The organism is Nostoc sp. XA010, from assembly GCF_020829625.1.
Lineage (GTDB): Bacteria > Cyanobacteriota > Cyanobacteriia > Cyanobacteriales > Nostocaceae > Nostoc.
Window position 1 is genome coordinate 115,344 of sequence record NZ_JAIVFX010000013.1, and the last position, 57,671, is coordinate 173,014.

21 protein-coding genes and 2 pseudogenes (2 of these 23 cut by a window edge) are annotated in these 57,671 nt (G+C 41.7%); 8 read left to right on the forward strand and 15 right to left on the reverse strand.

The window, feature by feature from the left end; genetic code table 11:
- The 8 genes and pseudogenes from LC608_RS19900 to LC608_RS19935 form a co-directional block, all read left to right on the forward strand.
- Positions 1-733, forward strand: the 3' portion of a protein-coding gene (locus LC608_RS19900) for an IS4 family transposase (protein ID WP_308189899.1). It extends 293 nt beyond the left edge of the window; the window shows 733 of its 1,026 coding nt (coding positions 294-1,026); the start codon falls outside the window, past its left edge; it ends in the stop codon at positions 731-733.
- 615 nt (positions 734-1,348) lie between these two features.
- Positions 1,349-1,558, forward strand: a pseudogene (locus LC608_RS19905) (IS4 family transposase); the annotation flags it as partial.
- Positions 1,559-1,733: 175 nt separating this feature from the next.
- Positions 1,734-2,084 (forward strand): hypothetical protein, encoded by a 351-nt coding sequence (locus LC608_RS19910; protein ID WP_229555159.1) that lies wholly within the window; start codon positions 1,734-1,736, stop codon positions 2,082-2,084.
- Between the two features lie 96 nt (positions 2,085-2,180).
- Positions 2,181-2,541: pseudogene (locus LC608_RS19915) on the forward strand (IS1 family transposase); the annotation flags it as partial.
- A gap of 34 nt (positions 2,542-2,575) precedes the next feature.
- Positions 2,576-4,933 (forward strand): family 2 encapsulin nanocompartment cargo protein terpene cyclase, encoded by a 2,358-nt coding sequence (locus tag LC608_RS19920; protein ID WP_229555160.1) that lies wholly within the window; start codon positions 2,576-2,578, stop codon positions 4,931-4,933.
- Between the two features lie 68 nt (positions 4,934-5,001).
- Positions 5,002-6,411, forward strand: coding sequence for a family 2B encapsulin nanocompartment shell protein (locus LC608_RS19925; RefSeq protein WP_229555161.1), 1,410 nt, complete (start codon positions 5,002-5,004; stop codon positions 6,409-6,411).
- Between the two features lie 227 nt (positions 6,412-6,638).
- Positions 6,639-8,048, forward strand: coding sequence for a family 2B encapsulin nanocompartment shell protein (locus tag LC608_RS19930; RefSeq protein WP_229555162.1), 1,410 nt, complete (start codon positions 6,639-6,641; stop codon positions 8,046-8,048).
- Positions 8,049-8,920: 872 nt separating this feature from the next.
- The gene (locus LC608_RS19935; protein WP_229555163.1) at positions 8,921-9,148 is read left to right on the forward strand and encodes an EF-hand domain-containing protein; all 228 of its coding nucleotides are present in this window, start codon (positions 8,921-8,923) and stop codon (positions 9,146-9,148) included.
- A gap of 291 nt (positions 9,149-9,439) precedes the next feature.
- Here LC608_RS19935 and LC608_RS19940 read toward each other — a convergent pair whose 3' ends face one another.
- The 15 genes from LC608_RS19940 to LC608_RS20010 all read right to left on the reverse strand — a co-directional run.
- Positions 9,440-13,135 carry an AAA-like domain-containing protein gene (locus LC608_RS19940; RefSeq protein ID WP_229555164.1) on the reverse strand — a complete coding sequence of 1,232 codons (3,696 nt, stop codon included), beginning with the start codon at positions 13,133-13,135 and terminating at the stop codon, positions 9,440-9,442.
- Between the two features lie 304 nt (positions 13,136-13,439).
- Complete coding sequence (locus LC608_RS19945; RefSeq protein ID WP_229555165.1) at positions 13,440-15,017, reverse strand: mechanosensitive ion channel family protein; 1,578 nt, start codon at positions 15,015-15,017, stop codon at positions 13,440-13,442.
- Between the two features lie 72 nt (positions 15,018-15,089).
- Positions 15,090-16,421 (reverse strand): Rieske 2Fe-2S domain-containing protein, encoded by a 1,332-nt coding sequence (locus tag LC608_RS19950; protein WP_229555166.1) that lies wholly within the window; start codon positions 16,419-16,421, stop codon positions 15,090-15,092.
- Between the two features lie 68 nt (positions 16,422-16,489).
- On the reverse strand, positions 16,490-16,900 hold the full coding sequence (locus LC608_RS19955; RefSeq protein ID WP_308189900.1) for a DUF6209 family protein: 411 nt from the start codon (positions 16,898-16,900) through the stop codon (positions 16,490-16,492).
- 326 nt (positions 16,901-17,226) lie between these two features.
- On the reverse strand, positions 17,227-18,396 hold the full coding sequence (locus LC608_RS19960; protein ID WP_229555168.1) for an alpha/beta fold hydrolase: 1,170 nt from the start codon (positions 18,394-18,396) through the stop codon (positions 17,227-17,229).
- 272 nt (positions 18,397-18,668) lie between these two features.
- Complete coding sequence (locus tag LC608_RS19965) at positions 18,669-19,082, reverse strand: hypothetical protein (protein WP_229555169.1); 414 nt, start codon at positions 19,080-19,082, stop codon at positions 18,669-18,671.
- Positions 19,083-19,207: 125 nt separating this feature from the next.
- Positions 19,208-19,696 carry a hypothetical protein gene (locus LC608_RS19970; RefSeq protein ID WP_229555170.1) on the reverse strand — a complete coding sequence of 163 codons (489 nt, stop codon included), beginning with the start codon at positions 19,694-19,696 and terminating at the stop codon, positions 19,208-19,210.
- A 391-nt stretch (positions 19,697-20,087) separates the two neighbouring features.
- A complete protein-coding gene (locus LC608_RS19975; protein ID WP_229555171.1) occupies positions 20,088-21,503 on the reverse strand; it encodes an AAA-like domain-containing protein in 1,416 nt (471 codons plus the stop codon).
- Positions 21,504-22,198: 695 nt separating this feature from the next.
- Complete coding sequence (locus LC608_RS19980) at positions 22,199-23,359, reverse strand: AAA-like domain-containing protein (RefSeq protein ID WP_229555172.1); 1,161 nt, start codon at positions 23,357-23,359, stop codon at positions 22,199-22,201.
- Between the two features lie 711 nt (positions 23,360-24,070).
- Positions 24,071-26,098, reverse strand: coding sequence for an ABC transporter ATP-binding protein/permease (locus LC608_RS19985; protein WP_229555173.1), 2,028 nt, complete (start codon positions 26,096-26,098; stop codon positions 24,071-24,073).
- Between the two features lie 177 nt (positions 26,099-26,275).
- The gene (locus LC608_RS19990; RefSeq protein ID WP_229555174.1) at positions 26,276-27,139 is read right to left on the reverse strand and encodes a phytanoyl-CoA dioxygenase family protein; all 864 of its coding nucleotides are present in this window, start codon (positions 27,137-27,139) and stop codon (positions 26,276-26,278) included.
- 129 nt (positions 27,140-27,268) lie between these two features.
- On the reverse strand, positions 27,269-35,893 hold the full coding sequence (locus tag LC608_RS37595; RefSeq protein ID WP_229555175.1) for a non-ribosomal peptide synthetase: 8,625 nt from the start codon (positions 35,891-35,893) through the stop codon (positions 27,269-27,271).
- Positions 35,890-45,825: a non-ribosomal peptide synthetase gene (locus tag LC608_RS37600; protein WP_229555176.1), complete on the reverse strand. Its 9,936-nt coding sequence runs from the start codon at positions 45,823-45,825 to the stop codon at positions 35,890-35,892. Before LC608_RS37600 ends, LC608_RS37595 begins: the two co-directional genes overlap by 4 nt.
- A 71-nt stretch (positions 45,826-45,896) precedes the next feature.
- Entirely contained in the window at positions 45,897-50,159 is a 4,263-nt protein-coding gene (locus LC608_RS20005; RefSeq protein ID WP_229555177.1) for a type I polyketide synthase, read from the reverse strand.
- Between the two features lie 3 nt (positions 50,160-50,162).
- Positions 50,163-57,671, reverse strand: the 3' portion of a protein-coding gene (locus tag LC608_RS20010) for a non-ribosomal peptide synthetase (RefSeq protein WP_229555178.1). It continues 3,261 nt past the right edge of the window; 7,509 of the gene's 10,770 nt are visible here — the last part of the coding sequence; its start codon lies beyond the right edge, outside the window; the stop codon is at positions 50,163-50,165.

Below are 57,671 nucleotides of genomic sequence, written 5' to 3' on the forward strand. Positions count from 1 at the left end.
GCACAAAGTATCTCCACCACCAGGAGAAACATCTCCGGCAAAAAAAAAGCGATTAAAGAAAGAACGTTTAATCGCCAAAAATAGAGCTTTTAAAGAGAAAGAATCTTATCGATGGGTTGAAGCTTTTCAGAAAGTAAACAAATTATTTAAAAATTTAGAAATGCCTGATGGTGGGCTACTCACAAGAGTAATCCATGTCTTTGACCGTGAAGGAGATATTGCAGAAGTATTTGCACTTCAACGTAAAAATAAAAATACAGGTGTAGTTGTCAGAGCCGCTCACAATCGTTGTTTATCAGGAGAAAACTCTTATTTATGGGAGTATGTAACATCTCAAAAAGTGCAGTTTGTAAAAGAGGTTAAATTACCTGAAACTAAAAAGCGAAAAGAAAGAACCGCAACTTTAGAAATCAGGTATTGTCCAGTATCAATAAATCCTCCTTCTCGATTAAAAAAGTCAGGTAATTTTAACGTTTACGCGCTCTTTGCGACAGAAATTAATGTGCCAGACGGATGCGAACCAGTTACGTGGATGCTACTGACAAGTGAGTTAGTAACAACACAGGCAGAAGCATCTCAAATCCTTCGCTGGTATACGTATCGCTGGCGGATAGAAGAGTATCACAAAATACTAAAATCTGGCTGTAAAGCGGAAAGTTACCGCTTGGCAGGGGCTGACTTTTCACGGGAAATCCTCAAGCCCCGAAAAAGCGTGACTTTTTCCACAACCTAATTCTCAATAGCTTTAAGTTAATGAAAATAGCTAACGGAAAAATCAGGGCTTGCCAAACCCTTAAAATGACCTTTTCCACATGCCGTGAAAAGTCAGTAAAGCTTACAGGGATGAAGAACTGGACTTATAATTTGTTGCTACGGTCAAATAATTCGTCGCTCTACAAGTATTTCAGCTTTTCTTAGTGCGATTCTATTATAAAGTTATTGTTAATCTATTAGCTGTTAAATAAAGATTTATTAAATATTTGCTTAACTTTCTTAACTTTCTTAACTGTCCTTGCATTTTCATTCAAATTTTGAAATATTGAGAACGTTCAAGTCTACCCAGGTTCCTCAATTCAAAATTCTGTATTTTTCTTTAAAGCACATTAAATGTTCTTGTACTAAAATGGTTGTGTTATTAAAAGCTTTAGTAGCATAACCTAAATCTTCTAAGCTTTATGATTTCTCAATAAGTATGAATATTTAATTTATATCTAAAACTTAATTTTTATTTTTAGCTTTATTTATAAAAGATTGTCTACTTAACAATCTTGTTTGTAAGCTTGATGCACCATCCCAACTTATCAATTTAAAAATGAAGCAAATCGACGATGAAAAAATTAAGTGCCATGATGCTAAAGCTTATAGAGTGATTAATTTTTGTGATTTGGAAACGAAAACTAATTTTTGATTGGTGACTAATTTACCTGTGGATGGAGAAGCATTTGTTGACGATCATGAGATTCAAGATATTTACCGATTATGTTGGGGAGTTGAACTGTTGTGGAAATTTTTAAATATGCATTTGCAACTTGACAAATTAATTACCAAAAAGGTCAATCTCAAAGGAGCTAATATTGAAGAAGCTATTAAGTAAAACTTGTATATCTTTATCTAACTTATTCGGAATTAATCTCACGATTAGTGCCAGTAAAAAAGTTACTTTACTCGCTTATGAAATTGAAGTAAATCTAGCAGAATTACTACAGTTTATTATAGGTACTTAGTAAAACAAAATGACTATTTCAAAAATAGCTAATCTAGAACAGCAAAATCAAAAACAAGCTTTATATGTTGGTAAAAATTCATCATCTGGGCCAAATCCAAAAAAGCTGTTTAGTTTAAAAGTGATTGAATATTTGTTACTAGCGGCTTTTGTCTCATCTGGAATTTTTATTATTTCCTACCCATCAGATAAAACAGTTGTAACCACTGGAGTAATATCTTTAACTGTTTTATTTTTCTTATTGCTAATTAACAGACAGTTAGTTCAGGACGTTAATAAATCTGTTAATCAGTTCGAGATTACTAGAAAAGCTCAACTGTATACTTATCTGTTGAATAATAATTCTTGGAATACAGGGTAGTGGTAAATATGTAGTAAAACCTGATACTTTCTAACTCAAATTATTCATTTTTAGGTAGCTATTGTAATTTTGACTTATATTTAACTGACTGATTGAATAGACAAAAATACTAGAGAAATAGTCGGCGTTTACATTGGCGATGCCTACGGCGGCAAGCTACGCAGTGAAGAAGGTGCTAAAAGGATTATGGAATTCTCTGCCACCAGTTTATCGTCAATGTGCTGAATGTTCAACAGATTTTTGGGCTGCTTATGCAAACGTTATTCCTCACAAACGTCATCAGGCAGTAGGGAAGGAAAGTGGCAAAACCAATCATATTGAACGCTTTAATAATACAATGTGTCAAAGAATTTCTCGTTTAGTCAGAAAGACTTTATCCTTCTCTAAAAAACTAGATAACCACATTGGTGCTATCTGGTATTTTATTCATCATTATAATTCTTGCTCTTGTGCCTAAATTTATTATCACTACATATTTACCACTACCTACAATGACTTCAAACAAGCAACCTTTTGAATTGCCGAGTTTTTATGTGCCTTGGCCGGCACGGCTGAACCCAAACCTGGAAGCGGCACGGGTACATTCTAAAGCCTGGGCTTATGAAATGGGGATTTTGGGTGGGGTAGAGGGTTCAGAAGACTATGGGATTTGGGATGAGCGCAAGTTTGATGCTCATGACTATGCATTATTGTGTTCTTATACCCATCCAGATGCCGATGAACCCATGCTCAATCTGGTAACTGACTGGTATGTTTGGGTATTTTTCTTCGACGATCACTTCCTTGAGCTTTACAAGCGTAGCCAAGATATGGCTGGGGCTAAGAAGTACCTTGATGGACTGCCAGCGTTTATGCCTGTGCAGCCCCAAGAAACGCCCCCAGAACCCACCAATGCCGTAGAGCGGGGTCTAGTAGACCTCTGGAATCGCACCATCCCCAATGCCTCCCAAGATTGGGTAATCCGGTTTTCTGAGAGTACCATCAATCTTCTCAAAGAATCTCAGTGGGAACTCGCCAATATCAGCCAAAATCGAGTTGCTAACCCGATTGAGTACATTGAGATGCGCCGTAAGGTGGGGGGAGCGCCCTGGTCAGCTAACCTAGTGGAACACGCGGTTGGGGCAGATATTCCGGCGGCGATCGCCCCGACTCGACCAATGCGTGTCCTCAAAGACACCTTTTCTGATGGGGTACATCTGCGAAATGACATCTTCTCTTACCAAAGAGAAGTGGAAGAAGAAGGGGAAAATGCTAACTGTATCTTGGTTTTAGAACGATTCCTGGATGTCACTACCCAAGAGGCGGCCAATCTCACTAACGACTTACTAACCTCTCGGGTGCAACAGTTCGAGAACACCTTTGTCACAGAGCTGCCTTCCTTGTTCGAGGAATATAGTCTGACTCCCGATGAGCGTCTGAAAGTCGTCCTATATGCCAAAGGACTTCAGGACTGGCAGTCGGGGGGTCATGAGTGGCATACGAGATCAAGCCGCTACATGAACCAGACATCAGACAAATCTTCGACAGCAAGCTGGTTTTTAGGCGGCCCCACTGGACTAGGCACATCGGCGGCCCGTCTGGGAGCTTTATCCGATAGTTTGGGACTGAAACGGTTCAAAAGCTTCACTCATGTCCTCTATCAGCCTGTAGGGCCAGTAACTCTGCCACAGTTTTATATGCCCTTCTCCACCAGTTTGAATCCCCATCTAGGAGAGGCTCGGCGGCATTCTAAGGAATGGGCGCGTCAAATGGGGATGTTGGATGTACTGCCAGGGATGCCCAGCATTTACATCTGGGATGACCACAAATTCGATGTGGCCGACGTAGCTTTATGCGGTGCCTATATTCATCCCAATGGATCTAGTCCTGAGTTGAATATCACAGCTTGTTGGCTGGTTTGGGGAACATACGCTGATGACTACTTCCCAGCACTGTACGGCTATAACCGAAATATGGCAGGAGCAAAAGTTTTCAACGCTCGGTTATCATCCTTTATGCCCCTTGATGGGAGTCCTATTCCCCTACCAACAAACCCAGTTGAACGGGGTTTAGCGGATATTTGGGCGCGGACGGCTGGGCCAATGACAGCTAATGCTCGCCGCCAGTTCCGCCGAGCGATCGAGGATATGACAGAAAGTTGGTTATGGGAACTGGCGAACCAGATCCAAAATCGCATTCCCGACCCCATAGACTATGTGGAAATGCGCCGTAAGACTTTTGGTTCTGACCTAACCATGAGCTTATCTCGACTTTCTCAAGGGGACGAGATCCCATCAGAGATATTCCGCACCCGAACCATGCAGAATATCGAGAATTCAGCCGCCGATTTCGCCTGTTTGACGAACGATATTTTTTCTTACCAGAAGGAAATCGAATTTGAGGGCGAGATTAATAACGGTGTACTGGCGGTTCAAAATTTCCTTAACTGCAATATCCCCCAGTCCGTCGCCATTGTTAACGACCTGATGACCTCTCGTGCCCTTCAGTTTGAACATATCGTTGCGACTGAACTCCCTATCTTGTGTGACGATTTCAACCTGGATACCAGTGCTCGTAAGAAACTGTACGGTTACGTCAAGAAACTGGAACAGTGGATGTGCGGCGTACTCAAATGGCATAGGGCAGTAGACCGCTATAAAGAATTTGAATTGCGGAATAACTCGACAGAACAGCGTTTACTCCAAGGCCCTACAGGATTAGGCACTGCCGCGACTCAGATTAGACCAAGTGTTGGTCAGAAAACAACTCAAACCAATGTTGGGCCAATAGTGCAGAACGTACTGAGTAGTCCGACAGGGTTAGGCACTTCAGCGATCAAAATCGGAACGTTGTTAGGAAGGAAAGGTTAGCTCAATCTGAGTCCCTATTCCGGTTAATCAAATAACTTGTCAACAAATATTACCAATGGAGATTCATCATGACTAATACAGCAAACACTCCCCTAGAAAATCTAATTGAGCAACTGCCAACGGCTTTGCAGACCGAAGCGGCGCGGAAGTTGGCAGGCACCACTAAAACCCAACCCCAGATGCAGGGAATTACCTCACGGTGGCTTTTAAAACTACTGCCTTGGGTAGAAACCGTAGGGGGTAGCTATCAGGTCAACCGCCGCTTAACCTATGAAGTTGGGGATGGACGAGTCAGTTTTAGTAATACAGGGGCCCTGATACAGGTCATTCCGCAAGAACTCACTGAGTTACCTTTATTCCGGGGATTTGAAGATTTTGAGGTGTTAAACACCTTAGCTAGTCAATTTCTACAACAAGAATTTGCTGCGGGTGATGTGATCATCCAAGAAGGTCAACCAGCGGATAGAGTATTGCTAATTGCTCATGGTAAAGTCAACAAAATTGGCGCAGGCAAGTATGACGATCGCGTTGTTTTGAGTGTATTAGCCGATGGCGATCATTTTGGCGACTACGCTTTAGTAGAAGGCCAGGATACTTGGGATGTGACTCTCACAGCCATTACCCGTTGTACCATCTTGTCTCTGCCTCAAGCAGCTTTTCAAAACCTGGTTAACCAGTCTGAAGCTTTACAAACGCAAGTGGATCAATTCAGGGAAAAATTGCGCCAACCCCAAAACCAATACGGGGAAGCCTCGATTGATATTACCTCCGGCCACCTTGCAGAGGCAGTACTACCTGGGACTTTTGCAGATTATGAACTCAATGCACGAGAATATGAGTTAAGTGTCGCTCAAACCGTTTTGCAAATCAATACGCGGGTTGCTGACCTCTACAACGAACCCATGAATCAGACTGAGGAACAATTGCGCCTCACTATTGAAGCATTACGGGAACGCCAAGAACACGAAATGGTTAACAATCGTGACTTCGGACTGTTACACAATGCCGATCTCAAACAACGCATCTTTACCCGCAGTGGCCCTCCAACTCCTGACGATCTCGATGAATTGATCTCCATTGTTTGGAAAGAACCGAGCTTTTTCTTAGCTCATCCCCGCACCATTGCCGCGTTTGGTCGGCAATGCAACGCCCTTGGACTTTATCCCAACCCTATCCCTACGGGTAACAGTGCAATTCCGTCTTGGCGTGGTATTCCCATCTATCCTTGCAACAAAATTCCCGTTACGAAAGAGCGTACTAGCTCGATCCTGTTAATGCGTGTGGGAGCAAGCAACCAGGGTGTCATTGGTCTGCATAAAACTGGCATTCCTGATGAATATCAGCCTAGTTTGTCTGTCCGCTTCATGGGTATTAACGAAAAGGCCGTTATTTCTTACCTCGTTAGTGCTTACTACTCTACAGCCGTTCTTGTTCCTGATGCACTAGGCATCCTTGAAGATGTAGAAATTGGTTTATAAGTACAGCTTTGCGTAAAATTATAGCGTTTTTAATGCAAGGGGACGCATTGGCATTGTTAGTCGATGCGTTGGCATTGCCAAATTTAATTCGCTACGAATTAATGAAATGCTGTACTAAGTAGTCGGACATCCTCTCCAAAGTAGGGGCGAACGTTCGTTCGCTCTTACTCTCCGATGCTTTCTCTTAGGAATGTAAATTTAGTTGCATGACATGAAACGTTAACTTTATGACAGATGCTTTGATTAGGCCTGATTTAGACCAAGAAAACAGGCAACTCCAGATGAGCTTAAGCACGAAAGGGGCGCGGAAATTAGCCACAACCACGAAAACTCCGCCCCAGATGCAAGGCATTACGCCCAGGTGGTTGTTACAGATGTTGCCTTGGGTGCAAGTTAAGGGTGGAGCCTATCGGGTTAACCGTCGCTTGACCTATGATGTCGGTAACGGACGGGTCAGCTTTACCAACACAGGGGCCCAGGTGCGGGTCATTCCCCAAGCCCTTCGTGAACTATCTTTACTGCGTGGCTTTGAGGATATTGAGGTACTCAACGCTTTAGCAGACCGCTTTGTACAACAAGAATTTGCCCCAGGTGAGGTAATTGTACAGGAAGGTCAACCAGCTAACCAGGTGTTATTAATTGCTCATGGTAAAGTTAATAAGCTGAAGGCAGGCAAATATGAGGCGGAAGCTTTACGGGATATCTTAGCTGATGGCGATTGTTTTGGTGGCGAAGCTATAGTTCTATCTCAGGAAACTTGGGAGGTTAGCCTGAAAGCTGTTACGCGCTGCATAGTTTTGTCTTTGCCAATACAGGCGTTTCGGGAGTTGATGAACCAGTCTGAAGCGTTGCAGACTCAGGTCGATCGCTTTAGAGCTATATTGAGCAAACCCCAGGATCGGCATAATCAAGCGGCGATCGCTATGGCCGCAGGTCATAGTCAGGAAACTGAGTTACCCAGAACATTTGTTGATTACGACTTGAAACCACGGGAATATGAGTTAAGCCTCGCTCAAACCATTTTACGGGTGAATACACGGGTTGCTGACCTCTACAACGAACCTATGAACCAGACGGAGCAACAATTACGGCTGACTATCGAAGCGTTGCGAGAACGGCAAGAATACGAAATGCTGAATAATCGTGATTTTGGATTGTTGCACAATGCCGATCTCAAGCAACGCATCTTTACCCGCACTGGGCCACCGACTCCAGATGATTTTGATGAATTGCTCTCTCGGCGGCGCAAATCCCATTTTTTCCTAGCTCACCCTCGCGCGATCGCTGCTTTTAGCCGGGAGTGTAACCGTCGTGGAATCTATTCCCCAAGCACGGAGGTCAATGGAAAGATTGTACCTGCATGGCGCAACTATCCGATTTTTCCTTGTAACAAAATTCCGATTACCAAGGAGGGTACTAGCTCTATTTTGATATTCCGGACTGGAGAAGAAAACCAAGGGGTGATAGGTTTACACAAAACGGGTATCCCTGATGAATACCAACCCAGTTTGTCTGTGCGGTTTTCGGGTATCAACGAAAAAGCGATCGTTTCTTATCTTGTCAGTGCCTACTACAGTGCAGTTATACTCATTCCCGATGCACTTGGCATCCTGGAAGATGTCGAAATTGGGCGCTGAGGGAAGAGTAAACCTGACTTTTTTTACAATGATTAAATTAAATGTCGTCGTCAAAAATTGCTGTCTTTGAAATAAGCAGAGCGTTGTTTGATAGTTCCCTCCAACCAGCTTTTGTCGATTAGGTGTAGTACTGTAATCTTAAAAATGAACAGTAAACCAAAAAGTTTTTAAGAGAAGAGCGATCGCTAAAATGTTTGTATTTTTTGATATGTAATTCTCCAACCAGCAAACACAGTATAGATTAACATTACTTATGATTAGTTGGTTAAGAGATTTTCAGTGCTAACCTGTTGGAATATAAATGCTTTCAACTACTTGATATTTGCGCTGTAGGGCTTGAGATAAAAAGGCTAATATCTGTTTAAGTGTAAAAAGTGTGCGATAAATTAATCGACTCCCTTTCCTTTTACGACTGATTCTAAGCCAAAGTATATTCACCCAAATATTAACTAAAAGAAAGAATATACCAACGAGACTGCTACGGCGGGGTAAATTATCGGCTACTCTGTACCACCCAGTTTTGCCGCGCAGTTATTCATGTCAGCACAAAGTATTTTGAACCTCTTCTGAGGCGCACTCCCCCACTTCGGAACAAGTGGGGGTTAGCCGAAGCCCGAATCTAATCATCTTTTCCTTGAGACTGGATATAAAATTTAATGACTTCAAGTATTGCACCACCTCCTGATACTGCACAGTTGCGATCGCACCCTGTCCACTGCTTCATGGCATCAAGAATCTAAAAACCAGCTGTTAAGCAGTTGTTAATAATTATTAAGTATCTAATTAACTTTCTTAACTGTCTTAACTTTCCTTGAATTATCATCAAGATTTTGACAACATATTAAATTGAAAAACTAATTAAAGAGAATTTTATGGCAACTCAAGAACAGGTTCAAGAACTGTTTAGACTCTTAGACTATAACCAGGATGGCAAAGTATCCATTCAAGAGCTTTATGGCGCTGAATTATTTCCCCTGGTAATGGGAATAACAGGAGGCCGCCCACCTGAGCATTTACTAGAAAATTATGATTCAGACAAAGACGGCAGTCTTACCTTAGAAGAGTTCAAGAAAGTAGTTGAAGGAGCTGCAACTAAATAACCCTCTTGTGTCACTTTAGTAGAAGCCAATCGCTGTAAGCTTTCTGGAGCTTTAATTTCTGGGTTTTGGCTATAAATTCTAGTTTCTGTTAGTAAATAAAGTCTCAAAACTTGATTCAATCAAAGGTTGAGAATTTCGCTTCGATTAGTGTTTTCCAAAAGTGACATAACAGGGATAATAACTAAATAAGGGTATCGATACCTTTCACCCTTATACCCTGTATGGTGTGAGGGTTATTTCCATATCAAAGTTGCAAAATAAAAAATCATTCTCAATATTTATGCGAAAGGTTTATTGAGAAATTGGCTGATTACAAATAGAGCGATCACTCTTTTCTAAAGCTATATTAGTTTTCAAATAGTCTTTAATTGTACTGCAACCATAAGTTAGTACATCTAGATTGAGAATGCGCTGCAAGTCCGAAATAATCAGTGTGTTGTCATCACCCCCCGAAACTAAAATAGTTCCATCGCGGCTGATGGCAATTTTCCTAACCGCTGCGGTATGTCCTTTCAGGGTCGTTAGTTCAGTACCATCAAGTTTCCAAAGCTTGACAGTACCATCTACACTCCCAGAAGCAAGTATTTTGTTGTCGGGACTGAATGCCACACCCCATATTGCTCCTGTGTGACCAATGAATGTTTTAAGCAATTTGCCGTCAACTGTCCACAACTTAACGGTATTGTCACCGCTTCCAGAAGCCACCATCTTACCGTCAGGACTAAAGGCAACTATCCATACTGTCGCCGAATGTCCAACAAGGGTTCTCAGCAATTTGCCTTCCAGCGTCCACAGCTTAATAGTACCATCGCCACTGGCTGAGGCAACCAGGCGGCTGTCGGGACTAAATGCAACTTGCCATACTTCGGCAAGATGTCCTTTAAGAATTTGTGGTGCAGAGCGACCTGTGTGCCATATCTGAACATTATTGTTAACAGCAGCTATGGCGATCGCTTGACCATCGGGACTCAATACTGCTGCTGTCATTTTGCTATAAGGATTTTTGTAACTAGCAGTTAATGTCCCATCTAGCTGCTTGAGTTTTATCGTATCGTTGTAAGCGGGAAGAGCAATTAACTTGTTATCTTCACTAAAAGAAACCTGGAAGACTATGCTTTCTTCAGTCAAAGTTTTGAGCAATTTGCCCCCAGGACTCCAAAATTTAACAGTGTTTTCGTGGCTAGCTGTGGCGATGGTGGAACTGTCAGAGGCGATCGCTATTGACCAAATCCCTGCATTATGAGCTATTACACTCTTTTGGAATGGATTTTCACTCTGCCAAAGTCTGACAACGTTTTCTGCACCCGCCGAAGCTATAAAGTTACCGTCAGGACTGAAAGTAACTCCCCAAATAGATGCACTATGTCCTCTGAGCGTTCTGCGTTCTGTACCATCAATGTCCCAAAGTTTAATCGTTTTGTCGAGGCTGGCAGAGGCAATAGTCTGACCATCGGCACTAAACGCTACTCCCGAAACTCCTGCACTATGACCTTTAAGAGTTCTAACAAGCCGATAACTGCCATCTGTGCTGTCTCGCTGCCAAAGTTTGACAGTTTTGTCTTCACTTGCTGAAGCAATGGTCTGACTATCAGGACTGAAAGCTACGCCGACAACCCAAGCTGTGTGGCCTTCGAGAGGTTTTAGGGATTTGGCGTTCTGCCAGCCTGATGTATTTCGTCTCAAGAGTTTTACTGTGCCGTCTAGATTTGCAGCTGCGATGGTTTGATTATCAGGACTAAAAGCTACTCCCCAAAACCCAGTTTTATAACCTTGAAACGTTTTCAGCAAAGTACCATCTAGCTTCCATACTTTCACCGTCTTGTCCCAACCAGCAGAGGCGATGGTTTGATTATCAGGACTAAAAGCTACTCCCCAGACTGAAGCGCGACCAATGAATGTTCTAGAAATGTGCCATGATGCGTTTTTGGCATCTTGCTGCCACAGTTTAATAGTACCATCCTCACTTGCCGAGGCAAGTATCCGACCGTCAGGACTAAAATCGACTGCTCTGACTGCTCCCTGATGACCTTTGAGAGTTGCAACTGCTGTACCATCACGTCGCCAAAGTTTGATTGTTTTATCCATACTGGCTGAAGCAATTAAAGAATTATCAGGACTGACATCTACTGCCATAACACTTGCTGTATGACCAGAAAGACGATTGTATTCATCTGCGCCATAAACTGATTGTTGCAGTGCATTTTCAACCAGAGTTGCAAGATTTGTGTTTGCTATTCCTAGCTTTTGCAGTTTGTCTTTGGCTTTGATTGCTTCTACAAGTGCATCCAATCTGCGATTTGAGACAAACAATCCAACAGAAGAAGATACAAGCGCTCGAATTTCGCTGTCTTTAGCTTGAGTTTCACTTTTGCGAGTTTGGTGATACAAAATAAAAGTTCCTATTCCCAAACTACTAGAAACGAGCAACCCAATAGTTACTGCAACTAGTAGATATCTCTGAAATAAAGCCGTTCTTTTCTCTTGTGTTAGTCGTGCTTCTATTGCTTTTGCCGTTTTTTTCTCTTGTTCGAGTCGTGCTTCTACTTCTTTTGCTGTTTTTTTCTCTTGTTCGAGTCGTGCTTCTACCTCTAGTACCCGTGCTGCCTCCAATGCCATTTGTACTTCACGCCTATCGCATTCAACACTTGCAGCTAAAAATTGATAATCTAAATCGCTCAGATTCTTGCCTTTTGCCCAATTTTGAGTATCTTTTAAAGCTTGTCCTCGCAACAGACGTGATTCATCTTTGTAACCCGATGCTACCCAAGCGTTAAATGTTTGCGAGTAGGGACGGAGATTATCTAGTTGTCTCAACACCCATTGGGCATTAAAAACATTCCGATAGATAGGATTTTTAATTTTGAGATAGCCGCTGTGTCTTTCTACTAAACCGGACAATAACAGTTGTGTCTGTTCTCTACTATCATCACTTGGAACAGAATTAAGAAGCGGAGGGGAAAACTCTTCTTCCACGCTCCCAGGCTCAAGATTTTCTTCTGCTTGCAATACCTGTTGATAAATACCCAACAACCGCCCTGCCTGTTGTTCGTCGAATAAGAGGCGATCTCGAATAGTACGCAAATGTTCAGGTTCATCTTGTGACTGCCAATTTTGAATAATACGTGTTTTTACTAATTGCTCTACCCACAATGCTTCTGTACCTGGAGGTAGGGTAATCTTCCCTGTAGTACTTTCAAAGGCAACTTCAGTAATTAAGTCACAGAGCTTTTGTGTCAGAAAGGGTTGTCCGCCTGTCCAATAAATAACCTCTCGTAATATTGCTTGTGGTTGACTGATTACTTCTTCTAATCCTGAAAGCAAAGGCGTGGCTTCATGCAGCCTAAAGCCCTGTAGCCCAATTGCTTTACCAAGGTTAAAGGGCGTGCGGCGTTTATCAGCAATCAAGTCGGAGGGACTAGCTACACCAAATAGTGCAAATCCCAAACGTTCAAAGCTTAGGTTATGTGGTCGTAGATTATAGCACTGACGAATCCAAGCAAAAAAATCGTTGATTGGGAAATTTAAACTCAGCAAGCTATCAATCTCATCAATAAAGATGAAAATGCGTTTGGCTTTGCCGTCTTGTAGAGAATCACTTTTGAGATTTGGTAGTAATATATCTTCAACAAATAGCTGTAGTTTTTGCACCGAGGAAATGCCTGCTTGCATTTCCCACCAATGCTGAAAGTCAATTTGTGACGCTAATTTTAAGCTATAGAATAAGCTGATAATAATGCCTTTGTACCATTGATCTGGTGTAGTATCTTCAATACCCAAGCGAGTCATATCTAAATAAACACAGCTATGCCCTTCTGACTTAAGACGATAACTTGTGCGTTGTAGTAACGATGACTTACCCATCTGACGAGAGTTGAAGACATAACAGAAATTGCCAGCTTTCAAGCTGGCATAGAGTTGTTCATCTGCGTGACGGGTAACGTATGTGGGGTCGTCACTGCGGAGACTACCCCCTACTTGATATCTCATATCTAAGTGTCATTATCAAATAAAAATATTAACATAATAATTAGTGATTTGTAGATAAATTATTGAAAATAAATATTGTAAATTTTACATCACAGCTTTATGTAATAATTCAGTTTATTTGATGAAAGTAGTCAAAGCATAAATCTTTACTATTTTTAGTATTTCCAAGCTCTAAGCGTGGAGTAAAGAGTTTATCAGAAGCTGTTCATGAGCGATCACCCACTATGGATGAAAGAAACCATTCTGTTTTCTTCGGAGAGAGATAATAAGTGCATTGTAGAAAAATACCTGAAAATAGCTAGTATCAATTCTTAGAAAAACCGCAAATTTCAATTTCTTCTTGACTAAAAGTATCCTTCAATATCTTGCGGAGAACACGCTGAATATGAAGATGTTTTCCCGGCTTGACTTTTGTCAGCGTCAGCAGTAGTAGATTATTTTCACCAAAGTTTTCTAGCCCAGCTACGCGGGTAGGTTCTAGAACATCCTCTTCATCCGCTTTTAACTGCTGTCCTACTTTCTCAACCACCCTATATACATGATCTAAATTGGAGTTATATGAAACGCTAACTTCCACCCTTGCATATATATATTGCTTAGAGTAATTAATAATTGATCCAATATCGCCATTCCGAACAATCTGTAATTGTCCATCAGGATGGCGGACGTGAGTAGTTCTTAGTTCAATTGCCTCTACAATTCCCTCAATATTTCTCTCTTCTACTTTTCCAACTTCAACATAATCACCTACCAAGTAATAGTTCTCAAACAAAATCAAAAATCCACAAACAACATCATTGATTAGGTTTTGCGCTCCAAGACCAACTGCTATACCTACAATTCCTGCACCTGCTAAGATAGGCGCAGGATCAATGCCAATCAGTTTGAGTATAGTTACTGCGGCTGTAAAGTAAACGAAATATTTGGCAAAACTCCGTATTAAGGGAATCAGCGTCAGCCGTTTCTGTTGCTGTGAATCATCTAACTCTGTAGTTTTTAAGTAGAACTCATCCAAGATAAAGTAAACGACTTCAATCAAAACATTGCTAATAAAATAAACCCCAATAATCTGCACAATTCTAGGGGTATAAGCACTTATCCAAGCGATAGGTTCTATTTCTGGAACAACAAGATTTACTATGCCAACATAGAGGACGTATTCCAAACACTTTTTGAAGAAGGGAATTAAGTGGCGTAAACGCTCATATAAACGTAGTAGATCGTTAGAACTAGAGTATTTAAGGCTCAGTGCATCGAGAGTATCAACAATAGTAGCAACAGCTTTAATAATGAGTAAACCAAGTGAGATAGTAATGTATATTTTTAAAGCAATGTAAAGATATTTAGTAACAACTGTCGGTAGGTAAAGAAAATTCGCACATAAAATAGCAGAATATATCCATGTACTATAAATAATAATTCTTTTTAAGACTCTAAAAAAAGCTTCGACACTATCATCATTAGCCTTAATTTGATCGGCTTTCTTAGTGTATTCACAAACCCAGTCTATACCTCGACTTAATGGTGAGATGCTAAATTTAACTAGTATTAGCAAACTCACAGTTTTCAAGCTGGCGGTGAAGAGATTGCCCCAGAATTGAGTTGGAAGGCTACGAATTAGGTTAAGTTGAAGTTCCTGAATGTTTCCACCTCGATAAATCACAATCCCATTCACGCCAACCAGCACCAAACACATAATCACACAAATTAAAATTAAAATTTTGCTGATGCTGCGGCGTAGAAAAGTGATATTTGTAGCTCTTCCTTGAAGCCAGGTAAGTTTAGTAAACTGCTTGAATATGATATAAATCAGCCAATTCAATAGAGAAAAAAGTACTATTAAAAATATAACTTCACCTAGTATAATTAATATGTTATTCATTTTGTAAATATCAGTTGGTTGATTTATTAAATTTGAGCAGGGAACTACTGTAAAAGTACTTGAAAGTTGCCTCTATCTATGTGCATGGATGTAGTCTACAAAGTAAAATTTTGGACGAAGCCAGAATCTCAGCCAAGCGTAAGCTCCTAGACCTAGTAGTGCGATCGCAATTAAGGGTAAACCCAGAGTCAGTTGCAATCTATCGGGAAGGAGAGCAACAGTGCAAACAGTAATCACAAAGTAGATTAAAAGCACTGCTTGCAAGCGTTGCACAACCAAAAGTGCTTCTCGACAGCTACGACAATGTTGGGTGTGTTGTTTGTAGCGATCGAGCATTTGTTGGCGATCGCTATTAATATTCCGTGTCGGTGGAACTTCGATCCCAACTTCGCTCCAGGGTAGTTGTCCGTGACAGTAGCGATCAAACCAATTCCTAAACTCAATAACTAAACGATCTGCACTTGTAGGTAGTTGATAGGCAGTTCTCCAACTGTGAGTAAAATTTCTTTGTTGGAGAAAATACTCTTGTTGCTGTAGAAGAACCATATCTCCATCAATAACCAGATTGCGATCTTTGATGTGTTCCCACCAACGGGGTTGGAGACGAAAGAGTGTTGTGGCAAAGTTACGGGCAAATAAAATAATAATTCTAGACTTACCTGGAGCTACAGGTATACAGTAGCTAACGAATCCAAACTGTTTGCTGCTATCACTAAAACTGAAAGTATACTCCAAGCGACAAGGTGGTTCAAAAATAATTTTTCTTTGAACACGTCCAAATGTTGTCACTTCAATCAAATCGGCTGTTGATTGCTCAATTTTAAACTCAATCGGTCTTGCTTTTTTGCGATCGCCCTGCACGCCGTGATGAGAAAAAGGAACATGACTCGGATCTGCCACATTCTCTATAAGAGTTTGCCAGTCATACTCTAAATCTCGGACAAAAGAAGACCAAACAAAGCCTTTGCTTGCATCTATTTTGGGTGACAAAGGTAAGGGTGTATTAGCAGCTTGTTCATTTGATTTGGCATCTGGCCAAACCCAAAGTAAATCCTGTTGCTGACGAACTGGTAGAGCCTTAGCACACAAATTTTCTTTATGCTTGCTCACAAGTTCGGGATTTTCCGCTTGGGGAATATGAGTACAAATTCCTTGTTTGTCAAATTGCCAACCATGATAGCTACACATTAAATTCCCTGTTTCGTCATCAATGCGCCCCTCACTTAAGGGTGCAAGGCGGTGGGGACATTGATCTAAAAACACTTGGAAAGTTTCAGATGATTTGGGTTTCCAGATCACTAAACGCAACCCCAAAAGTGTTACTGGTGTTGGTTTTTTGGGATCTAAGTCTTCAATTGGTGAAAGAGGATACCAATGTTGAAAAAAATTGAATTCTGGTTTCATTTGACCAAAATAAGAGTGTCAGAAATTCTTTGGGGAGAGGTGAATCGAACTCAGGTTCAATAACGTTTTTAAGAAAGTTGGAAGCTGTAGTTTTTACCGTAATCGCTATCGTAACAACGACTGTTATTGTTTCCCGAAGCGTCATAGGGATCGTATCCATAATTTTCAAACCAAATATTAACCTTCCGAGCATTTGCGGGAATATCAATTTCTACAGGTGAAAGGTAATTGTTTTGTCCTTGCCTGAGTGATGTATATTGAACTTGACTGTTATCGTCAAATTGAACTCCAACATCGATTTGCCAACTTGGTGAACCTCTATAACTTGTGCGAAAGCAAGTTAAGCGGCTTTCGTCATAATTGATTGTAAATTTACCACCTGGAGTTAATTCACCTGTGAGATTTTCTTGCCAATCTGGAGTGAAATTAATTGTAGTTTTCATGATTGAATGTTGTGTAATTTTGTATATTTGTTTGATGAAGGTTTATGGCATTTTGAGCAATTGAAGCATTAAAAAACTATAAAAACGCCCAAATAGCCTGAAAAAAGGCGACTCAAAGCAGATAGCAACGGTAGCTGATATTTATCAAACTGTTTAGGTATGGAACCGAGATGCGACCAAAAACCTGCAAGATGACCTAAAAAGGCTTGATTTTACGTTGTAAATAACGAACGGCTTAATACCATCTGCAAACCAATGTGGAGGTCAAAACAAGGTTTCACAATCTTTGCAAGAATGTTAGTCCGTGATGTGTAAGGTTAAGGGAACTGTGCCCACTCGATCGCTACGATTTATGGATCTAACTATTGGCAATCGGATGGTGCTGGCTCGTTGGCAAATCGGCTGGCAATCCAAGTAGTAAAGTCAGACTCCGCCGCCTTTAACAAACCACGGTGATCGATTTGAGGATATTTTATGTATGAGACTCGACTGGAAGATTTACAAGCCTCGCTCACGTACAGGTCGGTAGAAGCCTGAGGCACTATATTATCAGCCGTTCCTTGCATCACCAGCACGGGAGCCTGGGAGACCTTTTTTCCAGGGGCATTTTCAGTGAATCTAGCCGCCCACGCCGCAGGATTGGTGTTCGTCTTAAACAGCACTGGCAGCCCACCAGCAGCATCCCCGCTGATCGCTAACTGCTGGATGCCCTGCCGAGAAGCGGCCTTAGCTGCCTCGATGCCGATGTCAGTTAATAGGTCGCTCAGTTGCAAATCAGGATATGCCCAGGTATAAGCCCTGACGAGGAGAATGTTGCGCCCCGTTCGCGGGCCGCCAGTCGATTGTTTGGAAATTTCAGGAATTAGAAAGGTTGCTGGGTTGGCAGGGGCTAAAGCGGCTACGCCCACAATATCGAGGTCAGGAGCATAGGAGGCATTTTCACCTGCAATCAAGGTAGCCAAGCCGCCTTGAGACCAGCCCAGCACTGCCACCCGATTGCTTGCGCCTATCTGAGTCATTGTGCGAACTGCTCTAACAATATCGAGCGCATTTTGTGCTTGGCTCAGACCCACGATATATTCGTGATTCTGTCCGGCTCCTAATCCTTGATAATCGGTTGCCACAACCACGTATCCGGCTTTGAGAAAGGCTGACAGCCCAGGGATACCATAATCATTTGGCACCGTACTCTCGAACGAGGGATAGCCGACAAAATCAGAGACTGGGTTGGGAACATTAGACGGCGCACAATACCGGGCAGCGCCAACAGTACCATGCGCCCAACTGACAACGGGCAGATTAGCTCCCGGACGAGCAGATTTTGGCGCAACAATTAGCCCTGAGACCGGAACTGGTATCCCAGCCGCCGTCTGCGAACGATAGATCACGCGCCAAGCGCTAACTTCCTCAAGGGCATCCACTTTTTCAAGCTTGATAATCGAACCTGGCTCCCCAGCCACCATGTTGTCAGGTACATCGTAGAATGCGGGCAGTAAACCTGGCTGGTCAGGTGAGGTGGTTTGCAACTTCATTTTTTCCTCAGATGAAATACAACTATGATCCTCTGATGCGAGACGCTAAATCGCTGACGCTGGATAATTTGCTAGTCGCTCGACCCCAAGCCAAGCCTGGGATCGAGTCAAAAGTTCAGCGAGCCTTGCCTAACCAATACTATGGGTTGTGGGTCACGGTGTTGGAGAGTTCTAGGAGCTGGGCAACAACCTGGCTCGGCGAGCTGCTAGGTGCGAAGTCAACTGGCTCTACGAGCCTGAAGACACTGCCCTGCGGCGGAAACGATTGAAGCTTATCGTTCAACAGCCTGATCGGTTTCGTATTCAATAGCTCCAGGGGGCCACCGCCACCTGGTGGCTTTTCGATCGTTAGCGTGGCATCTATGATTAGCTCGCATCGGAAGGTTGGTGGCATCTCCTTGATCAATTCGAGCCGACTCAGCGGGGTTGTATCGATGACAGCCTGGGACAGCGTGATTCTGCCAAACGCTGAACTGTCGGCAGACTGCTCGTAGCCAATTACTCGCAGGTTGACGCCACCAAGACCAGACTTGATGTTCCCCTCTACCCTCACCGTGACACCGCCTTTGATGCTGTCCAATTTGATAGGGTTTCCCTTCACGTTCAACGGCACTTCGATCGCATACATTGAGCAGGGAATTTCTAATCCAATTGATGGAAGTAATCCTCCTAACATCATCTTGCACTTCTCCTTAAATAGTAAAAGACATTATTTTGAGTTGTAAGCGACTTGCACTTTATTTGCGCGTGGGCTTCCTACACCCCACACCCTCTAAATCAACTTGATACGGATTTTAGAGTTCTGCGAGGGTTAAGCTAAAACCTCAGTCTGTAGTAGCGCTTTGCGTAATGCAGTTACTGCTTCTTCTGTCTCTATCAATCTCTCAAGAGCAAGTGCAATATCATCTTCAACCTTTAACAGTTTAGCTGCTTTTTTAACAGCTTCTCGCTCTTCAGTTGCGTAATGGTCAACACGAGCCATTTGAATTGCATGATACAGTAATGACCTTGATTTAGACCAAGTAGGAACATCAACTGTAATCTTACTCAGCAAATTTCCTAAGTCAGCATTTTTGTATTCAAATGCTTTGTATTTTGCTATTACTTCTTCAGGTGCGCCAGCCAAGCGTTGATGATTTACTAACCAGTTAAATTCGGCTTCTGAAACCTCTCCGTCTGCTCCAGCAATAGCAAGTAGTGCATATCCATAGTTAAGATATGCTTCAAGGGGAATTTCGGAAATACCTAAGTTCTTTTTCAGAAACTCTGAAGCTGGTAGTACTTCTTGAACATTGCTCATACATTACCTCTTTGTTTTTTGAGAATTTATTATTTAGCAGATGCAATTTATAAATGAAAGAATTATTGCCCAGGTTTATAAGTACTCTTTACCCATTAAATTCTTCCTCTAATTGCTGATGTACTGCTATAGCTATCTAAGCATTTAGATATTCTCAGCATCAAAGCGAAAATGCAAGGAAAGTTAAGGTAGTTAAGAAAGTTAGCAAAAAATTATTTTAAACTGAAAACATCTATGGCTAAATACTTGATATCAAACAGCTATTAACTGCCCTTGTTGAAAACGCAGAACTAAAATTTTCTTGAATTTGATCCTATGCTAGTGCGATGCCTAGGTTGGGCTGCGCCTACGCAGTACTTGATATTGACTGAGTGCCAAAAGTGTTTCTCTATCAAACAATTGTCGATAGCTGTTTTGCAAAATAGGCACGGTAGAGTTCGCAACGCGGTAAGATGCGATCGCCATCAAATCGAATTAATCCCAAACCTTCAAGCTTGTAAGTGTCAATAGGATTAAGAGCAATACCTTGTTCTGCTGCCAGAATTTCAGCATAGGTCTTTGTTAATCTAGGATTTTCTTGCAGTTTGATCAAATGTCGCCATAAATGATCGCGGTAGATGCCACCATTGGCGATCGCTTCCTCTATTATTTCTTGCAGGGTCATTTCTTGAGACTTAAGATAGTACAAACTAATCTGAATTAGTGCTGGATGTCCCCCTACTAGTGACATTAGTTGGGCAAAATCTTTAGCTTTAAACGGGTCTAAACTATACCGCCTAGCTAAATCTTCCACTTGTGGTTGAGTAAAATCGTTCAGACGAATAGGTAGACCAATATTAAAAGGAGAGAGGTTAATATCCATAGAGATGTACTCTTCAGTTGAGTAAACCATTACTAACCTCAGCTTTTGCCAGTTGGGATTGTGTCGCGCTTCCTCACACCACGATCGCAACAATGCAAAAAACTCGTGACAAATGTGAGGATACTCAAAAAAACGGTCAATTTCATTCAACACTAAAACTACTGGGCTTTGACATTGTTCGAGCAAATAGTTTTCTAAATAGAAGCCGCTGCTCAAGTTGTAGCCAATTTGTTCATTCCACTTTTCTTCGAGGTTGGGGTCAATACCTAACCCTGTTGCAATTTTCCAGCAAAGACGACGCAACAGTTTATTTAAATCAGTTAAACACTCACTATCGAATTGGTAGCAATTCAAATTCACAGTCTGATATCCAAGTTTCTGTGCAAAGGCACAAAGCCTCAACACAAGAGAACTTTTACCCATCTGTTTGGGGGATCTAATCCGAATCACGCAGCCACTAATAGTTATTTCTCGATAAACTTTTCTCTCTAATGGAGGACGTTCAATATAAAAGTGAGAATCTAAAGGTACGGGGCCATCCGGGTATGACCAAAGATTTTCTATCTGTTCAGTTTGTGTATGATGTTCTTCGACAAATGAGGTTAATTCGGAACGTTGAGATAAATCTTCTTCTATATTTGCAATGGACAATAACTCAGATGTTTCTGTCTCATTTACTTTATTGACTATGGTGTAGTCTTCACTGTGTAATTCTAGATTAAAAGCGCTAAAGCAGAGTTTTATAGTTTTTTGATCTACACTTTCACTTAAAGACCATAATTTACTCAAAGTTCTACTAGAAACATGAATGCGCGAGCTTATTTCTTCTAAACTCAAGTGTTCGCCTTTATTTTCTACTATCTCCACAGAATGAATTGCTGATTGTAACCGTTTAATCCCTGTGGAAGTTAATACAACTCCTCGTACACGTTTAGTTTTATACATTGCTCTCCCAAGTACCTGTTAGAAATGAGTGTCACAAGCAACATTTGTTTTTACATACTGAAACTATAATTTAATGTGGCAATCTTTGATACATTTTCATTTCATTTTTTCCTAAGATATATTGGAACTTTAACAAACAAGTTACATTATACTAGCTTGATAGTAAACACTAACATCAGTTATCTATTTATCCTACTTTTCCTACTTATTTACTGGGTATTTTGATGGTTGTCTTGCAAAAAGTCTCTAAAGAAGCGAAGTCTTTGTATTTACCTGAATTTGTACAAATGTAATTTAATAAATAATGTAATATTCTTAACTTGTATAATTTATGACTTGTTTGTTAGTGCGTTGCAAAAATCTTATCGCTTTAGTAGAACTCTAAGTAATGAGTATTAACAGTTGTGGAACTACTTTTAATCAAGACTAGGTTGAAAACCTCGCAGAAACTATGCATAACCAAAGACCAAAAATATACGAGTAGCTTGATATATAACTCAGTACTAATTTATACTTATTTGTTAGGCAAACAATGCAGAGCTTATTTAACAATGTATTTTAATTACTAGTAGTCTGCCAACCTAAAAATGCTAAGTAAGGACTGGGGAAAGGGTAAGGGATTTAAACCCTTTCCCACTTACCCCTTATCCCTTACCCTTTACCCCGCTTTCGTCACGAAAGCGAACTACTAGCTCCTACCAAGAAAAGGGAAGATTTTCTAACTGTCTTGATACCCATTGAGGAGTGAAAACACTCCGGTAAATCGGATTTTTAACTCTCAGATAGCCGTTATAATTTCCCACCAAACCAGACAGCAACAGTTGCGTCTGTTCTTCACTATTATCGGCTGGTATCAAGTTATCTATTGGATTCCTATTCCTTAGTTCCTCTACTTGTAAAACCTGTTGATAAATGTTTAATAACTTTCCTGCTTTATGTTCGTCAAAAAGTAAGCGATCTCTTATGGTACGGAGATGTTGCGGTTCATCTTGGAATTCCCAATGTTGAATAATGCGCGATCGCACCAATTGCTCTACCCAATATCCTTCAGCACCCTTCGGTATAGTAATCGGTGCCTTATAACTTTCTAAGGCAACTTGCACAACTAACTGACAAAGCTTCTGCGTGAGAAACGGTTGTCCTCTCGTCCAATGAATAATATACGCCAATATTGCCTGTGGCTGGCTGACTACTTCTTCTAAACCTTCAGCTAAAGGCATAACTTCATGTAATTGAAAGTCACATAACTTAATTGCTTGACCAATCTTAAAGGGATTGCGATATCGATCGGCAATTAGGTTAGATGGACTGGCTACACCAAACAAAGCAAAATGCAAGCGTTGAAAGCTTGGGTTGTGTGCTTGCTGTTCATAATAGTAACGAATCCAGATAAAAAAGTCGTTGATCGGGAAATTCAAACTTAGCAGGCTATTAATATTATCGATAAAGATGAAAATGCGATTATTTTTAATTTCTCTCAGCAACACCTGTTCAACAAATTTATACAGTCCTTGTACAGGGTCAAGCTCTGATTGTTCCTCCCACCAACTCCCAAAGTTAACCCGTTCTGTCAGATTGAACTTGTGAAACAGGCTGAAAATAATGCCTTTATACCATTGTATAGGTGTAATTTGATTAGTAGCTAATAGACCTAAGCTCAGATAAACACATATATGATTTTCTTTTTCTAAACGATGAATAGTCCGGTGTAGTAGAGATGATTTGCCTGTTTGATGAGAGTTGAAGACATAACAAAAATCTCCTGTTTTTAATCCAGTATAAAGTTGTTCGTCTGCTTGACGGACAATATATGTAGAGTCATCATACTTCAGGCTACCACCGACCTGATATCTCATAGTCAAGTCAATTCCCATAAATAGGAATACTTGTACTTTTATAACCGATACAATATTTAACTACAACAATATTCTGATGTAATTTCACTATTATGCTCATTATTTTTACTATTGATTAAGTTTTAATTGTCTTGTCTTTATTTGGATTATCTGATGGCGAACGCCCTGTTTAATCACTCTTAGAAAATAGCTGGTTCCTAATTTTTATGCTATACATAGTTAATAAAAAAATAAGTAAGTTATATTTTGAACTAAAAAATGAAAAAAATTCTGAACCTCATATTTTGCACCTGGAAACATAGATGTAAAAACCATGACTTTACAGTTTAACATCGGCAACTAGTCTAAGTCTCGGTAGCAAACATGGGTTGATAAATTTAAAAAATGACGTAACCATCCTAAATCAAGAAAATACGATTCTTACCTCGGAATAAGAAGCCTGAACATACTCAATTTGGTAATTGGGATTGAAATTTCCTTGTTGACGTTTTGCTTTAATAACTAATACAGTTTTTAATTCATTAAATGATTTTAAAATTGAATCTCTCAACTACAGGCTCATCGCTACTACTATACAAACAAGGATGACGCAATTATTGAAAATACAGCGCTTCCGGCTATTATGCAATACAGTTTTCGTCTTGTCCCTCTTTTATCACAGCTTTCAGCTTTGAAGATGTACCTCATAGCCGCCGGAAGTGCTGTATAGTACTAAAGTCTTACCCATTTCAATATCTTTGGGTTTTTGTTATAGCGGTAGGTTAAGCCCTCTTTAGTAGTGATAGATTGGCCTTTGCTTGCCTTACTTCTAATGGTACCAATTGAATAGTTTACTAACATCAGCATTTCCTGATGAGAAAGCTCTTCGATTGTGTCTATTTTTACTGTTCTTTCTGGTTGGATTTGGGATTCTTTGTTGGAAAAATCATCTATTTTGATTTCAGCTTTTTGGATAGGATTGATAGCAATTTCTTTTACTTTTTGAAACCGATAATCCTGTACGGTTAAAAGCTGCCAACTGGAATCTTGTGAAAGCTCTAAAACCCATTGATGATAATCAAACAGGCTTTCCCGATGCCCAACACTGATAAAAGTTGTTTGAGTTGATTGTAATTGTTGATATAAACTTCCTTCATTATTCAAATCCAAGGCACTGGTTGCTTCATCTAATATAGTGAAGCTAGGATGAGTAACTAACAGTCGTGCGAATGCAAGGCGTTGTTGTTCTCCTAAAGATAATATATTCTCCCAAGGAACTTCTGTATCAAAGCCATCGACTCGACTTAGCAAGTTTTGCAAGTTGACTTGTTGCAAAACTTCTTTGAGTTCTCGATCGGTCATTTGACGATTTGTATTAGGATAGAGTAATTGTTCGCGTAAAGTTCCCAAAATTATGTAAGGACGTTGGGGCAAAAACAATACTTCTTCTAGGGGAGGTCGCATCAAACGACCAGTCCCCGCATTCCACAAACCAGCGATTGCTCTCAACAAAGAACTTTTGCCTCGACCACTGGGGCCAACAATCAATAAACCTTCTCCACGTTGAACAGAAAGTGACAAATTTTCGACGATCACCTGCTCATAGTTTGGTGTTTGTAAGGTGACATTCTCAAAAGCAAAATAGTTTTCTTCTATTGTTTTAACAGCACTCAGATTCTCAGGTTGTTTAGTGACTTCTTCCAATGCATCTGAAAACTCAGTTAAACGCTCAACGTAACTCGAAAAACTTCCAGAAGTGCCAAATTCAGCTATTAATTCCCCCAGAGCAGTAGCAAACAGATAGCTAGCTAAAGTAGCTTGTCCAACTTGTCCAAAATCAATTTCATTACTAATATATAAAGGTGCGAGTAATAATAACGTAAAAAATTCGATAGCAGACTGATACCCCCTGTTAAAAATCTCGTTATTTCTCTCCCAATTAATTTTGCGTATCGCACTTTTTAGAATATTACGAAATCTTCGCTGAATTATATTTAGTTCTTGATTTTCTCCTCGAAAAAAAGCTATTGATTCGGCATGATTCCGAACATGAGTTAGTGCATAATTGTAGTCTGCTTTAGATTCAAGTTCCTCTTGATTAATTCTAATTAATTCTTGATTTAAGTAAACAGCAATCAAATTGCCTATAATCGTATAAATCAGCAAAGCAATAGCGACCTTTGGAAAAATTGACCAGAGAATTATTAAAAAAGTCGCCATTTGCAGTACTTTTTCTAGCAATGTAGCTGAAAAACTGAGGGCATTACTAGGAAGAGGTTCAATTTCTTGAGATAAACGTTGATCTGGGTTATCTATATCAGCTTTAAAATTAATTTTATAATAAGCACGATTGGTCAAATATTTATCTAAAATATGATTGTTGAGCCATTGGTACCAATCAAGAGCGATTTTTTTTCTAAGAAATTTAGAAAATCCAACTAAGAGGGTTACGCAGACAAGCCCAACAGCATAAAGCCACACTATGTTAATGAACTTAGAATAATCTTTTTCTTGAATAATTATATCGATCAAATAACGATTAACGAAACTATTAAAAGCAGTTATACCTACAAGTGCGATTATTAATAATATCAACAGAATAAGCATTCCCCATGCACGAATCACATCTGAGAATGCTCTTTGCCCTGGCTTTGTTGGATACCAGTAAGGGCCTGCGATCGCTCCGACATTTTTCCAGAATTGGATAAAATCTGAAACAGGATTTGTTCCGGGTTGAGTTTGAAGAACTTGGGTTGGCATATTTTAATAAACTAAAATCTTTTATAATCAGATTTAATACTTTTTAGTGCTGAATAACAAGTAATAAGTACCGAGTGAGAAATTACATATAGCACTCGATACTCAGAATCATGTTTGCACTTAGATATTTACTTGTGCTGGCTCGACTTCATCCATTTTTAGGTTTAGGCGATCGCATTATTTACAAAATGCAGGCTCGATAAGAGCTTTGTTGAATAGAGGCTGTAGTGGTGTGTGATCGCGGCTCACCAAGAATTCTGGTCTGGGTTGCCCCTTGAAGCTTGGTATATTGTTGATGCTGTTATAAGTGATAATTAGGAGCCTGCGATCGTAAGGAGAAATGTTGGGTGCTGATCCATGTACTAAATTACAGTGAAAGAAAAGGACAGAGCCTAAAGGGCCTTTTGGTGCAACGATACCTTTTTCAGTAGCTAGTTTAGCGATCGTTTCTTTCCCAAGAGAGTACTTGAGAGCAGCACTGACATTAGATTCCCAGTCATTTTTTTGACCATTAACTTCAGATGACTCTATTTGTCCTAAGTGAACAAGGCTCTCTTTGTGAGAACCTGGAATGAAATACATAGGCCCGTTAAACTCATTACATTCATCCAAGAAAACAGCAACATTCAATGCTTTAGGGGATGGCATACCATCTTCTTGATCCCAAAACACAAAGTCTTGATGCCACGGCCATATATCTCCTCCAAAAGCTGCTTTAAAGTTTATTTTAAATTGGTAAACATATACATCGCTATTGAGAATTTCACAGGCAGATGTTAGGAGGCTAGGGTGTCGAGTCAAGGAATCGAAAATTTCCGTGGTGGCGTGGCATCCATGAAGAGCACGCACTGTTTTGTTATCCTTTTCTAAAATCCGTCCTGGTATATCTCTTACTATCAAATCCTCAACAGCAGCGTGCATTGCCTTGACTTCTTTTGTCGAGAAAAGCTCTGGGATAAACAGTAGCCCATTCTCTTTGTAATATTCTACTTGGTCTTTGGTTAATTTCATGGTTTTATCTATCTGATTGGTATGGAACATAATTATTGTTTTGACGATTCAAATTAACTCAGTAAATCGGCAGGAATATTGCAATGCTTTGTTCAATAGCGATCGCTTTTTTAAAGAAAAATGCTCTTTATGGGTAGAATCTGACGATCAAAAGAAGGTTCATACCCCGTCACCCTTAGTCTCCTGTGCTTCTTCGATGCAAGCTTTCAACCGTTCGGCTAAGACCTGAACATTTGGTTGATTCATCATCGTGACATGGTTGCCTGGGACAAAATGGATATCCACTGGCTCGGTAGAAAACTTGCTCCAGCCCCAGGTCAAATCCTGCAAAATCTCAGAAACTACTTCATTATTAGACTCTTCAACTGCGGGAGTTTCGCTAGCGCGCAAGAGGGTAATTCGGATTGGATAAACCTGTTGTGGTACATAATTAACTAGAGAGTTAGCTTTGAGCAATTCCACCATATTCTTAAGCTGCGTAATTTCATCATCGGGAGGCAAGATATCAGCATTTTTTAATCGTTCTAGAACGTATTTCAGTTGATCTTCCCAAACCAAACATTGAAGAATATCGTCATAAATATCTAGTTTTTTTGCGTGAACAATTTCGATTGCACCTGCCAGTTGAGCTAGCCATTTAGCATTATCCCAATCAAAACCTTCTGGATTTTCCTGATAAAAAGGTGCTGTAGTATCAAGAATGGCAACTAAAGCAACCTTATGGCCTTTGCGAAGTAACTGCTGCGCCATTTCAAAGGCTAATTTACCGCCAAAAGAATGGCCTGCTAAAAAATACGGCCCCTGCGGTTGAACAACTAAGAGTGCTTGAATGTGCTGGGCGGCTACATCCTCAACTGGAGTAATTGATTCCGATTCTCCAGAAAGAGCATTTGCTTGGAAACTGTAAAATGGTTGGTCTGAACCCAGACAACGCGCTAAGTCATACAAATAGAAAGGGGTACCAGCAGCTCCTGGAAGGCAAAACAAAGGTGGCTTGGGACCGTTCGGCTGAATTGCTACTAAGGGAGACCAAATTGAGGAATCCGAATCCGCTTGCACAATAGTTGCCAACTGTTCAATAGTAGGATTTTGGTAAAGGCTTGCTATAGGAATATCTTTACCAAACTGCTTTTTAATTTGAGCCATTAAGTAAGGAGTTAAAAGGGAATGACCACCAAGGTCAAAGAAGTTATCTCGTACTCCCACCTTGTCCACTTTCAAAATTCTTGACCAGATTTGCGTTAATTGCAGTTCTACTTGGCTACGTGGTGCAACAAATTTGTCTGCGTCACTGGTGTCAGCAGGTGCTTGCAATGCGCGACGGTCTACCTTACCATTGGGCGTTAGCGGCAAGGAATCCAGAATGACTATTGCCGGAACCATGTAAGGTGGTAGTTTTGCTTTCAAGAACTGACGCAGTTGGCTAATTGTCGGTACACAGTTTTCATGCGGTACTATATAGGCCACTAAACGTTTATCACCTGGGGTATCTTCCCGGACAATGGTCACAGTTGTTTGAATTTCCGAATGTTGATTGAGTACAGTTTCAATTTCTCCTGGTTCAACCCGAAATCCCCGAATTTTCACCTGATGGTCAATGCGACCCAGAAATTCAATATTGCCATCCGGTAAATAACGCGCCAAATCCCCAGTTTTGTACAAGTAATCTTCAGCTTTAAAAGGATTAGGGATAAATTTTTGCTTTGTTAATTCCGGACGATTATAGTAACCGTTAGCTAACCCAACGCCGCCTATGTAAAGTTCACCAGTCACACCGATAGGAACTGGTTGGAAATTACTATCGACAATGTACATTTGTGTATTATCAATAGGTTTTCCTATTGGAGGGTAAGCAGGCCAAGTATCTGGTGTACCTGAGAACGTAAAAGCTGTTACCACATGGGTTTCGGAAGGCCCGTAATGATTATGCAGCGAACAATTTTCCAAATTATTAAATAAATTAACAATGGGTCGATTTACTTGCAGTTGTTCGCCGGTAGTAATAATCTCTGTAATATTTTTGAACAAATGTTTTTGCTGTCCGTATACCTCTGCCAATTGCTGAAGCACAACAACTGGAAGAATTACCTTCTGTATAGGTTTGCTTGCTAGGAAGTGAATTAAACTGTCCAAATCCAAACGCACAGTTTCGGAAACTATAAATAGTGTTCCGCCAGAACACCAAGCAGCAAACATTTCGTGAATGCTGGCATCAAAACTTAATGAGGCAAATTGAAGAACTCCCATTTCTGTTTGTAGAGTAGCTAAATGCCATTGAATCAAATTAGTGATTGCTCGATGGGGCAAAGCTACGCCTTTTGGTTTACCTGTAGAACCAGAGGTAAATATTACGTAAATTAAGTTACTAGGTTCTACACCAGTGATGAGATTTTGCTGGCTATATTGAGAAATTACTGCCCAGTCAGTATCTAAACAAACAACTTGCGCTTCATGTTGGGGTAGTTTCCTAATCAGTTGTTGTTGGGTAAGCAGCACCCTTACCTGAGTATCTTCGAGCATGAAGTGCAAACGCTCAATTGGATAGTCTGGGTCAAGTGGCACATAAGCACCACCAGCCTTTAAAATCCCCAACAGTCCCACAACCATTTCTAATGAGCGTTCTACACACAATCCGACTAGCACATCTGGTTTCACACCCAAGGACTTCAAGTAGTGTGCTAATTGATTTGCCCGACAGTTTAATTCGTAGTAAGTAAGTCGTTGAGTCTCAAACTCTACCGCCACTGCATTTGGGGTACGCTCTACTTGCTCCTCAAACAACTGATGAATAAATTTATCAATTGGGTAATCAGTTTGGGTATTGTTCCACTCAACTAATAACTGATGCTTTTCCTTTGGTGTGATTAGTGACAATTGGGAAATTTGCTGCTGTGGGTTAGCGACAATTCCCTCAAGTAATGTTTGGAAATGCCCTAATAAACGAGCGATCGCACCATCATCAAATCGGCTAGTATCGTAGTTAATCTTCACCAACAATTGCTTACCAGGAGCAGCAATTACAGTTAGCGGATAATTAGTTTGTTCAATACTGTGAATACTTTCTATAGAGAAACTTTGATTAGGCGATTTTACTGCCTCATCCACAGGATAATTTTCAAAAACAACAATACTCTCAAATACAGGCGTTCCTCTCTTGACTTCACTCCACCCTTGAATATCTACCAATGAGTTATATGAGTATTGCTCAGACTCCACTTGTTGTGTTTGTAAATCCTTCAACAAAGCCAAGACTTGGGTATCATCTGTAACTTGTACTCGTACTGGCAAGGTATTGATAAATATCCCCACCATCGACTCAATGCCGACAAGAGAGGGCGGACGACCTGACACAGTAGCACCAAAAACTACATCTTTTTCTTGGTTGTAACGACTCAGTAGTAATGCCCAAGTCGCTTGCACCAAATTATTTATTGTTAGTTGATGCTGCCGTGCAAAAGCCTGAAGGTTAGCTGTTGCTTGCTCTGCCAGTTGGATTTGTTGTTCGCTGTAACTAGAATTTAGCTGTTGTCGTTTTGACGATGGTTTATCAACTATCAAAGAAGTGGGTGAGGTAAAACCTTGGAGTTTTTCTCTCCAGAATTGTTCAGCTTGGGTTAAGTCTTGTTTCTGTAGCCAAGCAATATAGTTGCGGTAGCTTTGGGCTGGTTGAACGGCTACAGTTTCACCTTGAGAAATTTCTTGATAAAAATATAATAAGTCTTTGAAAATCAAAGGCGTTGACCAGCCATCAAGCAATAAGTGATGAGAACTCCAAACGAATTGATAACTATCTGCACTCAATTGCATCAGGCTGAGGCTCATCAGTGGTGCTTGATTCAGTTGGAAACCCTCTTTTCGCTGTGACTGCAAGAAAAGCTCTAATTGCTGTTGCTGCTTTTGTGTAGATAGTTGTTGCCAATCATGGGTTTGTAGGTTAAAATCCACCTGCCGATATACTACTTGAAGTGGCTGGGTTAATTGCTCCCAAACAAAAGCAGTCCGCAAGATTGAATGCCGTGCTACCACTTGCTGCCAAGCTTCCTCAAAAGCTGCTACGTTCAACTCACCTTTTAAAGTAAAACTTAACTGCTCAAAATATACTCCTGAGTCTGGAGCATACAAACTTTCAAACAGCATCCCCTGCTGCATGGGAGAAAGTGGATAAATATCTTCAATATTCTTGGAGTTAGTTTTGCCTAAACTTGCCAACAGTTGGTCTAGTTCTAACTGGTTTAGCTTCACCAAAGAGAAATCTGAAGATGTATAACCTCCACTCTCAGGTGATGAACAATGAGCAATCAACCCTCGCAATGTTTTAACAAAATCTTGCGCCAGATTTGCGATCGTGGCGTGCTGATGGACATTAGTGCTGTAAGTCCACTCTATTTGTAACCGTTCTCCAGCAATAATGCTGTTAATGTCTAATAAATGAGCGCGGTTGTTGAGCAAACTTTGGCTGTGTCCCGCAGACTCACTAGCTTGCTGCATCCAAGAAGATGTATTGAGAAGTTGATCGAATTGACCCAAATAATTAAAACTGATTTGAGCTTGCGGTAATGCTTGTAATTGGGTAGCAATTTCTGCATCTTGAGTGAGATACCGCAATAAACCGTAGCCAATACCTTTGTTAGGAATAGAGCGCAGTTGTTCTTTGACAGATTTTAAGGCATCTACTGGATTTTCTGTTGCTTCCAGTTCCACAATTACAGGGAAAATGGTTGTAAACCAACCGATAGTGCGTGACAAATCAACATCATCAACAATATCTTCTCGCCCATGACCTTCTAAATTGAACAGCACAGAGCTTGAGTTAGTCCATTTTGCTAAAACCAGCACCAAAGCAGTCAGTAGCACATCATTAATCTGAGTATTGTAAGCCTTTGGCACATCTTGCAGTAAGGCACGAGTTTCGATCTCATTTAATGACACTGATACTGTACTGGCAGACGCAACGGTGTTTGCCCCTTGTGTATAGTCAACTGGGATGGAAGGAACTGCGGCGCGAGATTCATTCAGCCAATAAGCCACTTCAGATTTGAGGGCTTGTGATTGTGCATAAGCTGTTAATTTTTCAGACCAATCCTTGAAAGAAGTTGTTTTGGCAGTCAGGGCAATGGCTTTACCTTGAGCAAGTTGCTGGTAAGCTGTTTGTAAATCCTCTAATAAAATTCGCCAAGAAACACCATCAACTACTAAGTGATGGATGACTATTAGTAGTCGCGCCCTTTTATCAATACCTAGATGGAAAAAGGCGGCTTGTACTAGATTTTCTGGCAGATTCAAACTCGCTTGAAAGTAAGCTCCTTTATCTTCAATGGCAGCTTTTTGCTCACTCTCTGGCAGATTCGATAAGTCTATATAAAAGAAAGCAACACTATCAGTAACAGCATGAATTTGTTGCCAAGTCGCCTCAGATTGTGTAAAACGTAAGCGCAGAGCATCATGATGTATTAGCAATTGCTGCAATACTTGCTTTAATAGTTCTGGCTTGAGGTCAGATGGTACTGAGAGCAAAAATGATTGATTAAAGTGGTGCGGCTGTTGTAAATTTTGCTCAAAAAAATAGTGTTGAATTGGTGTTAGAGGTAATATCCCTGTGACTAATCCTTGTTCTATGTGGATAACACTTGCTATGTTTTCTACTGTCGCTAATTCTGCAATTGTTTGATATGCAAATAATTGCTTGAGAGTCAAATGCAATCCTGTTTGCTTGGCTCTGCTGATGATTTGAATACTGAGAATAGAATCTCCGCCAAGTTCAAAGAAGTTATCATGAATGCCCACTTGCTCTAGTCTGAGAACTTCTGCCCAAATCTGCGCTAGTATTTTTTCAATTTGATTGCGTGGGTCTACAAAACTGACTTCTAGTTCTCCACGAAAGTCTGGTGCAGGAAATGCGCGGCGGTCTACCTTGCCGTTGGGCAAAAGAGGTAGGGACTCCAGCATCACAAAAACATGAGGCATCATGTACTGTGGCAGTTGACCAGAGAGGAAAGAGCGTAGCTGGCTGACTGTAGGAGTTTGTCCTAGATGCGGAACTGCGTAGGCGACTAAGCGTTTATCCCCAGTCGTGTCTTCGCGAGCAATAACACAACACGCCTGTATATCCTCACATTGGCTCAACCGTGCTTCAATTTCTCCCAACTCGATACGGAAACCACGCATTTTTACTTGGTTGTCAATACGTCCCAGGTATTCAATTGTGCCATCCAGTAAATAACGTGCTAAATCACCAGTTTTATAAAGGTGGGAATCTAGTTCATCGCTAAAAGGGTTAAGGATGAATTTTTCTTTTGTCAACTCTGCACGGTTGAGGTAGCCTCTTGCTATCCCTGCACCACCAATGTGCAATTCTCCTGGTACACCCACGGGTACTGGTTGCAGATACTCATCTAAAATGTAGATTTGTGTGTTGGCGATCGCGCGACCGATGGGGACAACTTGTCGTTCAATTCCTGGTTTGCAAGTCCAAAAGGTTGCATCAATACAAGCTTCTGTCGGCCCGTAGAGATTGTGCAAGTTCACATTGAGATTACTTAACACGTTCTCTTGCAGAGCAACTGGTAAGGCTTCACCTCCGCAGAAGATTTGTTTAAGTGAGTGACAAGTTTCGAGTCCTCCTTGTTCTATAAGTATTTGTAACAAAGATGGTACAAATTGAACAGTTGTTACCTGCTGCTGGGCAATTAACTTTAACAGGTAAGCAGTATCAGCATGACCTCCGGGTTGAGCTAATAGCAACTGTCCGCCTACTAACAAAGGAGCGTAGAATTCCCAAACCGAGGCATCAAAGCTAAAGGGAGTTTTTTGTAGCACTTTGTCTTTTTCAGTCAGGGGAAATGTTGCTTGCATCCAGGACATGTGGTTGCAAAGGTTGCGGTGAGAAAGCATTACTCCCTTAGGCTGACCTGTAGAACCAGAGGTATAAATCACATAGGCTAAGTTAGCTGCTTGTACACCAGCGATTAGATTGTCTGGACTTGACTGAGAAATAAAGTGCCAGTCAGTATCTAAACATATAATCTGCGCTTGATGCTGAGGCAACTTCTCAAGGAGTTGTTGTTGGGTCAGTAGCACTGGAACTTGAGCATCTTCTAACATAAAGCTCAAGCGTTCTTGAGGATAATCTGGGTCAAGTGGCAAGTATGCCCCACCCGACTTAAGAATACCTAGTAGTCCCACGACCATTTCTAGCGATCGCTCTACACAAATACCCACTAACGTATCTGGTTTTACACCCAAAGACTGCAAGTAATGCGCCAACTGGTTAGCGCGACAATTCAATTGCTGGTAAGTCAATTGTTGATTTTCAAAGACAACTGCTACAGCATCCGGAGTACACTCAACCTGCTCCTCAAACAACTCATGGATACACTTATCGAAAGGATATTCTGCTTGAGTCGAGTTCCATTCAACTAATAACTGATGCTGTTCAACTTGTGTCAGCAGAGGTAACTGTGAAATCTTCTGCTGTGGATTAGCAACAATTCCTTCCAGCAAAGTCACAAAATGCCCAGTCATCCGCTCAATTGTGCTGCTATCAAATAAGTCAGTGCTATATTCCCATACACCCACTAATCCAGCACCAGAGTTGTACATTGATAAGCTCAAATCAAACTTAGTAGTTTTGCTTTCTGCTGTTAAAAAACTAATAGTTAAACCAGCAAGCTCTAGTTTAGACATGGGCGCATTCTGGAGTGCAAACATTACTTGGAACAGTGGTGTATGGCTGAGATTCCGTTCTGGCTGCAATGCTTCAACTACCATTTCAAAAGGCAATTCCTGATGAGTATATGCTCCTAAAGCTATTTGGCGAACGCAACCAAGTAATTCGTTAAAACTGGGGTCGCCTGCTAAGTTAGTACGCATCACTAAGGTATTGACAAAAAAGCCAATTAACCCTTCTATTTCGCTGCGATCGCGGTTGGCGACCGATGTCCCCACCAAAATGTCTGATTGCCCTGTGTAGCGGTAAAGTAGGATATCAAAGGCTGTTAACAGAGTCATAAAGAGAGTACAACCTCCCTCCTGGCTAAGTTTTGTCAGTCTATTAGTCAACTCAACTGAGAGTGTAAATTCTTGAGTTGCACCAGCGAAAGTCTGCACGGCAGGTCTGGGACGGTCTGTGGGTAGTGACAATAAAGCTGGTGCATCTTTTAATTGTTGTTGCCAATAATTTAGTTGAGTTTGTAGTACATTCCCTTGCAGCCACTCTCTTTGCCATAAGGCAAAATCTGCGTATTGAATGGGTAGTGGTGCTAAAGGTGACGGCTCACCTTTAGAATAAGCCTTGTACAGTGCTGCTAGTTCTTGGACAAACACACCCATTGACCAGCCATCAGAGACAACATGGTGCATACACACTAACAAGACATATTCTGTCTCATTCAACAATACTAATGTTGCTCTAATTAGTTCTTGGTTTGCCAAGTCAAAAGGTTGAATAGCTTCTTGTTGTACTAATTGCTGTGTAACAATTTCTTGTTCAGTTGTCGATAAATGCTTCAAGTTAACAATTGATACAATCCCCAGTTCCCAGTTCCCAGTTCTCTGTTCCCTAATGATTTGTGTTGGTTGTCCATCAACAGTGATAAAGTTTGTGCGTAACGCTTCATGGCGATCAATAATTTCTTGCAAGCTTTGTTTTAAGGCAGCCTGATTGAGATTGCCCACTAGACGCAAAGCTAAGGGGATGTTGTATGAAGCACTGTTCGGCTCTAACTGGTCTAAAAACCACAAGCGCTGTTGAGCATAAGATAGGGGTAATAATTCTTCAGTAATCATCTCTTGCTCCTTGGTAGAATGCGTGGAACAGTTAGGTCTGAGTTTTGTTGCTGTAACTTCCCGATAGATTGCGCTAGTTCAGCTATTGTTGCGCCATTGAACAATTCGCTTAAAGAAAGTTGCACTTTGAAGTGATCGCGGATGCGTGACACCAGTTGGATTGCAAGTAGTGAGTGTCCGCCTAGTTCAAAGAAGTTATCATTAATTCCTACTTGCTCTAATCCCAGCACTTGTGACCACATCTGTGCTAGTGTTTCTTCGACTGGTGTGCGCGGGGCAACATATTTATCTCCAAGGTCGATGTATAAATCAGGTGTGGGCAAGCCACGGCGGTCTACTTTGCCATTAGGAGTTAGCGGCAATGACTCTAATATGACAAAAGCATTTGGCACCATATAATCTGGGAGTTTTGCTTTGAGGAATTGCCGCAGGTAGCTGATTGTAGGTGTACAGTCATGATTTGCTACGACATAAGCGACTAAGCGTTTATCATCTCTGGTATCTTCACGGAGGATGACGCAAGATGCTTGCACATCCTCATGTTGGCTTATTGCAGCTTCGATTTCTCCTAACTCGATGCGGAAACCACGTATTTTTACTTGGTTGTCAATACGACCCAAGTATTCAATATCGCCATCAGGTAAATAACGAGCTAAGTCCCCAGTTTTGTAAAGGCGTGAGTACTTAGTACACGCTTCTCTACGAGAGGCTCCGCCAACGCGAACGGAATTAGAGGATTGGTTCTCTGTTTCCCCCCTGCCTCTTTGAAAGGGATTGAGAATGAATTTCTCTTGTGTCAATTCTGGAAGGTTGAGGTAGCCTCTTGCTAACCCAACACCCCCAATGTGCAATTCTCCTGGTACACCCACAGGCACTGGTTGCAAATTTTTGTCTAAAATATAGACTTGTGTATTGGCGATCGCTTTACCAATGGAGATTTTATCGTCTTCAAGAGTGCATTTTGCGATCGCCTTGGGCGTGGCTTTGCCAATCGTGGCACAGACAGTAGCTTCTGTTGGACCGTAAGCGTTGAAAAAGTTTCTGCCAGCAGACCACTGCCTTATTAATTCAGCAGAACAAGCTTCTCCGGCTACAATCATTGTCTGCAATGCCGGAAGTTCCTCTGCTGCCATAACTGCTAACGCCGATGGTGGAAGCGTAATATGGGTAATGCCATGATTGCGTAACTGCTCAATTAATGGTTTCCCTGGCACTAAAGAGTCTTTTGTTCCCAAGCACAGCGTTGCACCTGATCCCAGAGCCATTAAGATTTCTGAGATGGAAGCATCAAAACTGAAGGAGGCAAACTGGAGAATGCGACTATCAGAGTCTACGCTAAAAGTCTGAATCTGAGCTTGAGCTAAGTTGCATAATCCCTTATGCTCAACCATCACACCTTTTGGTCTACCTGTAGATCCTGAAGTGTAAATCACATTAGCTAGATGGAAAGGTTTGACTCCACTCGTTAGGTTGTCTTGATTATTTTGGTCAATTTGTGACCAAGCTTCATCTAAACAGACAAGCTTTGCTAGATGTTGAGGAAGTCTTTCAATAAATTGTTGTTGAGTCAGCAGCAACGAAACTTTGGCATCTTTTAACATGAAGCTCAAGCGTTCAGTAGGATATTCTGGGTCAAGTGGCACATAAGCACCACCTGCCTTGAGAATTCCCAACAATGCCACTACCATTTCTAATGAGCGTTCTACACACAACCCAACCAAGACTTCTGGTTTGACCCCAAGGATTTGTAGATAATAAGCGAGTTGATTGGCTCTGGCGTTTAACTCGGCGTATGTCAGCCGTTGATCCCCAAATATCACCGCCGTTGCATTGGGTGTTTGTTCTACTTGCGCTTCAAACAGTTGGTGAACACATTTATCTGCGGGATACTCTACTTCTGTTTTATTCCACTCTACTAAAAGTTGATGACGCTCCTCTGAAGAAACAAAAGATTGCAACTCGTAACGTTCTTGTGGCTCCTTTGCCATTGCCGCCAGAACTCTCAGATAATAATCACTAATCCTGTTAACTTGTTCGGAGGATAACTCGCAGGAATCGTACTTCAAATTCAGTACTATATCAGAAGAGTTGGGACTGACGCTGAATTGAGCAACAAAAGTCAAGTTTGTTTGTTCAAAAAACTTTCCACCTAGCAGTTGTAAATTATCGAGTCCCAGTACTTGTTCGTAGACGTGGAAATGGGTAAAATTAAACGCCGTCTCAAATAAAGGCTCACCACCCAAATTCCTTTGCATTTCCGCCAAAGGATAGCGGCGGTGCGGCAACATTTCTTGTTCTGCTGCAAACACTTTTTGCACCAGGTCTGTCCAAGTGCCTCCAGCAAATTGCAGGCGGAATGGCAATGTATTGAGGAATAGTCCCAGGACTCGTTCACCATCACTTTGCTCAGGTCGTCCGTTAGCTGCTACACCCGTTACTACATCTGACTCACCAGTGAGGAAATTTAAGACTCGCAGATGGGCAGCCAACAACACACTCTTGAGTGTAACTTCTGCGGACTGAGCCAGTTGTTTTAAGCCTGCGAAAATTTCAGGGGATAAAGTTACCTCTTGCACACCAACTTCTCGAACATTGCTATTTGTTTGCACAACAGACCAGCGAGGTAATTTGGTAAAAGTGGTGTCGTTTAACCTTTCACTCCAGTATCGCCCAGTTGACGATGAAGCGATCGCTTGTTGCTCTAAAGCCACAAAATCCCGGAATGCAAGACTAAATTGTGGCGATAGATAATCGACTGGTTCGCCTAAAAGCGACAAGTAACGCTTAAAAAACTCACTCATCATCGAGGCAACACTCCATCCATCGAGAATAGCGTGGTGGAAACTCAAAGCCAGATTAAATGTCTCTTGTGTGCGGCGATGAACAAAGAAACGCACTAAGGGAGGATGAGTCCAATCAAAATGCCGTTTCTTTTCGGCTTCAAACCAAGCAGCTAAGGCCTCTTCTTGCTGGGAATGATGTAAATGACACCAATCTTCCACCTGCAAGGGAACCTCAACTTGCTGATGAACCAATTGCAACGGAATACTGAAGTTACTAAGCTCAAATGAAGTCCGCAGTACAGCGTGATAATTGACTAAATCTTGAATAGCGACCTGTAAAAGTTGAACATCAAAAGGGGTTTTGAGGTGAAAACTGAAAATATCGTGGTAGACTGCACTATCTTGGCTGTACTCACTGTGGTAAATCATTCCCATTTGCAGCATAGCAAGGGGATAAGCATCCTCTAGACCATTAGGTAACTGCTGTTTGTCTGCTTGAGAAATCAGACTGAATGGTTGAGTTAACTCTAATTCTGTGATGTCATTCTCTGGTGTTTTCTGTGTTTTCAGTTCTTGGACTAGCTCGTGAATCGTCTGATATTTGAATAGCTGTTGGACAGAGAAACTCAAACCTTGTTCTTTAGCTTGAGACAGCACTTGAATACTACGGATAGAATCCCCACCTAAAGCAAAGAAGTTATCATTAATACCTACTTTTTCAACACCGAGAACCTTAGTCCAGATGGTGACTAATATTTTCTCTTCTGGAGTGCTAGGTGCGACAAAAACATTTTCTAATTCTGGTCTTGCGGTGTCAGGTACAGGCAAAGCACGACGGTCTACCTTACCATTTGCTGTTACTGGTAGAGCTTCTAACTGCACAAAAGCACTTGGCACCATGTACTCTGGCAGCTTTTGTTTGAGGAAGCGACGTAGTTCTGCGGCTGTGGGAGATTGTTCTGTCTTTGACACTACGTAAGCCACTAAACGTTTGTTGCCCGGTTCATCCTCCCGAACCAGCACCACGCTTTCCCAAATGGCTGGGTGTTGCGCTAGTAGTGCCTCAATTTCTCCCAACTCAATGCGGAAGCCACGAATTTTTACTTGTTGATCGATGCGCCCTAAATACTCCAACTCGCCATTCGGCAAATAACGTGCTAAGTCGCCGGATTTATATAGTCGTGCTTTTGGGTTATTGCTAAAGGGATTAGAGATAAACCTCTGTGCTGTGAGTTCAGGGCGATTAAGATAGCCACGCGCTACCCCAGCACCGCCAACGTACATCTCGCCAGGAACCCCAATCGGTACTGGCTTTTGATGTTCATCTAGCACATACACCTGTAAGTCAGGAATCGGACGACCAATTACACTTGCCGTGCCAATCAAATCGGCTTTGCTCAATGGACGATAGGTGACGTGTACAGTAGTTTCTGTAATCCCATACATATTTACTAACTGTGGCAATTGGTCGCCGTGGCGTTCAAACCAAGGCTGTAAACTCTTGAGTTCTAAGGCTTCTCCACCGAAGATAACCAAGCGTAAGTTCAAGTCGCCAGTAGTTGCTATTGACTGTTCGGCTTGAATCAACTGGCGGAAAGCTGAAGGTGTTTGATTGAGAATTGTGACTTTCTCTTGACATAACAATTCATAGAAAGACTCAGGCGATCGCGTCACTAAATAAGGCACTACTACCAGTCGTCCACCATAAAGTAAAGCTCCCCAAATTTCCCAAACAGAGAAATCGAACGCGTAAGAGTGGAACATTGTCCAGACATCATCTTGATTGAAGTGATACCAAGAATTTGTCGCTTCAAATAGACGAACTACATTTGAGTGGTTGACTAAGGTGCCTTTCGGTTGACCTGTAGATCCTGATGTGTAAATGACATAAGCTAAGTTATCAGTTGTTAAGCCACTAACGAGATTATTTTTACTTTCGGTGGATATGTCTTCCCAGTCTTTATCTAAGCATAGTACATGTGCCCCATGTTCCGGTAGGCTAGTCAGCAATTTCTCTTGAGTCAACAGGACTGATACCTGTGAATCATTTAGCATATATGCCAAACGCTCTTGAGGATAGTCTGGGTCAAGTGGCACATACGCTCCACCAGCTTTGAGAATACCTAATATTCCCACGATTGTTTCTAGCGATCGCTCCACATACAACCCAACCAGCACATCGGCTCCCACACCCAAAGACTTCAGGTAATGCGCCAACTGGTTAGCACGACTATTCAACTCACCATAAGTCAGTTGTCGATTTCCAAACACCACAGCTACAGCATCAGGGATACGCTCTACCTGTTCCTCAAACAACTGATGGATACACTTATGCTGAAGATAATCCGCCTGAGTATCATTCCACTCAACTAATAACTGCTGTTGCTCAACTTCTGTCAGCAGAGGTAACTGTGAAATCTTCTGCTGTGGGTTAGCAACAATACCTTCAAGCAAGGTCACAAAATGCTCAGTCAGGCGCTCGATTGTGCTGGCATCAAACAAATTAGTGCTATATTCCCACACACCCACTAGTCCAGCAGCAGTGTTCTGCATTAACAAAGACAAATCAAACTTGGAAGTTGCACCTGTTGCCGGTAAAGAACTGATAGTTAAGCCAGTAAGCTCTACTTCAGATATAGGGGCATTCTGGAGTGCAAACATCACCTGGAACAGTGGAGTATGACTGAGATCCCGTTGGGGCTGCAATGCTTCCACTAGCATTTCAAATGGCAAATTCTGATGAGAGTATGCATCCATTGCCATTTCTCGAACACGAGTGAGCAATTCGCTAAAACTGGGGTTGCCTGCCAAGTTGGTACGCATCACTAAGGTATTGACAAAAAAGCCAATTAACCCTTCTATTTCACTGCGATCGCGATTTGCGATCGGTGAACCAAGCAAAATGTCATCAGATCCTGTATAGCGATAAAGCAAGGTATCATAAGCTGCTAACAGAGTCATAAAGAGAGTACAACCTTGCTCTTGGCTTAGTTTTACCAATCTATTAGTTAACTCAACTGATAGTACAAATTCTTGATGTGCGCCAGCGAAAGTCTGCACAGCAGGTCTGGGTCGGTCTGTGGGTAACGACAATAAAGCTGGTGCATCTTTGAGTTGCTGTTGCCAGTAACTCAGATGGCTTTCCAGCACATTTTCTTGTAACCAGTTTCGCTGCCAGATGGCAAAATCTGCATACTGAATCGCTAATGGTGTTAAAGGTGACGGTCTACCTTGAGAATAAGCATTGTAAAGTGCTGCTAGTTCTTGCACAAACACACCTATTGACCAAGCATCAGAGACTACATGGTGCATACAGATTAACAAGATGTGTTCTGTCTCATTAAGAACTACTAATGTCGCCCTAATTAATGCTTCACTAGCGAGGTCAAATGGTTGAATAGCTTGTTTTTGTGCTAATTGCTGTACGGCTATTTCTTGTTCGGTTGTGGATAAATGCTTGAAATCAACAGTTGAGACTGTCCAATTTGGTTGTGTTTGGATGATTTGAGTTGGTTGTCCATTAACGGCGACGAAATTGGTACGTAAAGCTTCGTGGCGATAAATAATTTCTTGTAAGCTTTGCTCTAAAGTAACTTGATTGATATTTCCGACTAGACGTAAAGCTATGGGTAAATTGTATAAGGCACTGTTCGGCTCTAATTTGTCTAAAAACCACAAACGCTGTTGAGCAAACGACAGCGGTAAGTCTGCATTTTTTGGTCTTGGTAAGATAGGCAGTGCAGACATATCTAAGTCCTGTTGCTGCAACTGCTCAATTGCTTGTGCTAATTCTGCTACTGTTGCTTTGGCAAACAACTCACGTAATGGTAGTTCCACTTTGAAAATGTTGCGGATGCGTGAAACCAGTTGCGTTGCTAGTAGCGAGTGTCCTCCAAGTTCAAAGAAGTTATCATGAATGCCCACTTGCTCTACTTTCAGCACTTGCGCCCAAATTTGTGCCAGCATTTCTTCAACGGGGGTGCGCGGGGCTATATATTTGGCTTTGAGTTCGCTGTGTAAATCTGGTGCGGGTAGAACGCGGCGGTCTACCTTGCCGCTAGGAGTTAATGGCAACGACTCCAATATCACAAAAGCATTGGGTATCATGTACTCTGGCAGCTTTGCTTTGAGAAATTGCCGCAGTTCATTGATTGAGAGTATACAGTGCTGATGCGGCACTACGTAGGCGACTAAACGCTTATCAACTGGGGTATCTTCGCGGGCGATGACACAAACTGCTTGTACATCACTATGTTGGCCTAATACTGCTTCAATTTCGCCTAACTCGATGCGAAAACCACGTATTTTTACTTGATTATCGATACGACCAAAGTATTCAATATTGCCATCTGTTAAATAGCGTACTAAATCCCCAGTTTTATATAATCTACTCTCTCCTGTCTCATCAAACGGGTTTAAAATGAACTTCTCTTGTGTCAACTCTGGACGATTGAGGTAGCCCCTAGCTAGGGAAACACCACCGATGTACAACTCTCCTGGGACACCAATAGGTACAGGCTGTAAATATTTATCTAAAATATAAGTTTGTGTATTTGCAATTGGCTTTCCAATGGGAGGAAGTAACGGCCAATTTTCCACTGGCTCAGTCAGTCTAAAAGTAGTAACCACATGACTTTCCGATGGCCCATAATGATTGTGCAATGTACAATCACTAAGTTTGCCCAACCATTGAGAAATCGCCGGAGTAATCTGCAACTGTTCCCCAGCAGTAATAATTTCCCTCGGATGACTATTAACTAACTCACTATCAATAGCGACTTCAGCTAGTTGCTGTAAAACAACAAAGGGAACAAACAGTCTCTCAATAGCTTTTTCTTCGAGGAAACCTAACAAAGCTACTGGATCTCTGCGTAGTTCCTCCGCAATTAAGAACAATGTGCCTCCCGAAAACCAGGTAGTGAATATTTCTTGGAAGGAGACATCAAAGCTAATAGGGGCAAATTGCAGGGTTTTTGCTCCAGTAGAAATTGTATTATTTTGAAGTTGCCACAGAATCAGATTGCAAAGAGCAAGCTGATTAAGGGCTACACCTTTAGGTTTACCCGTAGAACCAGAGGTATAAATTATATAAGCTAAATTATTCGTTTGTACACTAGTAATGGTATTGTGCTGACTTGAGTTAGAAATTGCCTGCCAGTCAGTATCTAAGCAAACAAGATGTGCTTGATGCTCAGGCAGTCTCTCAAGGAGTCGCTGCTGGGTTAGTAGCACTGAAACTTGAGCATCTTCAAGCATGAAACTCAGGCGCTCGCTGGGATACTCTGGGTCAAGTGGCACATAAGCCCCACCTGCCTTGAGAATTCCCAACAATGCCACTACCATTTCTAATGAACGCTCCACACATAAACCGACCAGCACATCGGCTTTCACACCCAAAGACTGCAAGTAATGTGCCAACTGGTTAGCGCGACAGTTCAATTGGTGGTAAGTTAGTTGTTGATTTTCAAACACCACTGCTACAGCATCTGGGGTACGCTCCACCTGCTCCTCAAACAACTCATGGATACAATTATTAAGGGGATAGTCAGTTTGAGTATCGTTCCACTCGACAAGTAACTCTCGTTGTTCCGGTTTTGTCAGCAGGGACAATTGCGATATTTGCTCTTTGGGATTAGCAACAATGCCTGACAGCAAAGTTACAAAATGACCCGCCATCCGCTCAATAGTGCCTGGATCGAACAAGTCGGTGTTGTACTCCCACGTACTCACTAGTCCAGTGGTAGTGTTTTCCATGAATAAAGTCAAATCAAACTTAGCAGTTGTCCTTTCTGTCATTAATGGACTGACAGTTAACCCAGTTAGATCCACTTGAGATATGGAAGCATTCTGGAGGAGAAACATCACCTGAAACAACGGTGTATGGCTGAGATCCCGTTCTGGCTGCAATGCTTTTACCAACTCCTCAAAGGGCAGGTCTGAATGAGCGTAAGCTTGCGACATCAGTTGACGCACTCGACTTAGCAACTGCTTAAAACTGGGATTACCTGACAAATCGGTACGTAGTACTAAGGTATTGACAAAAAAGCCAATCAAGTTTTCAGTTTCCAAGCGATCGCGGTTAGCAATGGGCGTACCCACTAAAATGTCATCAGAGCCTGTATAGCGATAAAGTAAGGTAACAAATGCTGTGAACAGCGTCGTGAACAGGGTAGCTTTCTCTTGCTTACTAAAATTGGCAAGTGCTTCGCTCAGTTCAATTGAAAGTTTTATATGTTGACGCGCTCCTCGAAAAGTTTGAATGGCTGGTCTAGGTCGGTCTGTGGGTAATTCTAGTAAGCTAGGAGCGTTTTTGAGTAGTTGCTGCCAGTAATTAAGCTGCCTTTGGAGTACCTCTGTTTGCAACCACTGCCGTTGCCAAATAGCAAAGTCGCCATACTGAATTTGTAGCTCAGGTAGCTCTGGGGACAAGTTGTTGCACAGAGCTGAGTAAATGATTGCTAACTCCCGCATCAATACACCCACTGACCAAGCATCGAAGACAATGTGGTGTAATGTTAGTAACAAGACGTGTTCTAGCTCTGTGAGTTGAAGCACAGAAGCTCGGATTAAACCAGAGTTAGCGAGGTCAAAGGGTCGAATAGCTTCTGCCGTGGCTAATTGCTGGCAAGCGATTTCTCTTTCACTTTCAGGTAGCTCTGTTAGGTCTACTACTGACAAATTTAAGGTTAAGCTTTCAGCAATTACCTGAATTGGCTGCTCGTTAAAGGTTCGGAAGTTGGTACGTAAGGCTTCGTGGCGAGCAATAATTTTGTTGAGGCTTTGCTCTAGTGCCACAACGTTTAGATTACCACGAAGTCGTAGAGCTGCTTGTTCGTTGTAGAAGGGGTTATTTGGTTCCAACTGGTTCAATAACCAGATTTGTTCTTGGCCAAAAGACAGAGGTAAGTTCTGAGTGCGATCGGCTTTGATCAGGGGTAAATCAGTATCAGTGGCGATACCTCCGGTGAGCTTCGCTAACTCATTTTTCTGGTGCAGCCACAAAATAAGTTCTGCTTTATTCTTAACTAATAAGTCACGAGTTTCTGCTGTCAATACTCCCTTTGGAGCATTAGCACGTAACTGTTCATCTTCAACCCACAATTTCACACCTTGCTGAGAAAGTTCAGCTACAAATTGCTTGATATTCATATAATTATTACCTTCATACTGTCAACTAATTCGTAATTCGTAATTCATAGTTAATAACTATTTGATGTCGATCATATTGCTATTTCTTCTCTATCAATTGCACCTAAGTTAATATCTGGTTCTGGTTGTTTTTCTAGCTTTAGTGCTATTTCAGCTATTGTGGGAGACTCAAACAAACTTGCTAGAGATAATTTGATATAAAAAATATTTCGTAATCGGGACAAAACCTGAACAGCTATTAGGGAATCTCCTCCCAATTCAAAAAAGTTGTCATTGATTCCCACTTGCTTGATACCCAAGAATTCTTGCCAGATATCGGCAATTTTTTGCTCAAGTTCATCGCGGGGAGCTATATATGAATTTGGCAAATCGGGTCTTGAGTGGAGTGCAGATAAGTTTTCTGGCTGAAAATTATCCGACTTTCTTTGTAATGAAAGCTGTGATTTTTGGTCAGTCTCTTTTTGTCCAAACTTTGTGCTAAACGCGACTGGTATAGAAGCTTGAGCCATAATAATCTTATGCTCAAATGCTTCAGTTTCTGGAAAAGCAGCAACTTGGATAAAATCTTGAGCGCGTAATGCTTCAAACCACTCATTTTTGATAATAAAAGGCTGACCTGGGCTGCGTCTATTATCATCTAAAAGTTTCAACAGCAGACCCCAAGTGATATCAAAGTCTATTTTCGGCTGAGTAATTTCCCACACTAATAGGAAACCGCCAGGAGCTAATAAAGAGCGTACATGGTGGAGTGTTTGATCTATGTTCCGAGTTGCGTGCAACACATTAGAGGCGATGATGATATCAAAGCTACACTTTTCAAATCCTTGCTCAGTTGGAGACTTGTCTATATCTAGTAATCGATATTCAACAAATGGATAGTCCTTAAATTTCTGTTGGGCTTTAGTCAGGAAGCCGCTACCAATATCAGTAAAAGTATAGTTGGTTTGTTTTGAAGGCAACACAGGTAGTAATGCTTGCGTAGACATACCAGTACCCGCGCCGATTTCCAGAACTCTCAGGTGAACCGATGATGACAATGACTTGACCACTTGTTCCAGGCTTGAGCGCAAGATAGAGTTGTAGTAATTTAGTAATGCCAATTCTGAATTTGAACCGTTGTTTTCTTCTTGATAAATCAGTTCATTGAAAAACTCTAAGGGTTCTTGTTCACCAACAACAACGGCAGCTAAATTTTCACCACAACGCTGTACTAAATCTACTGTTAGAGATTTAGCAGCCATTCTTACTCTGACTTCTTTTAAAAGTTCATGAATCAAATCTTGTGAACATGGCACTAATCCAGTAAATAACCCCTCCTGTTGCTGTAGTTGTCCTTGCTCCATTAATATTTGCAACCATCTACACACTAATTGTTGATAACGAGGAGTTATATGGCATTGCGTTAACAAATTCTCTAAAGAATACTTTTCTTCGGCATTCTTAAAAGCCCCTAATTGCTTGAATGCAAAGTTGATGTAGGCTGTACATAAACGATCCAACCACTGTCTGTTCTCTTGATATGTTAACTCGTTGAGTTCTCCATCTCTAACACTTGCTTGATTCTGGCCTGCTTCTATGAGCGATGTCCACAATTGTGATGTTGTGGGTAAGGTTTGCAACTGCCCCCAAGCTGTTTTTTGTGGGGGGTCAATCCAATAACGTTGGCGCTCAAAGGGATAAGTTGGTAAGGGAAGACGATAATATTCCTCCTGACTATAGAATCCAAACCAATCTATATTGACTCCAGCCAGCCAGAGTTGACCTAATGTATTGAATAAAACACGAGTATCGGATTGCTTTTCTTGAGGATGACGTACCGAAGTCAACACCGTTTGTGCGGCTGCTTTCTCTGGATGCCTTTTAGCTAATGTAGTCAGTGTGTGTCCTGGCCCTACCTCTAGTAAGATTTGCTCTGGTGTTGCCAATAATTTCTCGACACCTTGGGCAAAAAGCACTGTGGAACGCAGATGTTGAGCGTAATAGTCAGGATTTGTGGCTTGTGTAACTGTAATCCATGTACCAGTCAGGTTGGAAATATAAGGAAGTTTTGGGGGATTTAAGGTAACTTGTTTTACTCGCTCTGCAAATGCGTTTAAGATTGGTTCCATCATTTGCGAATGGAAAGCATGAGAAGTATGCAGACGGCGACATTCAATCCCTTGAGTAGCTAGCTGATTTTGTAGTGCCTCTATTGCTGCTATAGAACCGGAAACCACGCACTGCAAGTGTTGATTAATCGCTGCAATAGAAAGTTCCGATCCTAATAGGGATTTTACTTTCTCTGCGGGCAGGGGAACAGAAAGCATTGCCCCACTAGGAAGTTGCTGCATTATCTGTCCGCGTGTTGCTACCAGAGATAAGGCATCTTCTAGAGAAAAAACACCTGCTAGAGTTGCTGCTACATACTCGCCAATACTATGACCGATCGCAGCTTGTGGCTCCACTCCCCATGACTGCCATAATTTAGCTAGGGCGTATTCAATTACAAAAATAGCGCTTTGAGCGATGGCTGTTTGTTGAAGTTGCTGCGATGCCTCATCAATCTTTTCGTCACTGGGGTAAAGAATATGACGTAAATCTTGCCCTAGCAAGGGTTTAAGAACTTCTGAGCAATAATCAACTTGTTCTTTAAATACTGTCTCAGTTTCGTAAATTTCCCACGCCATATTGACATACTGAGAACCTTGACCAGGAAACATAAAGACAACAGACCGTTCTGTAATCTCTGTATAATTGGTAAAAACTTGTTGAGCTGCTAAACTACTGAGATTTTTGACAGCATCTTCTAAGTCTTGACAAATTAACATCCGTCGATGATTAAAACCCCGGCGACCACTATTGAGGGTATAAGCTACATCGCCTAAATTGAGTTCTGGATGCTCTTTTAAATGTGTGATTAAATTATTTGTCGCCTTCTCCAGTGCAGTTGCAGTCTTAGCAGAAAGTACCAAAAGTTGATAATTTCTCCCCTGCTCCCCTGCCCCCCTGCTCCCCTGCTCTAACAAAGGAGTTTCTTCCAAAATCACATGAGCATTCGTCCCCCCCATACCAAAGGAGCTAACCCCAGCACGGCGAGGGGTGTCATTTGTTTTCCATTCAGTCAGGGTTGTATTGACGTAAAAAGGACTGTTAGCAAAATCAATTTTGGGATTAGGTGTCTCGAAATGCAAACTAGGAGGCAGCATTTGATGTTCCAGTGCTAATGCAGTCTTAATCAAACCTGTGACACCTGCTGCTGTATCCAAATGTCCAAAGTTGGTTTTTACTGAACCAATAGCGCAGAAGCCTTTTTTATCAGTACTTTGACTAAAAGCTTGAGTTAACGCTGCAATTTCAATCGGATCTCCTAAAGGTGTAGCTGTACCATGAGCTTCAATATAGGAAATTGTTTCGGCATCTACACCAGCTATAGCTTGAGCCTCGCTAATGACTGCTGCTTGACCACTGACACTGGGAGCAGTGTAGCCAACTTTCATTGCACCATCATTATTGATCGCCGAGCCTTTAATAATTGCATGGATGTGGTCGCGATCGCTTATTGCATCCTTTAATCTTTTCAATACCACAATACCTGCACCGCTACTGGCAACAGTTCCTTGTGCTTGAGCATCAAAAACACGGCAGTGTCCATCAGGAGAAAGAATCATTTCCTCTTGATACAAGTAACCTCTTTTTTGGGGAATGCTGATAGAAACTCCACCAGCTAAAGCCATATCACATTCACCATTTAATAGACTTTGACAAGCTAAATGAACAGCAACTAAAGAAGTGGAACAGGCAGTTTGCACATTCACTGCTGGTCCTGTCAAGTTGAGTTTATAAGCAACTCGTGACGGCAAAAAATCTTTATCGTTGGAAATTCCCAATTGGAGAAGGTTAAATGTCTCTAATAATTGATGATGAGGATAGAGATTATTGAGCAAATAACTATTTATCCCTACACCACCATAAACCCCGATTAAACCGTTGTAAGTTTGTGGGTCATAACCAGCTTTTTCTACAGCTTCCCAAGCTAATTCTAAGAATAGGCGTTGTTGTGGATCTATTAACTCAGCTTCTTTCGCACTATAAGTAAAGAAATCTGCATCAAACAATTCAATTTCTGATAAAGCAGCACTAGCTTTCACATAATTAGAATTACTCAGCAAATCTGGAGAAACACCAGATTTTATCAATTCTTCATCTGTCAGCCAGGAGATAGATTCTACACCATCACGTAGGTTATGCCAAAAAGATTCAATATCTTTTGCTCCTGGAAACCGCCCGGCAGTAGCAATTATTGCTATCTCAGAATTGTTTAAATCATTATTGTTATTCACTGAATCTACTTTCATTTTTTACCTTTTTTTCTGAGAACGATGCTGTTGTCTAAGCTGTAATTGTTGGTTTCTTAAAGATTTACTATCACCATGAGGTTGAATACGAGAACTCTTTTCTATAAACGTATCTTCTTGATTTAATTTAGTATTTAAGTATTGGCTTAAAGTATGTATAGTTGAGTAATTAAACATATCAACTATTGACAATTGTAAACCAAATCTTTCTTGCAATTGCTGATTAATTTGTATTAGTAGTAACGAATGACCTCCTAGTTCAAAGAAATTATTGTAAATTCCTACCTTTTCTAGATCCAGTGCTTTTTGCCAAATGCCAGCAATGGTTTTTTCTACTTCTGTATTTGGTATTACATAATCTGATAGTTCCTGATGTAAATCTGGGTCAGGTAGAGCGCGACGGTCTACTTTGCCGTTAGGTGTCAGGGGTAAGGACTCCAGTATCACAAAAGCGGCTGGCACCATATACCCAGGCAGTTTATTGGAAAGGAACTGTCGTAGTTCGCTGGTTATGGGTGTACTTCGACTCCGCTCAGTACAAGTCGCCTGTGAATGCGGTACTACGTAGGCGACTAAGCGTTTATTACCTGGAATTTCTTCACGGGCGATGACACAACATGTCTGTATATCACCATTTTGGCTCAGTATTGCTTCAACCTCGCCTAACTCAATGCGGAAACCGCGTATTTTTACTTGATTATCAATTCTTCTTAAGTATTCGATGTTGCCGTTTGGTAAGTAACGCGCCAAATCTCCAGTTTTATATAATTTACTCTTTCCTATCTCCTCAAACGGATTGGAGATGAATTTCTCTTGTGTCAACTCTGGGCGGTTGAGGTAGCCTCTGGCTAACCCCACACCACCGATGTGTAACTCTCCAGGCACACCAATCGGCACTGGTTGTAAATTTTCGTCTAAAATGTAGACTTGTGTATTGGCGATCGCTCTACCAATAGTTATTTTCTCGTCATCATTGAATTTTGCGTTGCCTGTGGCTAGAGTAGCTATCGTGGCACAGACAGTAGCTTCTGTTGGCCCGTAAGCGTTGAAGAAGTTTCTGCCAGCAGACCATTGCTTGATTAATTCAGCAGAACAGGCTTCTCCGGCTACAATTATTGTTTGCAGTGCCGGAAGTTCCGACTCAGGCATAACTGCTAACGCCGATGGTGGTAGCGTGATATGCGTAATAGAATAATCACGTAATAGCTTAATTAACGGCTTTCCTGGCAATAGAGAGTCTTTTGTTCCCAGGTAAAGTGTTGCACCTGACCCCAAAGCCATCACGACTTCCCAGATAGAAGCATCAAAACTGAAAGAGGCAAATTGAAGAATGTGACTATCCCAAGTCAAGCCAAAAGTTTGAATCTGAGCTTGAGCTAAGTTGCATAATCCCTTATGCTCAACCATCACGCCTTTAGGTCTGCCTGTTGAACCGGAAGTATAAATTACATTAGCTAGATGAAAAGCTCTGGCTCCACTGACAGGATTACCTTGATTGTTTTGGGTAATTTGTGACCATACCTCATCTAAGCAGACAAGTTTCGCCCCAGAATTAGGCAATCTATCAATGAGTCGCTGCTGAGTTAACAGTAACGAAACTTGAGCATCTTCTAGCATGAAGCTCAAACGCTCAGTTGGGTAATCGGGGTCAAGCGGTACATACGCTCCACCCGCCTTGAGAATCCCTAATAGGGATACCACCATTTCTACCGAACGTTCTATACAAATGCCAACCAACACATCTGGTTTTACACCCAGAGTTTGCAGGTAATGCGCCAATTGATTCGCACGACAATTTAATTCCCGATACGTCAAATGCTCCTGCTCAAATACCACCGCTACTGCTTCAGGGATGCGCTCAACAAAGCTCTCAAACAACTGATGGATACACTTATCTTGGGGATAGTCTGCTTGAGTATTGTTCCATTCAACTAATAACTGCTGTTGCTCATATTCTGTAAGCATTGGCAATTGGGAAATTTGTTGCTGTGGATTAGCCACAATACTTTCAAGCAAGGTTACAAAATGACCAGTCATTTGCTCAATGGTGCTGCCATCAAACAAATCAGTGTTATATTCCCACCACCCTACCAGTCCAGTAGTAGTGTTCTCTATTAATAAACCCAAATCAAACTTAGCAGTTGTCCCTTGTACTACTAATGGACTGACAGTCAACCCAGCAAGCTCTACTTGCTGCATGGGTGCATTCTGGAGGGAAAACGCCACTTGGAACAGTGGTGTGTGGCTAAGATCCCGTTCTGGCTGCAATACTTCCACCAGCATTTCAAAAGGCAAGTCCTGATGAGAGTATGCATCCATTGCCATTTCTCGAACGCGACCAAGTAATTCGCTAAAGCTAGGATTGCCTGCCAAGTTGGTACGCATCACTAAAGTGTTGACAAAAAAGCCAATTAACCCTTCAATTTCACTGCGATCGCGATTTGCGATCGGTGCCCCTACCAAAATATCTGCTTGTCCTGTGTAGCGATAAAGTAGAGTATCATAAGCTGCCAACAGCGTCATAAAGAGGGTACAACCTTGCTCTTGGCTTAGTTTTACTAATTTATCGGTTAACTCAACTGACAGTGCAAACTCCTGATGTGCGCCAGCGAAAGTCTGCACAGCAGGTCTTGGTCGGTCTGTGGGAAGTGACAATAAAGCTGGTGCATCTTTTAGTTGCTGTTGCCAGTAACTCAGTTGGCTTTGGAGTACATTTCCTTGCAACCAGTTTCTCTGCCAAATTGCAAAATCTGCGTATTGAATCGGCAGTGGTGCTAAGGGTGAGAGCTGATTTTGACAATAAGCATCGTACAGTGCTGCTAGTTCTTGGATAAATACATCCATTGACCAGCCATCAGAGACAATATGGTGCATACATACTAACAATATGTATTCTGTCTCATTAAGCACTACTAATATTGCTCTGATTAATGCTTCACTTGCCAAGTTAAAAGGTTGAATAGCTTGTTGTTGAGCTAATTGCTGTGCGGCTATTTCTTGTTCGCTTGTGGATAAATGCTTCCAGTCAACAACTGAGACTGTCCAATTCGTTTGTGTATGAATGATTTGAGAAGGTTTTCCATCAACGACGACGAAATTGGTGCGTAACGCTTCGTGGCGATGAATAATTTCTTGTAAGCTTTGTTCTAAGGCAACTTGATTGAGAGTTCCGACTAGATGTAAAGTTACGGGTATGTTGTAGAAGGCACTGTTCGGCTTTAACTGGTCTAAAAACCACAAACGCTGTTGAGCATAAGACAGTGGTAATTGTGCATCCTTTTCCCTTGGTAGGATGGGTGGGGAAGTTAGTTCTAAGTCCTGTTGCTGTAACTGCCCAATGGATTGCGCCAATTCGGCTACTGTCGCTTTTGCAAACAACTCACGTAATGTTAGTTCTACTTTAAAGCTGGTGCGAATGCGTGAAAGTAGTTGGGTTGCTAGTAGTGAATGTCCCCCAAGTTCAAAAAAGTTATCATGAATGCCCACTTGCTCTAATTTCAGCACTTGCGCCCAAATTTGTGCCAGCATTTCTTCAATTGGGGTGCGTGGGGCAACAAATTTTTCTAGCAGTGTGCTGTCTAACTCCGGTTTTGGCAATGCGCGGCGGTCTACTTTGCCGTTAGATGTCAGGGGTAAGGAGTCCAGCAGTACAAAGGCTGATGGCACCATGTATTCGGGTAGCTTCTTTTGCAGGAAGCAGCGAACTTCACTGAGTAATAAACTCGAACTGCTCCAGGTCGGTTTTACAGAATTACTGACTAAACTGCTACCAGACTCCTGTCGTTGGTACTGGTTTATGGATGGTCGTCTGGCATAGATATTGTAGAGTCCACTATTTTCTAATACAGCATCCTGCTCTATAGTTAGGTCGTATCCATGTTCTCTTAGCAGGTCTGCAATTTCCTCCAACCTACCGTTAATGTTATGAACCTCTACAACTATCTGCTGAATCTTTTGCCAATCTTTTTGTTGGATACCAGAAAGCACATCCCGCTCACTTTTCTCCACGTCGATTTTTAGCAAATCGATCTTCTCAACGCCATGCTCATAAATTACATCAGAAATCGTTCTTAAGTGGCAGATGAATTGCTGACTCTGCAATTTTTCTGCTAGCAGTTCATCAATTGCCTGACTAGATACTCCTGTGTCATTTTCTCCAATATTTTGTTGTTTGAACAAAAAGGATTTAAGTACCTCTCGCTCTTGATCGGTATCTGCAAAGCGCCCGGAAATGACGGAAACTTGAGGATAATATGTAAAAATGTCACTCTTTGTCTCGCTGGAAAGACCAATATTAAATAGCTTTACATTTAAGCCATAGCCCTCAGTATTTAGGCGTAACAGATCAAAAACAGGTGGAATTGGCTCAAATGCGTAAATAGAAACATCTTTACATCTTTGACCTGCGAATAGTGCGAACAGGCCAATATTGGCACCCACATCAAAGATACAATCTCCTTCATTGATGGTAATACCATGTTTTAAATAAGCCTGTTCCTCCCAAAGTTCTTTGTAGACGAATTCTGTTTCGTTTTTATTCAAATGGGCAATCACCATGCCATTTGGCAACTCATAGAGTAACTCTTCATTCAGCAGACCTTTGTTTTTAAAACGAAGTAGTTGTAGAACTGGGAAGGCATACTCTTGATCGGGGACAATATAAGCTACCAGACGCTTATTGCCAGGATCGTCTTCACGGACGATGACTACAGTTTCTCCCACAGCCTGGTGTTGTGTTAGCGCGGCCTCAATTTCTCCCAACTCTATGCGGAAGCCCCGCAGCTTAACTTGATTGTCGATACGCCCCAGGTACTCAATATTACCGTCACTTAAGTAGCGTGCAAGATCGCCAGTTTTGTAAAGCCGTGAATGCAGATCATCGCTAAATGGATTATGAATAAATTTCTCGTTGGTTAAGTCGGGGCGATTGAGGTAGCCTCGTGCTAACCCCGCACCACCGATGTGCAATTCTCCTGGTACACCAATCGGCACTGGTTGTAAGTGAGAATCTAAAATATAAATTTGTGTATTGGCGATCGCACGACCAATAGGCACTGTCCTAAGATTAGTATCTGGTTTGCATTGCCAATAAGTGACATCAATTGCCGCTTCTGTTGGCCCATAGAGATTGTGCAATTCACAGCCTAACCGAGCGAAAAAGCGTTCCTGGAGTTCTAAAGGCAGAGCTTCGCCACTACAGATAACTCGTTTTAAGCTACTACAATTTTTTACACTTTCTTCTTCTACGAAAGCCCGAAGCATAGAAGGTACAAAATGCAGTGTAGTCACCTGCTGTTCCTGGATTAGGTTGGCCAAGTAAGCACTATCTTTATGTCCACCTGGTTTAGCCAAAACTGAACGCGCTCCAGCGATTAATGGCCAGAAGAACTCCCAAACTGAAACGTCGAAGCTAAAAGGAGTTTTCTGTAAAATGCAATCTACTAATGTTAATTGATAAGCTTGTTGCATCCACAGCAGGCGATTGTAAATCCCCAAATGAGTGTTCATTGCTCCTTTGGGCTTTCCAGTCGAACCGGAAGTGTAAATTACATAAGCCAAGTTACTGTCTTGCACACCAGTAATTGGATTATCCTGACTTGACACAGAAATAGATTGCCAGTCAGTATCTAAACATACAATTTGCGCTTGATGCTCAGGCAGCTTTTCAATAAGTTGTTGTTGTGTTAGCAGCACTCTCAATTGAGCATCTTCAAGCATAAAGCTCAAACGCTCTTGGGGATAGTCTGGGTCAAGTGGTACATAAGCACCACCCGCTTTAAGAATCCCCAACAGTCCGACAATCATTTCCAATGAGCGTTCTATATAAATCCCCACTAGCACATCTGCTTGTACGCCCAATGAGCGCAAGTAATGAGCTAACTGATTAGCTTTGACATTCAATTGGTGGTAAGTCAGTTGTTGATTTTCAAACACCACTGCTACAGCATCCGGTGTACACTCCACATGTTCCTCAAATAACTGATGGATACACTTATCTAGTGGATAATCAGCTTGAGTAGAGTTCCACTCAACAAGTAACTGCTGCTGCTCAACTGCTGTCAGCAGTGGGAATTGCGAAATTCGCTCATTGGGGTTAGCAATAATACCTGCGAGCAATGTCACAAAATGACCCGTCATTCGCTCAATGGTACTAGAATCAAATAAATCAGTGTTATACTCCCACAGCCCCACCAGTCCAGCAGCAGTGTTCTGCATTGATAAAGTCAAATCAAACCTGGAAGTTGTACCTTCTACTACCAGTGGACTAACGGTTAACCCAGTCAACTCCAATTGAGACATGGGAGCATTTTGGAGGACAAAGGCCACCTGAAACAGTGGTGTATGGCTTAGATCCCGTTCTGGCTGTAATGCTTCTACTAACATTTCAAAAGGCAAATCCTGATGAGAGTATGCATCCATTGCCATTTCCCGAACACGACCCAGTAACTCACAGAAACTAGGATTGCCTGATAAGTTGGTACGCATGACTAAGGTATTGACAAAAAAGCCAATTAGTCCTTCTATTTCACTGTGATCGCGATTTGCGATCGGTGAACCAACCAAAATGTCTGCCACACCTGTGTAGCGGTAAAGTAGAGTATCATAAGCTGCCAACAGCGTCATGAACAAGGTAGCTCCTTGCTCTTGACTTAACTGTATTAACCCACGAGTTAGCTCCCTGGAAAGTGCAAACTGTTGATATGCCCCTACAAAACTCTGCACAGCAGGTCTTGGTCGGTCTGTGGGAAGCACTAATAAACCTGGTGCATCTGCCAGTTGTTCTTGCCAGTAACTCAATTGCCTTTGCAGTACATCCCCTTGCAACCACTGTCTTTGCCAAATTGCAAAATCTGCATACTGAATCGGTAATGGTGGTAAGGGTAAGGTTTGACCTTGAGAATAAGCATTGTACAGTGCTGCTAACTCCTGAACAAATACACCCATTGACCAGCCATCACTGACAACATGATGCATACACACTAACAAGACGTGTTCTGTCTTATTAAGCACTACTAATGTCGCCCTAATTAATGCTCCAGTTGCTAGGTCAAAAGATTGAATAAGTTGTTTTTGCGCTAATTGCTGTGTGGCAATTTCTTGTTCAGTTGTGGATAAATGCTGATACTCAACAACTGAGAACGTCCAATTTGTTTGTGTTTGAATGATTTGAGAAGGTTTTCCATCAACTGTGATGAAGTTGGTGCGTAACGCTTCATGGCGATGAATAATTTCTCGCAAGCTTTGTTCTAAGGCTGCAACCTTGAGAGTTCCTTGAAGATGCAAAGCTGTAGGTATGTTGTAGATGGCGCTGTTCGGCTCGAACTGGTCTAAAAACCACAAACGCTGTTGACCATAAGACAGTGGTAATTCTGCATCCCTTGCTCTTGGTAAGATGGGTAGGGAGGTTTTTTCTAAGCTTTGTTGCTGCAATTGCCCCATCTCTTGTGCCAATTCGGCTAGTGTTGCTGCGGCAAACAGACTACGCAATGGTAGTTCTACTTTCAAGCTGGT

Excerpts from the sequence above, each read along its gene's own strand:
- LC608_RS19940 (WP_229555164.1), bottom strand. The coding sequence starts at position 13,135 with ATGAGATATCAAGTAGGGGGTAGTCTCCGCAGTGACGACCCCACATAC.
- LC608_RS37600 (WP_229555176.1), bottom strand. The coding sequence starts at position 45,825 with ATGAATATCAAGCAATTTGTAGCTGAACTTTCTCAGCAAGGTGTGAAA.
- LC608_RS19930 (WP_229555162.1), top strand. The coding sequence starts at position 6,639 with ATGACAGATGCTTTGATTAGGCCTGATTTAGACCAAGAAAACAGGCAA.
- LC608_RS19960 (WP_229555168.1), bottom strand. The coding sequence starts at position 18,396 with ATGAAGTTGCAAACCACCTCACCTGACCAGCCAGGTTTACTGCCCGCA.
- LC608_RS19925 (WP_229555161.1), top strand. The coding sequence starts at position 5,002 with ATGACTAATACAGCAAACACTCCCCTAGAAAATCTAATTGAGCAACTG.
- LC608_RS19980 (WP_229555172.1), bottom strand. The coding sequence starts at position 23,359 with ATGAGATATCAGGTCGGTGGTAGCCTGAAGTATGATGACTCTACATAT.
- LC608_RS19910 (WP_229555159.1), top strand. The coding sequence starts at position 1,734 with ATGACTATTTCAAAAATAGCTAATCTAGAACAGCAAAATCAAAAACAA.
- LC608_RS20005 (WP_229555177.1), bottom strand. The coding sequence starts at position 50,159 with ATGAAAGTAGATTCAGTGAATAACAATAATGATTTAAACAATTCTGAG.
- LC608_RS19985 (WP_229555173.1), bottom strand. The coding sequence starts at position 26,098 with ATGCCAACCCAAGTTCTTCAAACTCAACCCGGAACAAATCCTGTTTCA.
- LC608_RS19945 (WP_229555165.1), bottom strand. The coding sequence starts at position 15,017 with ATGAATAACATATTAATTATACTAGGTGAAGTTATATTTTTAATAGTA.
- LC608_RS19950 (WP_229555166.1), bottom strand. The coding sequence starts at position 16,421 with ATGAAACCAGAATTCAATTTTTTTCAACATTGGTATCCTCTTTCACCA.
- LC608_RS37595 (WP_229555175.1), bottom strand. The coding sequence starts at position 35,893 with ATGATTACTGAAGAATTATTACCCCTATCTTATGCTCAACAGCGCTTG.
- LC608_RS19975 (WP_229555171.1), bottom strand. The coding sequence starts at position 21,503 with ATGTATAAAACTAAACGTGTACGAGGAGTTGTATTAACTTCCACAGGG.
- LC608_RS19935 (WP_229555163.1), top strand. The coding sequence starts at position 8,921 with ATGGCAACTCAAGAACAGGTTCAAGAACTGTTTAGACTCTTAGACTAT.
- LC608_RS19990 (WP_229555174.1), bottom strand. The coding sequence starts at position 27,139 with ATGTTCCATACCAATCAGATAGATAAAACCATGAAATTAACCAAAGAC.
- LC608_RS19920 (WP_229555160.1), top strand. The coding sequence starts at position 2,576 with ATGACTTCAAACAAGCAACCTTTTGAATTGCCGAGTTTTTATGTGCCT.
- LC608_RS19970 (WP_229555170.1), bottom strand. The coding sequence starts at position 19,696 with ATGAGCAATGTTCAAGAAGTACTACCAGCTTCAGAGTTTCTGAAAAAG.